This is a genomic window from Massilia sp. BGA-UO-ETr-WB1 (genome assembly GCF_059567845.1).
The window spans coordinates 1,199,643-1,255,991 of record NZ_JCAQOT010000027.1 but is presented as its reverse complement, the minus strand read 5'-3'; the positions used below and the strand labels follow the sequence as shown (position 1 = coordinate 1,255,991).

Annotated in this window: 48 protein-coding genes (1 of these 48 cut by a window edge); 20 read left to right on the top strand and 28 right to left on the bottom strand. The window is 66.8% G+C overall.

The features are described from left to right. Positions 1-468 carry the end of a TonB-dependent receptor gene (locus tag AC56DV_RS32295; RefSeq protein WP_496318289.1) on the top strand. Its footprint begins 1,518 nt before the window's first position, so 468 of the gene's 1,986 nt are visible here — the last part of the coding sequence; its start codon lies off the left edge, out of view; it ends in the stop codon at positions 466-468. 11 nt (positions 469-479) lie between these two features. Here AC56DV_RS32295 and AC56DV_RS32290 read toward each other — a convergent pair whose 3' ends face one another. The 3 genes from AC56DV_RS32290 to AC56DV_RS32280 form a co-directional block, all read right to left on the bottom strand. Then, positions 480-632, bottom strand: coding sequence for a hypothetical protein (locus tag AC56DV_RS32290; protein ID WP_496318288.1), 153 nt, complete (start codon positions 630-632; stop codon positions 480-482). A gap of 232 nt (positions 633-864) precedes the next feature. Beyond that, positions 865-1,917 (bottom strand): DUF2278 family protein, encoded by a 1,053-nt coding sequence (locus tag AC56DV_RS32285; RefSeq protein ID WP_496318287.1) that lies wholly within the window; start codon positions 1,915-1,917, stop codon positions 865-867. 108 nt (positions 1,918-2,025) lie between these two features. Beyond that, a complete protein-coding gene (locus tag AC56DV_RS32280; RefSeq protein WP_496318286.1) occupies positions 2,026-3,687 on the bottom strand; it encodes a glycoside hydrolase family 43 protein in 1,662 nt (553 codons plus the stop codon). A 105-nt stretch (positions 3,688-3,792) separates the two neighbouring features. Here AC56DV_RS32280 and AC56DV_RS32275 point away from each other — a divergent pair, with 105 nt between their 5' ends. Then, positions 3,793-5,382: a glycoside hydrolase family 43 protein gene (locus AC56DV_RS32275; RefSeq protein WP_496318285.1), complete on the top strand. Its 1,590-nt coding sequence runs from the start codon at positions 3,793-3,795 to the stop codon at positions 5,380-5,382. A gap of 7 nt (positions 5,383-5,389) precedes the next feature. Here the strand turns inward: AC56DV_RS32275 and AC56DV_RS32270 are convergent, their stop codons facing one another. Beyond that, positions 5,390-6,532, bottom strand: a complete 1,143-nt coding sequence (locus tag AC56DV_RS32270; protein ID WP_496318284.1) for an endo-1,4-beta-xylanase — start codon at positions 6,530-6,532, stop codon at positions 5,390-5,392. Between the two features lie 119 nt (positions 6,533-6,651). Between AC56DV_RS32270 and AC56DV_RS32265 the strand changes: the two genes are divergently transcribed. The 3 genes from AC56DV_RS32265 to AC56DV_RS32255 all read left to right on the top strand — a co-directional run bounded on the left by AC56DV_RS32265 (position 6,652) and on the right by AC56DV_RS32255 (position 14,031). Next, positions 6,652-7,710: a LacI family DNA-binding transcriptional regulator gene (locus AC56DV_RS32265; RefSeq protein WP_496318283.1), complete on the top strand. Its 1,059-nt coding sequence runs from the start codon at positions 6,652-6,654 to the stop codon at positions 7,708-7,710. Between the two features lie 167 nt (positions 7,711-7,877). Continuing rightward, positions 7,878-10,589: a beta-galactosidase GalB gene (galB, locus tag AC56DV_RS32260; RefSeq protein WP_496318282.1), complete on the top strand. Its 2,712-nt coding sequence runs from the start codon at positions 7,878-7,880 to the stop codon at positions 10,587-10,589. Positions 10,590-10,908: 319 nt separating this feature from the next. Then, the gene (locus tag AC56DV_RS32255) at positions 10,909-14,031 is read left to right on the top strand and encodes a TonB-dependent receptor (protein WP_496318281.1); all 3,123 of its coding nucleotides are present in this window, start codon (positions 10,909-10,911) and stop codon (positions 14,029-14,031) included. Between the two features lie 481 nt (positions 14,032-14,512). Here the strand turns inward: AC56DV_RS32255 and AC56DV_RS32250 are convergent, their stop codons facing one another. The 5 genes from AC56DV_RS32250 to AC56DV_RS32230 all read right to left on the bottom strand — a co-directional run bounded on the left by AC56DV_RS32250 (position 14,513) and on the right by AC56DV_RS32230 (position 19,477). After that, positions 14,513-15,961, bottom strand: coding sequence for a Dyp-type peroxidase (locus AC56DV_RS32250; RefSeq protein WP_496318280.1), 1,449 nt, complete (start codon positions 15,959-15,961; stop codon positions 14,513-14,515). A 40-nt stretch (positions 15,962-16,001) separates the two neighbouring features. Further along, positions 16,002-16,463, bottom strand: a complete 462-nt coding sequence (locus tag AC56DV_RS32245) for a hypothetical protein (RefSeq protein ID WP_496318279.1) — start codon at positions 16,461-16,463, stop codon at positions 16,002-16,004. A 119-nt stretch (positions 16,464-16,582) separates the two neighbouring features. Beyond that, positions 16,583-17,596, bottom strand: coding sequence for a glycoside hydrolase family 43 protein (locus AC56DV_RS32240; protein WP_496318278.1), 1,014 nt, complete (start codon positions 17,594-17,596; stop codon positions 16,583-16,585). A gap of 44 nt (positions 17,597-17,640) precedes the next feature. Further along, positions 17,641-19,128, bottom strand: coding sequence for an MFS transporter (locus AC56DV_RS32235; protein WP_496318277.1), 1,488 nt, complete (start codon positions 19,126-19,128; stop codon positions 17,641-17,643). A gap of 190 nt (positions 19,129-19,318) precedes the next feature. Then, a complete protein-coding gene (locus AC56DV_RS32230; RefSeq protein ID WP_496318276.1) occupies positions 19,319-19,477 on the bottom strand; it encodes a hypothetical protein in 159 nt (52 codons plus the stop codon). Between the two features lie 239 nt (positions 19,478-19,716). On the opposite strand from AC56DV_RS32230, the gene AC56DV_RS32225 reads away from it, so the two are divergent. The 6 genes from AC56DV_RS32225 to AC56DV_RS32200 all read left to right on the top strand — a co-directional run bounded on the left by AC56DV_RS32225 (position 19,717) and on the right by AC56DV_RS32200 (position 24,467). Then, positions 19,717-19,899, top strand: a complete 183-nt coding sequence (locus tag AC56DV_RS32225; RefSeq protein ID WP_496318275.1) for a hypothetical protein — start codon at positions 19,717-19,719, stop codon at positions 19,897-19,899. A 121-nt stretch (positions 19,900-20,020) separates the two neighbouring features. Then, the gene (locus AC56DV_RS32220; RefSeq protein WP_496318274.1) at positions 20,021-20,620 is read left to right on the top strand and encodes a LysE family translocator; all 600 of its coding nucleotides are present in this window, start codon (positions 20,021-20,023) and stop codon (positions 20,618-20,620) included. 88 nt (positions 20,621-20,708) lie between these two features. Continuing rightward, positions 20,709-21,119, top strand: a complete 411-nt coding sequence (locus AC56DV_RS32215) for a hypothetical protein (protein WP_496318273.1) — start codon at positions 20,709-20,711, stop codon at positions 21,117-21,119. A gap of 22 nt (positions 21,120-21,141) precedes the next feature. After that, positions 21,142-21,705, top strand: a complete 564-nt coding sequence (locus AC56DV_RS32210; protein ID WP_496318272.1) for a DUF1003 domain-containing protein — start codon at positions 21,142-21,144, stop codon at positions 21,703-21,705. 111 nt (positions 21,706-21,816) lie between these two features. Further along, on the top strand, positions 21,817-22,275 hold the full coding sequence (locus AC56DV_RS32205; protein ID WP_496318271.1) for a (2Fe-2S)-binding protein: 459 nt from the start codon (positions 21,817-21,819) through the stop codon (positions 22,273-22,275). Positions 22,276-22,280: 5 nt separating this feature from the next. Beyond that, complete coding sequence (locus tag AC56DV_RS32200; RefSeq protein ID WP_496318270.1) at positions 22,281-24,467, top strand: xanthine dehydrogenase family protein molybdopterin-binding subunit; 2,187 nt, start codon at positions 22,281-22,283, stop codon at positions 24,465-24,467. A 7-nt stretch (positions 24,468-24,474) separates the two neighbouring features. Here the strand turns inward: AC56DV_RS32200 and AC56DV_RS32195 are convergent, their stop codons facing one another. The 3 genes from AC56DV_RS32195 to AC56DV_RS32185 form a co-directional block, all read right to left on the bottom strand. Next, positions 24,475-24,882: a hypothetical protein gene (locus AC56DV_RS32195; protein WP_496318269.1), complete on the bottom strand. Its 408-nt coding sequence runs from the start codon at positions 24,880-24,882 to the stop codon at positions 24,475-24,477. 75 nt (positions 24,883-24,957) lie between these two features. After that, positions 24,958-26,376 carry a branched-chain amino acid transporter BcaP gene (gene bcaP / locus AC56DV_RS32190; protein WP_496318268.1) on the bottom strand — a complete coding sequence of 473 codons (1,419 nt, stop codon included), beginning with the start codon at positions 26,374-26,376 and terminating at the stop codon, positions 24,958-24,960. Between the two features lie 140 nt (positions 26,377-26,516). Then, the gene (locus tag AC56DV_RS32185) at positions 26,517-26,753 is read right to left on the bottom strand and encodes a hypothetical protein (protein ID WP_496318267.1); all 237 of its coding nucleotides are present in this window, start codon (positions 26,751-26,753) and stop codon (positions 26,517-26,519) included. A 218-nt stretch (positions 26,754-26,971) separates the two neighbouring features. Between AC56DV_RS32185 and AC56DV_RS32180 the strand changes: the two genes are divergently transcribed. Next, entirely contained in the window at positions 26,972-27,730 is a 759-nt protein-coding gene (locus AC56DV_RS32180) for a Crp/Fnr family transcriptional regulator (protein ID WP_496318266.1), read from the top strand. A gap of 15 nt (positions 27,731-27,745) precedes the next feature. Beyond that, positions 27,746-29,977: an ATP-binding protein gene (locus AC56DV_RS32175; RefSeq protein ID WP_496318265.1), complete on the top strand. Its 2,232-nt coding sequence runs from the start codon at positions 27,746-27,748 to the stop codon at positions 29,975-29,977. A 40-nt stretch (positions 29,978-30,017) separates the two neighbouring features. Here the strand turns inward: AC56DV_RS32175 and AC56DV_RS32170 are convergent, their stop codons facing one another. The 7 genes from AC56DV_RS32170 to AC56DV_RS32140 are packed head-to-tail and all read right to left on the bottom strand — an operon-like array spanning position 30,018 to position 37,797. Further along, positions 30,018-31,163, bottom strand: coding sequence for an NAD(P)/FAD-dependent oxidoreductase (locus AC56DV_RS32170; RefSeq protein WP_496318264.1), 1,146 nt, complete (start codon positions 31,161-31,163; stop codon positions 30,018-30,020). Continuing rightward, a complete protein-coding gene (locus AC56DV_RS32165) occupies positions 31,160-32,536 on the bottom strand; it encodes an FAD/NAD(P)-dependent oxidoreductase (RefSeq protein ID WP_496318263.1) in 1,377 nt (458 codons plus the stop codon). Before AC56DV_RS32165 ends, AC56DV_RS32170 begins: the two co-directional genes overlap by 4 nt. Next, the gene (locus AC56DV_RS32160; RefSeq protein WP_496318262.1) at positions 32,518-32,826 is read right to left on the bottom strand and encodes a (2Fe-2S)-binding protein; all 309 of its coding nucleotides are present in this window, start codon (positions 32,824-32,826) and stop codon (positions 32,518-32,520) included. The genes AC56DV_RS32165 and AC56DV_RS32160 overlap by 19 nt, the downstream gene beginning before the upstream one ends. Continuing rightward, positions 32,823-34,691, bottom strand: coding sequence for an ABC transporter ATP-binding protein (locus tag AC56DV_RS32155; RefSeq protein ID WP_496318261.1), 1,869 nt, complete (start codon positions 34,689-34,691; stop codon positions 32,823-32,825). The genes AC56DV_RS32160 and AC56DV_RS32155 overlap by 4 nt, the downstream gene beginning before the upstream one ends. Beyond that, positions 34,688-35,560, bottom strand: coding sequence for an ABC transporter permease (locus AC56DV_RS32150; protein ID WP_496318260.1), 873 nt, complete (start codon positions 35,558-35,560; stop codon positions 34,688-34,690). The genes AC56DV_RS32155 and AC56DV_RS32150 overlap by 4 nt, the downstream gene beginning before the upstream one ends. Beyond that, positions 35,557-36,513: an ABC transporter permease gene (locus AC56DV_RS32145; protein ID WP_496318259.1), complete on the bottom strand. Its 957-nt coding sequence runs from the start codon at positions 36,511-36,513 to the stop codon at positions 35,557-35,559. Before AC56DV_RS32145 ends, AC56DV_RS32150 begins: the two co-directional genes overlap by 4 nt. Positions 36,514-36,522: 9 nt before the next feature. After that, positions 36,523-37,797 (bottom strand): NAD(P)/FAD-dependent oxidoreductase, encoded by a 1,275-nt coding sequence (locus AC56DV_RS32140; protein WP_496318258.1) that lies wholly within the window; start codon positions 37,795-37,797, stop codon positions 36,523-36,525. Positions 37,798-38,114: 317 nt separating this feature from the next. Here AC56DV_RS32140 and AC56DV_RS32135 point away from each other — a divergent pair, with 317 nt between their 5' ends. The 4 genes from AC56DV_RS32135 to AC56DV_RS32120 all read left to right on the top strand — a co-directional run bounded on the left by AC56DV_RS32135 (position 38,115) and on the right by AC56DV_RS32120 (position 43,129). Then, complete coding sequence (locus AC56DV_RS32135) at positions 38,115-39,590, top strand: aldehyde dehydrogenase family protein (protein WP_496318257.1); 1,476 nt, start codon at positions 38,115-38,117, stop codon at positions 39,588-39,590. A gap of 222 nt (positions 39,591-39,812) precedes the next feature. Next, entirely contained in the window at positions 39,813-41,960 is a 2,148-nt protein-coding gene (locus AC56DV_RS32130; RefSeq protein ID WP_496318256.1) for a TonB-dependent siderophore receptor, read from the top strand. Positions 41,961-41,969: 9 nt separating this feature from the next. Further along, positions 41,970-42,719: a DUF4198 domain-containing protein gene (locus tag AC56DV_RS32125; RefSeq protein WP_496318255.1), complete on the top strand. Its 750-nt coding sequence runs from the start codon at positions 41,970-41,972 to the stop codon at positions 42,717-42,719. 14 nt (positions 42,720-42,733) lie between these two features. Further along, positions 42,734-43,129, top strand: coding sequence for a hypothetical protein (locus AC56DV_RS32120; RefSeq protein WP_496318254.1), 396 nt, complete (start codon positions 42,734-42,736; stop codon positions 43,127-43,129). A gap of 16 nt (positions 43,130-43,145) precedes the next feature. Here the strand turns inward: AC56DV_RS32120 and AC56DV_RS32115 are convergent, their stop codons facing one another. Beyond that, on the bottom strand, positions 43,146-44,495 hold the full coding sequence (locus AC56DV_RS32115) for a hypothetical protein (protein WP_496318253.1): 1,350 nt from the start codon (positions 44,493-44,495) through the stop codon (positions 43,146-43,148). Between the two features lie 256 nt (positions 44,496-44,751). Here AC56DV_RS32115 and AC56DV_RS32110 point away from each other — a divergent pair, with 256 nt between their 5' ends. After that, positions 44,752-45,423 carry a haloacid dehalogenase type II gene (locus AC56DV_RS32110; protein ID WP_496318252.1) on the top strand — a complete coding sequence of 224 codons (672 nt, stop codon included), beginning with the start codon at positions 44,752-44,754 and terminating at the stop codon, positions 45,421-45,423. Between the two features lie 96 nt (positions 45,424-45,519). On the opposite strand, the gene AC56DV_RS32105 is transcribed toward AC56DV_RS32110, so the two are convergent. The 4 genes from AC56DV_RS32105 to AC56DV_RS32090 are packed head-to-tail and all read right to left on the bottom strand — an operon-like array spanning position 45,520 to position 50,548. Further along, positions 45,520-47,634 (bottom strand): PepSY domain-containing protein, encoded by a 2,115-nt coding sequence (locus tag AC56DV_RS32105; RefSeq protein ID WP_496318251.1) that lies wholly within the window; start codon positions 47,632-47,634, stop codon positions 45,520-45,522. A 10-nt stretch (positions 47,635-47,644) separates the two neighbouring features. After that, positions 47,645-48,250, bottom strand: coding sequence for a transmembrane anchor protein (locus AC56DV_RS32100; RefSeq protein WP_496318250.1), 606 nt, complete (start codon positions 48,248-48,250; stop codon positions 47,645-47,647). A 12-nt stretch (positions 48,251-48,262) separates the two neighbouring features. After that, positions 48,263-48,985 (bottom strand): HupE/UreJ family protein, encoded by a 723-nt coding sequence (locus AC56DV_RS32095; RefSeq protein ID WP_496318249.1) that lies wholly within the window; start codon positions 48,983-48,985, stop codon positions 48,263-48,265. A gap of 18 nt (positions 48,986-49,003) precedes the next feature. After that, complete coding sequence (locus tag AC56DV_RS32090) at positions 49,004-50,548, bottom strand: ABC transporter substrate-binding protein (RefSeq protein ID WP_496318248.1); 1,545 nt, start codon at positions 50,546-50,548, stop codon at positions 49,004-49,006. Positions 50,549-50,832: 284 nt separating this feature from the next. Between AC56DV_RS32090 and AC56DV_RS32085 the strand changes: the two genes are divergently transcribed. Both AC56DV_RS32085 and AC56DV_RS32080 read left to right on the top strand, forming a co-directional pair. Next, on the top strand, positions 50,833-52,053 hold the full coding sequence (locus AC56DV_RS32085; RefSeq protein WP_496318247.1) for an acetyltransferase domain-containing protein: 1,221 nt from the start codon (positions 50,833-50,835) through the stop codon (positions 52,051-52,053). Further along, a complete protein-coding gene (locus AC56DV_RS32080) occupies positions 52,035-52,793 on the top strand; it encodes a hypothetical protein (protein WP_496318246.1) in 759 nt (252 codons plus the stop codon). The genes AC56DV_RS32085 and AC56DV_RS32080 overlap by 19 nt, the downstream gene beginning before the upstream one ends. 1 nt (position 52,794) lies before the next feature. On the opposite strand, the gene AC56DV_RS32075 is transcribed toward AC56DV_RS32080, so the two are convergent. The 4 genes from AC56DV_RS32075 to AC56DV_RS32060 form a co-directional block, all read right to left on the bottom strand. After that, positions 52,795-53,175 (bottom strand): cupin domain-containing protein, encoded by a 381-nt coding sequence (locus tag AC56DV_RS32075; protein ID WP_496318245.1) that lies wholly within the window; start codon positions 53,173-53,175, stop codon positions 52,795-52,797. Positions 53,176-53,197: 22 nt separating this feature from the next. Continuing rightward, complete coding sequence (locus tag AC56DV_RS32070) at positions 53,198-54,157, bottom strand: M14 family metallopeptidase (RefSeq protein ID WP_496318244.1); 960 nt, start codon at positions 54,155-54,157, stop codon at positions 53,198-53,200. 2 nt (positions 54,158-54,159) lie between these two features. Beyond that, positions 54,160-55,647, bottom strand: coding sequence for an NAD-dependent succinate-semialdehyde dehydrogenase (locus AC56DV_RS32065; RefSeq protein ID WP_496318243.1), 1,488 nt, complete (start codon positions 55,645-55,647; stop codon positions 54,160-54,162). A 175-nt stretch (positions 55,648-55,822) separates the two neighbouring features. Next, positions 55,823-56,320: an Lrp/AsnC family transcriptional regulator gene (locus AC56DV_RS32060; RefSeq protein WP_496318242.1), complete on the bottom strand. Its 498-nt coding sequence runs from the start codon at positions 56,318-56,320 to the stop codon at positions 55,823-55,825. Between the last annotated feature and the right edge of the window lie 29 nt (positions 56,321-56,349).

Genomic DNA, 56,349 nt, shown 5'->3' with positions numbered 1-56,349 from the left:
CCGGGCGACGAACTGCGCGAGCGCATTTTCGAGCAGGCCAACGCCACCATCAAGGGCGCGGAAGCGGAGATCACCTACAACGCGCAGGGCAGCGGCTGGTCGGGGCGCCTGTTCGCCGATACCTCCAAGGGGACGCTGGACAACGCGGGCAGCCTGCCGCTGCAGCCGGCCACCCGTTTCGGCGCCAGCGTGGGCTACCGCGAAGGCGCATGGCGCGGTGGACTGTCGCTGGTGCACGCGAATGGGCAGGACCGCCTGGCTTCCTTCGAAACCACGCCGACCGCATCCTACAACCAGGTCAACGCCAACTTCTCGTACACCCAGAAACTGGGCGGCCAGGACGTGACCTGGTTCGTGCTGGCCAAGAACCTGCTGAACGACGAGATCCGCACGTCGACCTCGGTGCTGAAGGATATTGCGCCTCTGCCGGGCCGCAACATCGTGCTGGGCGTGCGCACCAAGTTCTGATTGGCGCCTGATCAGCGCTTGGGCCTGCGCTTGGTGTAGGAGCCCGAGCGCGGCGGTTTCCTGGCACGGTATTTAGCGATGCCGCGCCAGGACCATACGCCGAAGGCGATGAACACCAGCAGCAGCAGGGCGGCGGACCAGTACGTGAAAGACTGCGAAAGCATGGGGCGTGTGCATGGCTGCTTGAAAGGGCGGCCATTCTAGCACGCGCCTTGCTCAATTCCGCCTGGCCTGGCAGGTATATGGGCCGATGACGCATGGCCCGGTCCAGGCAGCAGGCAGCGGCAGGGCTGCGCCCAGGCTGGCCTGCAGTGGCTGCCTGGCATGGCGCGCACGTGCAAGCCATCGCTGCGGGCGACTTCTCTCATGCATGACTCCTGCTGTAGGGTGGAGGCGTCAGAACTTGATGGAGTAGCCCGGATTGGACGCCTGGGATTGCGTGTAGCTGACGCCGTCCACCCGCAGCCCGTCCGCATTCAGCAGTGTAATGATGCCGCCACGGTTGGGCAGCACGGCGGGTGGCTTGAGCGTGACGCGCAGCGTGTCGCCCGGCTCGATGCTGCCGCTGAGGGGCATGCCATTCTTGTCCCTGTCCAGCAGCTTCCATCCGGCAAGATCAATGCGCTGGGAGGTGACATTAAGCAGGGTAACGGACTCCACTTCGGGCGACTTGACTGAATTGACCAGGGCCGAAACCACGCGCACTGCGCCGTCCGGCGCCGCCGGCGTGGGCCGGCTGCCCGGCAAGAACGGACTGCCGGTCGTGCCGCCGTTCGAAGGCGGCCCGCTGACATCGATCGATATGCGGTGGCCGGTGCGGTCGTCGCTGTGCCAGCCCTGCGACTGGAACTTGAGGAAGATGCCCACCCACTGGTTCTGCTTGGGGAAATTCAGGAGCAGGGCGCCGTCCTGGTAGACGCCGTCGTCGCGCTTGAAGTCGCCGGAATTGGCTTGGTTCATGTGGATGTCATGCACGCCATTGCCGGGGAGGAAACCGAATATTTTGTCTTTCTTGCCCGCTTCCGGCCCCCAGCGTTCGCCGAAAGCATACAGCACGGCATCCTCGTCGGCCATGGCGCGCTGTATGTGCTGGTCTATCTTGTCGTTCAGGTCGTTGTCGGGGCCGTCCATGGCCAGCGGCAGCGGGGTCAGCTTACGCGGGTCAAACAGATTGCTGCGAATGAAGTCGAGCGCGGGGCCGCCCGGTTTGGACGCCAGCGGCTGCCAGCCTAGGGGCAGTTCTTGAATAGCGGCTATGACGGGATGCTGGAAATTGCTGTCGACCAGATATTCCACTTCGGATGGCTTCAACTGCGACCGGACGTTGACCGCAATGCGGTAGTCGGTGTCGTTGTCGACAACATATACTTGGTAATGAGCGTTGCTGCTTGATCCGAGTTGCCGGTCGATGGGACGTCCTTTCAGGACACCGTATTCTTTCAGTGGCATGGCGTGCTCCTGGAGTTGGAAGGGAGAGTGCGCCCCGGATGGCGCTTGTTGTGTTTTGGAAGCACTCACCACTTTAGCTCGCCATATGGAGAATAAATACGCGAATTGTCACAGCCCGTTTTGCCAGACGTAGGGGCCGATGATGGTGCCGACGAAGCCGCCGGCCTTGCGGGTGGACAGGAAGGTGGCGTCCACTTTATCGGCCAGCGTTTTCGTCTTGCCGCCGACGGTATAGCTGAACGCCATGCTGCCGCCGTCGGCCTTCAAGGTCAGCGTCGCGGTGTCGCCCGCAAGCGGCGCACTGGCCACCAGCACATCCTCGTTCGACTTGGCCCTGGTGTACAGGGCCACCACATTCTTGCCGCCGATGCGGCTTATTCCGTAGAACAGATGGGACTCGTCGCTCTGGTAGGCCAGCAGGCCGGCGCGGTCGCCGTCGCGCTCAGGGCGGAAGCTGAGCGTGGTGGACACCGTGGCGATGTGGTGCTGCTGGCGGCGCGCGATAAAGGACGGCGCGCTTTTCAGGTCGCCCAGCTTGCCGGCCGACTCCAGCACCAGCTGGCCCTTTTCCAGTTTGTAGAACGGCGTGGCGGGCGTGCGCACGCCCAGCCACTGGTCGGACAGCGTGCTGCCGTTGAATTCGTCGGTGTAGCTGATGTCGCCCGTGAAGGGCTGGACCGGACGCACGCCGCTGCCCAGGCCCGGAATAGTCGGCTTGGGCGCCGTGAACGGGATGCGCTTGCCCGCTTCCAGTATCGTCGGCCAGCCTTCCTGCCACGTCACCGGCAGCAAAAAGGTTTCGCGGCCGATGTTGTACAGGTCCGGGCCATAAGGGCGGGTGGCCAGGAAGGTGGCCCACCAGTCGCCGTTCTGCGTCTGCACGAACTTGGCGTGGCCGGCCGAGGTGACCGGGTTGGCGCGCTTGCCGTCCAGCGAGCGCTGGCTCAGGATGGGGTTGTGCTCGTAGGGCACGAATGGGCCGCGCACGCTGGTGGAGCGGAACACCACTTGCGAGTGCTGGTCGCCGGTGCCGCCTTCGGCTGCGGTCAGATAGTAGTACTCGCCGCGCTTCAGCAAGTGCGGCCCCTCGATCCAGATCGGCTTGGTGGAGATGTCGACGCCGCCGTTCACGATCAGCGTGCGCTCGCCGACCATGGTCAGTGTCTTCGGATCGAATTCCTGCACCCAGATCGCGCGGTGGCCGTCGTAGCGCGGCGTTTCGATCGGGTCGCCGTTGTTCACCATGTAGGCCTTGCCGTCCGTGTCCCAGAAGATGGACGGGTCGATGCCGCCGAACTTCAATGGCTTGGGATCGGACCACGGGCCGGCCGGGTTGGTGGCGGTCATCACCACGTTGCCGCCGCAATCGACGCAGGTGGTGGCGATGTAGAACACGCCGTTGTTGTGCGAGATGTCCGGTGCGTAGATGCCGCGCGAAGAGCGCAGGCCCTGGAAGCTGAACTGGCCGGGGCGGTTGATGGCGTTGCCGATCTGCTTCCAGCTCACCAGGTCGCGTGAATGGAACACGGGCAGGCCGGGGTAATGCGTGAAGGAGGAGTTGATCAGGTAGTAATCGTCGCCCACGCGGGTGACCGACGGGTCCGGGTAGTAGCCGGACAGGATGGGATTGCGGAATTCGTTGGCGCCCGGTTGCACGGCTTCCTGTGCGTGGCCCTCGTAGCTGAAGCGTTCAAAGCGGGCTTCGCCGGCGTATGCGGCGGTGCCGGTCAGCGCGGCGGCGGCCATGGCCGCCAGGTATTTTTGTCTCATTGTTTTTCGTCTCATTGTTGATCTATACCATGTCCTGTAACATAATGAATAGCGCTACCATAATCATCCTGCCGTAATCGGCATAAGACGTCAACAGGAGATACGATGAACCGACTTTGCCGCAGCACCGCTGCAGCATGGATGGCCGCGCTTGGCCTGGCCGGACTGCCCGTCTTGCCGGCAGGCGCCGCCGACAACGGCAACGGCAGCTACACCAACCCGCCGCTGTACGCCGACTACCCGGACCCGGACATCATCCGCGTGGGCGAGGACTTCTACTTCGTCACCACCACCTTCGCCAACAGCCCGGGCCTGACGCTGCTGCATTCGAAGGACCTGGTGAACTGGGCCTTCGCCGCACACCTGGCGCCAAAGCTGGACGGCGACGAGCGCTTCGACCTGAAACAGGGCGGCGCCTACCGGCACGGCATGTTCGCGGCCAGCCTGCGCCATCACGCCGGCATGTTCTACGTGGCGGTTACGCCGGTCAACCAGAACACGCGCATCTACTACAGCAAGGACATCAAGGGGCCGTGGGCCTATCACACGCTGGACCGCGCGGCCTTCGACCCTGCCTTGTTCATCGAGCCGGACGGGAAGGCGTATATCGCCACCTCCGGCGGCTGGGACGGCACGGTGAACCTGCTTGCGCTCAGCAGCGATTTCTCCAAAGTGGAGGACTCGCGCAAGATCCACTATTACAAAGGGGCGGAAGGCTCGAAGCTGGTCAAGCGCGGCGAGTACTACTACCTGTTCAACGCATTGCCTTCCAAACTGGCGCTGGTGGTGTCGCGCGCGAAAAGCCTGTACGGGCCGTGGGAGACCCGCCCGCAGATCGACGACCGCACCGGCGGACACCAGGGCGCCATCGTCGATATGCCGGACGGCGGCTGGTATGGCTTCGTGATGGTGGACGCGGGACCGATAGGGCGCATGACGAATATCAGCCCGGTGTTCTGGGAGGACGGCTGGCCGGTGTGGGGCACCAGGGAGGCGCCGGGCCGCGTGCCTGCGGTGGCCGTCAAGCCGATACAGGGCAAGCCGGTACTGGCGCTGGCGGCGTCGGACGATTTCAGCGCGCCGGTGCTGGGGCTGCAGTGGCAGTGGAACCACAACCCGGTCGACAGCCGCTGGTCGCTCAGCGAGCGGCCGGGCTTTCTGCGCCTGAAGCCGACTGGGGCGAGCGAGTTCTGGACGGCGCGCAATACGCTGACGCAGAAGGGGCAGGGGCCGTGGAGCCGAGGCGTGGTGTCGCTCGACGTGGCCAATGTGAAGGAGGGCGACGTGTGCGGCTTCGGCACGCTGGGCAAGTTCAACGGCCATATCGCGGTGGTGGGCGGCGCCGGCGGCACGCTGTCGCTGCGCATGGAGGTGATCGAGGATACGGTGTCCGGCCGGAAGGGGGAGGTGCGCGTGCCGGCACTGCCCTTATCGGCTTCGGCCTTGCCGCAGCCGGGCAGGCTCCACCTGCGCACGGACATGGACTTCAAGACCAACCTCGCGGAAGTGGCTTACAGCCTGGACGGCAAGCAGTGGCACGGCCTGGGCGGCAGCTTCAAGCTGGCCTATGACTGGCGCACCGGCACCTTCCAGGGCCAGCAGTTTGCGCTGTTCTGCTACAACCCGAAACCCGGCGCGGGCTACCTCGACGTGGACAGCTTCGAGTTCACCCGCGCCGAGGCGCCGCCGGTCTAAGCTGGCGTCAGGCGGCGCGCTGCGGCATGTCGCGCAGCGACTTGGCGATGGCTTGGCGCAGCGGCTTGGCGCGCAGTTGGTCGTCGTAAGGGGCGGGGCGCTGCGCCTTGCCGTCGGGACGCGCGGCTTCCTTCCAGGTCTGCAGCCAGTTCACGTGGTCGGCCATGCCCCACAGGAGGAAGTCGCGGCAGCGCGGATAGCTCAGCGTCAGGTCCAGGTAGTCGCGCGCCAGGGCGGCCACGCCCGCGTCGCGCTTGGCGAAATCGACCGGCAGCTTGCGGTCGTTCACGTCGAACTCGGTGATCAGCAAGTCGTAGCCCATGCCGGTCACCTCGTCCAGGAACTTGCGCCATTCGCTGCCGGCCGCCGTGTCGGCAGGCGGCAGCGAATCGCCGATGTGGCTTTGCAGGCCGAGCGCATGCACCGGCGTGCCGCGTGCGCGCAGGTCCGCCAGCAGCTTGAGCACGCCCGCGCGGTGCTTGGCGCTGCCCGCGCCGGGATTCATGTAGTCGTTGTAGACCAGCTGCGCGTGCGGCGCATGCTCGCGCGCCAGGCGGAAGGCCAGGTCGATTTCGTCCAGTGCGCCCAGGCGCTGGCTGAATACATTTTCGATCAGCGCGCCGGTGGCCGGATCGACCGCCTCGTTCACCACGTCGTAGCTGACGATGTCCTTGCCGAAGTGGCCGCACACGGCCTTGATATGCTCGCCCAGCAGGCGCTCGGCAGCCTGCTTGGGCTGCGCGCCGAAGTCGTAGGCGTTGACCCAGTCCGGCAGCCATTTCGGCGATTGCCAGATCAGCGTGTGGCCGCGTATGGCCATGCCTTCCTTCCTGGCCCAGGCGAACATCTCGTCCGGCACCGCGAACTGGTGCGGGCCGGGACGCGGCTGCAGCGCTGGCCATTTGGTTTCGTTCTCGGCTACGATCATGTTGCACTCGCGCGCCATCAGCTGGCGGTAGGCCGGGCCGCCGACCTTGCCAAGCGCATTACCGAAGCGCATGCCCTTCCGCGCTGCGATGTCTTTCAGGGGCTCGCTGGCCGGCGGTGCGGCCGATGCGGCGGCCGATGCCGCAGCCAATGCGGTCGATGGCAGCAGCAGGGCGCCGGCGGCGGCGCCGAGCAGGTGCAGGGTGTTGCGTCGCGTAGTCATGTGTCTCCTTTGTGGAATTTTATAATGGCAGTTGGGGTATTTGGTGGTGAATGATAGCGCAATCTATTCTATTTCGGCATATCATGTTATATCAACCATTTTCGCGGAAAACAGCTCGAATGCAGACAGATCCCAAGCGCAGTCCGAATATGATCGACGTGGCCAGGCTGGCCGGCGTGTCGCCCATGACGGTGTCGCGCGTGATGAACGGCAAAGACATCGTGCGGGGCAGCACCCGCAAAAAGGTGGCCGAGGCGGTGGCGGCGCTGAACTACGCGCCCAATCCCGAAGCGCGCACCATCGCCGGCCTGAAGCCGATACGCGTGGGTTTCCTGTACAGCAAACCGAGCGGTGCCTACCTGGCGGAATTCCTGCTTGGGCTGCTCAACCAGGCCAGCCTGAATAACGTGCAGCTGCTGGTGGAGCAGTGCGGGGAGGGCAAGGAGGCCCTGACGCAGGCGCAGCGCCTGCTCGACAGCAACCTGGATGGCATCATCCTGCCGCCGCCGCTGTGCGACCGCGCTCCCATTGTCGACCTGGCGGCCGATTCCGGGGTGCCGCTGGTGGTGGTTGCCTGCGGCCAGCCCGACAGCCGGGCCAGCGCCGTCAGCATCGACGAGCATGGCGCCGCCTACGAGATGACGCGCCACCTGATCGAACTGGGGCACGAGCGCATCGGCTTCGTGATGGGCAACCCGGCCCAGTCCTGCAGCGCGCTGCGGCTGGCGGGCTACCAGGCCGCGCTGCGCGATTTCGGCGGCCAGCTGGCGACGGAACTGGTGGTGCCCGGCCTGTTCAATTACCGTTCCGGCCTGGATGCGGCCGAGCAGCTGCTGGCGCTGAGCGACCGCCCGACCGCGATTTTCGCCAGCAACGACGACATGGCGGCGGCGGTGGTGGCGGTGGCGCACCGGCTGCGGCTGGACGTGCCGGGCGACCTGACCGTGACCGGCTTCGACGATACCGCGCTGGCCATGACCATCTGGCCGGCGCTGACCACCGTGCGCCAGCCGACTGCGGCCATGGCGGAAGCGGCGGTGCAGTGCCTGGTGCGCCAGGTGCAGGCGCAGCGCAGCCGGCAGCCCAGCCCCACGGAGCAGCTGTCGATCGGCTTCACGCTGATCCGCCGCCAGTCCGACGCGCCGCCGCGCATCCGCCCGCCCGCGCGCGCTTATTGAAAAAGCTGTCTTGACAAGCCGCATCGTAAAGGAATAGACTGAAATGGTTGCGCTATCTTTTTCCTGTTATCCCATTCATTTGGGTGGTCGCGTAACTCATAAGGTCTTTTCGCCGGTGCCATTCGTGGCCCCGGCGATTTTTTTTAATACGGACTAAAAGCGAGACAATGAATCCTATTCCAAACTATCGGGCGCTTGGCCGCCTGATGCTGTGCGCGGGCATGGCGGGCGCATTGGTCGCCGGCCCGGCCGCCACTGCGGCTGCGGCGCCGGCCCAGCGCGAGCGCGTGCTGATCAACGCCGACTGGCGCTTCCAGATGGGCGACCCGGCCGGCACCTCGGACTCGCTGCGCTACGACGTGCGGCCCGAGGTGAAAGTCAGCGAGGACGGCAAGGCGGCGGACGCGGTGCCGGATGCCGCCGTCATGGCCGGCGCGGCGCAAGTGCCGGTGCTCAAGCCATGGATACTCCCGACCGGCAACGCCTTCATCCGCGACCCGGCGCGCCGCCACCAGCGGCCCGCGCAGGAGCCCAAGCTGGACGTGGCCTACCTGAAGACCGGCTACGACGACAGCGCCTGGAAGCGCGTGAACCTGCCGCACGACTGGGCCATCGCCGGGCCGTTCCTGGAGCAGGGACCGTACGGCGGCGTGGGCCGCCTGCCCAGCTGGGGCATAGGCTGGTACCGCAAGCAGCTCGCCATTCCCGCCTCCGACAAGGGCCGCTCCATCTTCCTCGACGTGGAAGGCGCCATGTCCTACGCGTCGGTCTGGCTGAACGGCAAACTGGTGGGCGGCTGGCCTTACGGCTACAACTCCTGGCGCGTGGACCTCACGCCCTATGTGGTGCCGGGCGGCGCCAACACGCTGGCGATCCGCCTCGACAACCCGCCGGAATCGTCGCGCTGGTATCCGGGCGGCGGCATCTACCGCAACGTGTGGCTGACCAAGGCCAACCCGGTGCACGTGGGCCAGTGGGGCACGCACGTGAAGACCGCCAAGGTCAGCAAGGCGTCCGCCGAAGTGTCGCTGGACGTGGCGGTGGATAACGACTCCGGCGCCGCAGCCAATGTGGAAGTGGCCACCGCCATCTACAACCTGGACGAGAATGGCGTGAAGACGGGCGGCGTGGTCGCCTCCATCGCTCCCGCGCGCATGCAGCTGGCGGCGGGCGCCAGCGGCACGGCCAGCGGCGCGGTGGTCATCGCCAACCCGCGCCTGTGGGGACCGCCGCCGACGCAGCGCCCGAACCGCTACGTGGCCGTGACCACGGTGAAGCGCGACGGCGCCGTGGTGGACAGCTACGAGACCAGATTCGGCGTGCGCGAAGTGCGTATGGACCCCGACAAGGGCATGTTCGTCAACGGCGAGCATATCCCGTTCAAAGGCGTGAACAACCACCACGACCTGGGCGCGCTGGGCGCCGCCTTCAACGTGCGCGCAGCCGAGCGCCAGCTGGAAATCCTGGTCGAGATGGGCACCAATGCGCTGCGCATGAGCCACAATCCGCCCGCGCCCGGGCTGCTGGAACTGACCGACCGCATGGGCATCGTCGTCATCGACGAAGTGTTCGATGTATGGGAGCGCAAGAAGACCGCGCTGGACACCCACCTGATTTTCCCCGACTGGCACGAGCAGGACCTGCGCTCCATGCTGCGGCGCGACCGCAACCACCCGTCGGTGGTGATCTGGAGCATAGGCAACGAGGTGGGCGAGCAGTATTCCGGCGAGGCCGGCGCCGCCATCGGCCGCAGGCTGCACGCCATCGTGCGCGAGGAAGACCCCAGCCGTCCGACCATGACGGCCATGAACTTCGCCCGCGCGGACATGCCGCTGCCCATCACGGTGGACATGATCAGCGTGAACTACCAGGGCGCCGGCATCCGCACCAATCCGGGCCGCTTCCCTGAGTTCCGCGCGCGCTTCCCGGACAAGGTGATCTTCAGCAGCGAAAGCGCGTCCGCGCTGAGCAGCCGCGGCGAGTACCAGTTCCCGGTGACCGGCGCGCTCACCTCGCCGGTACGTCCGGACGCGGGCGGCGACTGGGCCACGCGCCAGGTCAGCGCCTATGAATTGTACGCGGCCGATTTCGGCACCTCGGCGGACCGTTCCTGGGCTGCGCAGGACCAGTATCCCTTCGTGGCGGGCGAATTCGTCTGGTCCGGCTGGGACTACCTGGGCGAGCCGACGCCGTTCTACTCGTCGCGCAGCTCCTACTCCGGCATGATCGACCTGGCCGGCTTCAAGAAGGACCGCTTCTACCTGTACCAGGCGCGCTGGAGGCCCGAGCTGCCGCTGGCGCACATCCTGCCGCACTGGACCTGGCCCGGCCGCGAAGGCAAGGTGACGCCGGTGCACGTGTTCACGTCCGGCGACGAGGCCGAGCTGTTCGTCAACGGCAAGAGCCAGGGCCGCAAGAAGCGCACCGAGTTCGAATACCGCCTGCGCTGGGACCTGGTGACGTACGAGCCGGGCGAGGTGAAAGTGGTGGCCTACAAGCAGGGCAAGGAGTGGACCACATCCACCGTGCGCACCGTGGGCAGCGCCGCGAAGCTGGACCTGGCGCCGGACCGCAAGCAGATTGCCGCCGACGGCCTGGACCTGTCCTTCATCACCTTGCGCGTGGCGGACCGGGACGGCAACACCGCGCCGATGGCGAAGAACCCGGTCAAGTTCAGCATCGAAGGCCCTGGCGAGATCGTGGCCACCGACAACGGCGACCCGACCAGCTTCGTGCCGTTCCCGTCGGCCGAGCGGCCGGCCTTCAACGGACTGGCGCTGGTGATCGTGCGCGGCAAGCCGGGCCAGCGCGGCGCCATCACCGTGCGTGCCGAATCGCCGTCGCTGCAGGGCGCGTCGGTCACGCTGCAAGCGCGTTAATTAAGTCGTTTCGTGTCCATGTAACAACGCACGGACAGGATGTTGTTGACGCAGCGTTGCTGAAAAGGTCACAATCAAATGGTAGCGCTATTCATTTGAATATCTCTACCATTGAATTTTAACGAAGGAGGCTAACCGTACCAGACCGCGCGAAGAGCGTTTGCGCAACCAACAATTTGCTTTTCCTGACATAAGAAGATTGCTGCGCCGCATGGCGCAGACAACCAAGGCACAAGAGGCCACAACAGAGGAGACAAGTATGACCAAGCAACTGGGAGGCGCCGTCCGGCGCTTTGGCTCGGGGGGAGAGGTGTTTGTAATGACCGTCCTCGCGGGTTTGATTTCCACCGCATACGCCCAGACCGAGCCGGCCGCAGCACAGGCCACCACGCCGGCAACCACGCAATCCACCAACACCGAAGCCATCGCCAAATCGCCTGCCGACAAGGCCGTGGTCACCGTCAGCGGCTTCCGCAGCTCGCTCGGCCTGTCCGCGATGGAAAAGCGCGACAACATCGGCCTGAGCGACACCGTGTTCTCCGAGGACATGGGCAAATTCCCCGACCCCAACATCGCCGACGCGCTGGCCCGCGTGCCGGGCGTGACCGTGCGCCGCGCCGAGATCGACGGCGAAGGCCTGAACATCTCCATCCGCGGCATGGGCCCGGCCTTCACGCGCGTGCTGCTGAACAACGCGCCGATGGCGTCGGCGTCGGCCGGCAGCTGGGGCGGCTCCATCAGCGCCAACCGCGAAGTGGACATGGACTTCCTGCCGTCCGAACTGTTCCGCAGCGCCAGCGTGTACAAGAGCCAGCAGGCCAGCCTGATCGAGGGCGGCATCGCCGGCACGGTCAACATGCGCAGCGTGCGCCCGTTCGACAAATCCGGCTTCCGCTCCGCCTTCACCCTGAGCGGCAACTACCGCGAGCAAAACAGCAAGACCGGCCACACCGGCTCGGCCCTGGTCAGCAACACCTGGAACGACAGCCGCTTCGGCAAGTTCGGCGCGCTGGCCGGTATCGCATGGGGCAATACCGAATACAAGACCGACGGCTTCCAGACCGTGGACATGCGCAACCTGCAGCTGAAGGGCTTCCAGGCCACCGCCGCGGACAAGCCGAACAGCACCGGCGGCGGCTCGCAGTCCACCCCGGACACCGTGCCGTCCGGCCTGGCGCTGGACGCCTTGCCCGCCTACGCGCGCTCCATCCTGGTGCCGGGCAAGCAGATCGACCGCGCCATGCTGCTGGCGCTGAACCCCGGCGCCACCATCCAGCAGATCGACAACGGCCTGATGGGCCGCCTGGGCCGCCACCTGGTGTACGAGGGCGAGCGCAAGCGCGCCGGTGAAGTCATCAGCCTGCAATGGCAGCCGAACGACAAGTGGGACATCTACCTGGACACGCTGTTCGCCCAGAAGAACAACAAGATGACCTACGAGGCGATGAACGCCGGCACCCGCGCCAACACCGTGATCCCGATCGGCATGGAGTTCGACCGCAGCGACTGCACCATCGGCTGCACCATCACCAAGGCCACCTTCGCCAACACCTTCTGGTCGCTGGAATACCGGCCGATGGAAGAGAAGACCAAGTTCCGCAGCATTAACCCGGGCTTCGAGTTCCGTCCGGCCGACAAGTGGGTCATCGACGCGCACTTCAACGCCACCAACAGCACCTTCTTCCGCGACATGCCGACCGTGCTGCTGGCCACGCGCTCGCCGAACTCCGTCATCAACTACGACAACACGGTGCCGGGCCGCGCGCCGGTCTACAGCGGCAACCTGGACGTGAACGACCCGGCCAACTTCGGCTGGTACCAGGCCGGCCAGGGCCTGTCCGGCCTGCGCATGGACCTGTACGAGCGCAACAACAAGACCAAGGGTTCGCGCCTGAACGTCAACTGGGGCGACAGCGACTTCAGCATCAAGGCCGGCGGTTCCTGGGACGACATCGAGCGCCGCTACCGCAGCTACTCGGTGGCCGACGCGTGGATGAACGTCGCCTGCGGCAACAACATGAGCTACCGCTTCTTCCAGCCCAACACCCAGATCCGCACGCCGGGCTGCGACGGCCGCAGCACGCCGGGCGCGGTCACCGACGTGGCCACCGCCTATCCAGGCTACGGCACCGGCTCCACCGCCGGCGCCGCGCCGCTGACCTATCTGGGTTCGGTGGTGCCCAATTCCGCCGTCACCGGCTACGCCAAGCCGTCCGGCAACGGCTTCATCACGCTGGACTGGCCGAAGTTCGCGCAAGCGACGGACTACCAGTACTTCCGCGACAACATCAAGAAGGGCTTCCAGAACGGCAGCGGCGGCTACATCCGCGAAGTGGTGAGCGCAGCCTATGTTGAAACCACCGGCCGCACCCAGCTGTTCGGCAGCACGCTGCGCTACAACGCCGGCGTGCGCTATGCCGAAACCAAGCAGACCATCGGCGCGCTGAGCGTGGGCGCAGACCCGCGCAACGCCACCTTGCAGAACGGCGGCCTGTACGACAACATCGGCGTCTGGGCCTACGAGTCCACCAAGTACGGCAACGCGCTGCCGTCGGGCACGCTGGCCTACAACATCACGCCCAAGCTGATCCTGCGCGCCTCCGGCTCCAAGTCCATGACCCGCGCCAGCCCGGCCGACCTGCGCCAGACCCAGCTCACGCTGGGCGACCAGGGCGCGCGCCAGGGCAGCGTCACCAATCCCAAGCTCAAGCCGTTCGAAGCGGAGAACCTGGACGTGGGCCTGGAGTACTACATGACGCGCGAATCCTACGTGTCGGCCAGCGGCTTCGCCAAGGACATCATCAGCCGTCCGGGCCAGCGCATCACCACCTACTCGCTGGCGCAGCTGGACCAGATGTTCGGCACCATCGGCCTGACGGACGCGCAGCAGCAGTCGGTGACCGCCAGCGGCGGCCGCGACAAGCACCTGGTGGAGATCACCGAGCCGTTCAACATCGACACCAAGCTCAAAGTGCGCGGCGTGGAGCTGACCTGGCAGCAGCCGCTGGACATGCTGCCGGTGAAAGGCTTCGGCTTGACGGCCAACTTCACCTACGCCAAGCAGACCGACTCCGCGAAGAACGCGCCGCCGGTGGCCGGCGTGCCGCCGCGCACCAACAACCTGACGCTGTACTACGAGCGCAACGGCCTGAACGTCCGTGTCGCGCGCCAGTACACGGCGGCGCACGTGGTCAACACCAGCACCGGCCTGAACGTGCCGGGCGGCGCCTACGCGTACACCACCGAACGCGCGCAGGTGGATGCCTCGGTCGGCATGAACCTGAAGCAGATGTTCAACTTCCGCTACAACACCGACCTCACGTTCAGCGTCTGGAACGCCAACAAGGCCATCAGCCAGACCTACACGCAGTTCAGCAACGCCATCTTCGACGAGTACAAGCCGGGCGCCAGCTACACGCTGTCGCTGCGCACCTCGTTCTGACGTAGCGCCAGCACCACCGCGCGCCCCGGCCCGGCAGATGCTCCTGCCGGGTTTTCCTTTGCTGGGGTTCAGTCCCTGGTTTGGAGCAGTTCCTTAGTTGTGATCAGTTCCCTTAATTGGGGTCAGTTCCGGCATCGCGTCACGGGCTGAACCGTGCCTGCGCCAGATCAACATGCTACAGCTGCAATGCTGTTAGCGCGCTGACACTGGGCGAATACCAGCAGCAATACCCGGACCGCGATCACGCGATGGCGATGGCGTACTTCTCAACCGTATTCACCATGACGCAGATTGGCAGCTTCTTTCAGGTTTCCCTGAGAACAGTGTGCCGCGCTGTAGAAAAGTTCGAGCGCGAAAGAAACTTGGCGTGATGCCGGAACTGACCCCGCATATAAAAGTTCGAGCGCGAAAGAAACTTGGCGCGATGGCGGAACTGACCCCACATATAGGAACGGCCCCCGCATACCCACCTCGTGCTAAGTTAGCGCGGCACTTCCCCGGCATCGTCCGCGCCCGCAAGGTAGCGCAGGCCCGTGATGCTGGGGAAGAAGCAATACACGCCTCCCCGGGTAACGATGCTGCGCTCGAAATGCTGCAGCCTGGTGTTGCCGCTGCCCTTGGGCCCAAGGCCGGGCAGGGTGAAGGAACTCGTCTCCGGGTCGTTCACGCCCAGGAATACATCCTCCCCGCTGATGTTGAACACGGCATTGCCGGCGCTGGCGCCGCCCGGCCCGGTCGCGGCCTTGACGAATTTTGAGCTGTCGTTCCATTCCGACATCAGGAATTCGAACTGGTTGAAGATGCTCGCGTTGATGAAATAGCCGACCAGGCCGCGCGCTTCGGCCACCGGCGCCGCCGGGTCGTACTCGCTGCCGTAGGGCATGGCGCGGCGCACGATGCGGTGGTTGGCGGCCGAGGTGCCGATCACCGCCGCGTCGCGCGGATTGTTGCGCCGGATGTGCGAGCCGATCGGGCATTTCAGGCCCAGGGTGTCGTCCTTGTCCGGGTCTGCGTTGTCGATGTACTGGAAGCGGTTCAGCTGGTCATCCGGCAGCACCGGGCCGGCCTGCTCGGGCGTAAGCTCGAGCGGATTGCCGTTGCGCCAGCGGCCGCAGAACTTGGCGGCTACCATCTCGCGGCTGAGCCCCGAGCTCTCCGCATAGCGCGTCAGCATGGCTTCGAAACCCGGCACGTCCTGCTCCAGGATGCGGAAGGCGGCATAGCTGCCGTTGGCCGACAGCTGCGGCGGCTGCACGCTGTACACGCCGCCGATGGCGTTTTCATAGCCCAGCAGGATTTCCCCGGTCTTGACCATGTTGAGCGGGTCCGGTTCCTGATGCTTGCGGGACGGCAAACCTTGCACGTCGGGCTGGGCAATGCTGTCGCGGTAGCCGAAATGGACGCGGTTGTCTGGCAGCGCGCGGCCGTCGTGCGCATACAGTTCGCGCCAGCCGGAGGCGAAGGCTTTGCGCAGGCGCGCCGAGAGCGCCTGCATGACTTCGTCCGATTCGCTGACCCACAGGCTGAGCAGCGCATGCAACTGCCCGGCCCGGGTTGCCGCGCCCAGGCCGCCGAGCCAATGCTCCGGCGCGCTGTCGCCCACGTCGCCCACGGCGCCGGTGCTTTCCGGGTCGGCCGCACCGCGCTGGAAGGCCTGGTCGAAGGTGGCCAGCTGGGCTGCCGTCAGCCCCAGTTGCGCCAGGCCGGGGGCGGTAAAGCTGAGGTTCATGAAATAGGGCGGCTTGCTGTCGGGGCGCCGTGCCGTGGTAATGCGCGGCAGGCCATCGCTGCCGTCCAGCAGGGCAGCAATGGTCCGGCGCGCCTGCGCGGCGTCCGTGATGCTCAGGAAGAAATGGCGGGCCATGTCGACGCGGTAGCCGCGCAGGATAGTCCCTTGGACGTCGTCGAAATCGATCGTGGTATCGGCCATGCTGTCTCTCCTGGTGCGGCTGGCGCCGGATTTGCCGGGTTTAGGCGGAAGCGAGGATGTCCTGAACGGTCAAGTCCGGGTAGGCCTGGTACAAGCCGGTGTTGGGCAGGTGCTGGGCCGCGTCGTTGAGCGTGATGAAGGCCTGGAAGGCGTTGAGATTGTTGGCCACCGGCGTGATCGCCGCACCGCCGACGACAAACTTGAGCAAGGCGTCGAACGCCGGGCCGAGCTGGGCCACGAAGTCCGAAATGTATTTGTTGAAGCTGCCGTCGTACTCGGTGATCACGCCGATCACCAGGGTGTCGGAGGCCACTGTGGGATCGCCGGCCGGCAGCAGGTTGGGCTGCGAGCGGTCCAGCAGCGTGAAGCGGGCGTAATGCACGGTGCCGATGCTGGTCAGCGCATTATTGATGGGGCCCTGGTATTCCGCCAGCGTGGCTGCCAGCGTGGTGAGGTTGGTGCCGGGCAGTACCGGCATCATGAAGCAGAGTGGGTTGGCCATGATACGGTCCTCATTCGTGGTTGTCGGGTAACCGAAGCTACGCCTAAGGACCGTCATTGTCAAAAATGAATTTTCTTTGTTGTAATAATTACACTATAGCAACATGCAAGCGGCTGGCCTCAAGGGTAGGGCGAGATGGTGACGATCTTGCCGTCTTCGTCGTAGTGCAGCTCGGTCATCTTGACCGAGCGCAGGTGGGTCACGCCGTCGGACAGGCTGCTGTCGTGGTAGAACAGGTACCAGCGGCCTTCGAACTCGCAGATCGAGTGGTGCGTGGTCCAGCCTATCACCGGCGTGAGGATGCGGCCCTGGTAGGTGAACGGGCCGTACGGGCTGTCGCCGGTGGCGTAGCACAGGAAGTGCGTGTCGCCGGTGGAGTAGGAGAAGTAGTACTTGCCTTTGTACTTGTGCATCCACGGGCCCTCGAAGTAGCGGCGGTCGTGGTCTTCCGCCAGCAGTTCCTTGCCGTTTTCGTCCAGGATGACCACCGCGCGCGGCGCTTCGGCGAACTGCTTCATGTCGCCGCCCAGGCGGGCCACGCGCGCCTGCAGCGCGGGCTGGCCGTCGGCCGGTTCTTCGTTTGCCGCGCCGTAGACGTTGTCGCGGTATTTCTGCAGCTGGCCGCCCCAGATACCGCCGAAGTACATATAGTGCTCGCCGCCGTCTTCGAACACGGCCGGGTCGATCGAGTAGCTGCCTTCGATCGGCGCCGCTTCGGGCACGAAGGGGCCGGCCGGGTCGTCGCCGACGGCCACGCCGATCTGGAAGATGCCGTCGGCCTTCTTGGCCGGGAAGTAGAGGTAGTACTTGCCGTCCTTGACGGCGGCGTCCGGCGCCCACATCTGGCGCGCCGCCCAGGGCACGTCGTTCACGTGCAGGGCCACGCCGTGGTCCACCGTCTCGGCGCCGGGGCGCTCCATCGACAGCACGCGGTAGTCTTCCATGGCGAAGTGGTCGCCGTTGTCGTTGAAGGCGATGCCGGCTTCGATGTCGTGCGAAGGGTAGACGTAGAGGCGGCCGTTGAATACGTGGGCCGACGGGTCGGCCGTGTAGATGTGCTCAACCAGTGGCTGCGAGATGGCGCGCGCCTTCAGTTGCTGCAGCTCGTCCTGCTTCAATTCCTGTTCTGGCATTTCTGTTACCTAAGTTGTAGTGGATCGGTTTTTCGTGGTCCGGTTCAGCGCTGGGCGGCGGCGCGGCGCAGGCCCAGTTCCTGTTCGATGGTGCGCTCGGTGGACTTGCGGATGTCGTAGAACACCAGGCTGGCCACGCCGAGCAGGAAGGGAATCGAGGCGTAGATGCTGACCGAGAGCTTGATGCCGATGGCCACGGTCTCCGGCTGCACCGCCAGCAGCGCGTCGTAGCCGATCATCGACAGCAGCGCGGCCACCAGCGCGCTGCCGATGCTCAGGCCCGCTTTCAGGCCGAAGATCATGGCCGAGAACAGCAGCGCGGTGGCGCGGCGGTTGTTTTTCCATTCGGAGTAGTCGGCCACGTCGGCGATCATGGCCCACAGCAGCGGGATGGTGATGCCGTAGAAGAAGCCGTGCAGGGTCTGGGACACGAACACCAGGCCGATCGAGCTGGGCGCATAGAAGTAGAACCCCAGCATGAACAGGGTGGACACCAGCAGCGCCGCGCCGAACACGTCGCGCTTGCCGAAGCGGTCGGCCAGCGGCTTGGAGAAGCCGATGCCGATGATCATCATCAGGATGCCGGCGGCGTTGAACAGGCTGAAGCCGGAGGTGGCGGCGTCTTCCGGCCACTGGAACTTGGTCAGGCCGACGCTGGTGAGCACCGAATTCAGGCCGTTGATGAAGCCGACGAAGCCCACGTCGCGCAGGAAGGCCGCCAGCGACGCCTCGTCCAGATAGGTCTTGAAGTAGAAGATGTACATGCCGCCCTTCAGGGCCAGCGTGATGAACACCAGGATGGTCAGCACCAGCATCACCACCCATGGGCGGTTGCCGAGCAGGTCGACGATGTCCTGCTTGATGCTGGAGCGCTGCTCGGCGGTGGGCACGATGCGCTCCCTGGTGGTGAAGAAGGTGACCAGGAAGCACAGGGTGCCGGCCACGGCGAAGATGATCATGGTGTTCTGGAAGCCCTGCACCTTGTCGCCGCCGCCCAGGATCAGCACCAGCGGCAGCAGCAGCACCTGGATGATGAACTGCGCCACCATCACGGCCACGAAGCGGAAGGCCGACAGGCTGTTGCGCTGCTCCATGCTGCCGGTGAGCACGCCGCTCAGGGCGGAGTAGGGCAGGTTGTTGGCCGAGTAGATCAGCATCAGCAGCACGTAGGTGAGCGTGGCGTAGATGACTTTGCCTTGCGCGCCGAGGTCGGGCACGCTGAAGGCGAGGATGGCGACCAGGCCGAAGGGCACCGAGGTCCACAGGATCCAGGGACGGAACTTGCCCCAGCGCGTGACGGTGCGGTCGGCGATCAGGCCCATGATGGGGTTGAAGCAGGCGCCCACCAGGCCGCCGGCGAAGATGATGCTGGCGGCCGCGTTGGGGGAAATCTTCGCCACGTCGGTGTAGAAGAAGGCGATGAAGGTCAGCAGGGTCTGGAAGATCAGGTTGGCAGCCAGGTCGCCCAGGCTATAGCCGATTTTCTCCAGCGTCCCCAGTTTCGCGGTGGAGCTGTCTGCGGTGCTTGTCATGTCGTCTCGTATTTATCGTTATCAGTGCGCAATCCGAAATGAATAGCGCTACCATTTTGCGATGTTGAACCATTTGACGGAACTCGTCAACTGTGGCGGTGCACGAAACGGGCGGGACTTGGGGGATTTGCTGCGGAGGGAAGTGCGGAAGCGGGCAGCCGGGAGCTGCCCGCCATTGCCGGCGCGATGCTCAGGCTGGCGGATAGCCGTCCATGTAAGGACGGCCCATGCGCTCGATGATCTTGCGCAGCTTGGCCCGCAGGAAACGGGTCCAGAGGCGTACGTCGGAGGGCGATGGACCGTAGCTGACCTGGCTCACGCCGTAGGGAGGGTAGGGCGGGAAGTTCATGCTGTTTCTCCTGCATTGAGTGTCGATGGACTCATGATAGTGCGGTGCAACATATAAATCCAATTGCAAATATCGATGGCTGACATTCGATCTGTGAATGCCACGTGAAAGGCGCCCGGCCAAGCGATAGATATCCGTATTGATATCGCCTATAAGAAATAATGAATTGGTAAGTTATGCGCTGGCCTCCTAAGATGAAATCCGCAATGTGGGCGGTTTGTTTGGATCAGGAGACAAAGATGGGACAGCAGCAACAGCCGAGCAAAGAACAGATTCGGCAATACATGGAAGCGCGGCAGGCACAGCAGTGTCCGCCGCCGTCGATGCCGGAGATCCGGCGCCAGCTGGGCTGGGGCCTGGTTGCGGCGAACCAGGGAGAGGAAATCGCCTATTGCGAGCTGGTGCTGCGCGGCACGGAGTGAGGCGCAGCCGGGCGTTGTATTGGCCGGACGGCCATTACAGTTAAGTGGACTTTACGGTAAAGTGTATCGGTACTGTATTGGTTGGCTGGGCTAGCATGGGATACTTAATAAGGAGAATCCCATGGACTTGCTGCTGCCGCTGGCCCCGTTGATGACGTTTGCCTTCGTTTCCTCCATCACGCCCGGCCCCAACAACATCATGCTGGCCTCGTCCGGCATCTGGTTCGGCTTCCGCCGTTCCATTCCGCACATGCTGGGCATCACCAGCGGCTTCGGGGTGCTGCTGGCGATTTGCGCGGTGGGCATCGGTACGCTGGTGATGGCGGTGCCCGCCATGCAGACCCTGCTGAAGGTGGCCGGTTCCGCCTATCTGCTGTATCTCGCCTGGCAGATGCGCGCCATGAGTTTCGACCGCGAGGCCGAGCAGGCGCACCGGCCCATGAGTTTCCTGGGCGCGGCCCTGTTCCAGTTCGCCAATCCGAAAGCGTGGATCATGGCCATCACCGGCGGCTCGGCCTTCCTGCCGCAGATGGCGCCGGTGTCGCTGGCGATCGCCGTGTACTGCCTGGTGTTCTGCGCGGTGAACCTGCCGTGCATCTCGCTGTGGGCCGGCGCCGGCGCCTTGCTGCGCCGCTTCCTGGCCGATCCGTTCTGGCAAAAGGCGTTCTGCTTCACCATGATTGCGCTGACGGCGTATTCCGCGCTGGCGGTGTGGCTGTAATGCAGACTGTGCGCCTCTGAGGGCTAGCGTACAGAATGGCAGCGGTCCCAGCGCTACTCTGAGCCATCACTTTGGTAAGGAGGACGAGATGGAGTCCAATACTAATCGCTATCCCGCGCCGGCCGTGCTGGCGGCCGCGCTGGCGCTGGGCAGTTCCTGGGCCTGCGCGCAGGAGGCGGAGTACATTACCGGCGGGGTGGGCGCGGAGCAGCGCGAGGAAATGAAGGCGCAGCGGGAGCAGTACAACCTGCTGCTGACGTTTGCCGACCGCAACGGCGAGCTGCGGGCCGGCGTGGCTGTCACCGTGCGCGACCGGCGCGGGCGCACGGTGCTGGAGCTGCCCGATGCCGGCCCCATGGTGTATGCCAAGTTGCCGCCGGGCAGCTACCGTATCGTCGCCAACGTCGACGGCAGGCAGCAGGTGCGCTCCGCCAACGTAGGCCATGGCCCGCGGGAGGTGTCGTTCCACTGGGCGCCGGAGATGGCGAGCGCGCGCTAGGCGGACCGATATGAAAAAATCCATGCCTGCAGTTTCCCCATTGCCCACGCAGCCGCCCGCCGCCGAGCCTTCGCAAGTCGAGCTGGACGCCGCGTGCAAGCGGGTGGCCCGCCAACTGGCGGCGCGCCAGCACGTCTCGCGCAACCTGGCGCAAGAGGGCGATGAAAAGGCCACGCGCGGCCAGAAGGCGGCCGACGCGGTGGCGGCCTTCGGCGGTTCGTGGACCTTCATCGGCCTGTTCATGGCCACGCTGCTGGCCTGGGTGGTACTCAACTCCGTCATCCTGGTGCGGCATGGCAAGCCCTTCGACCCTTACCCCTACATCCTGCTGAACCTGTTCCTGTCCATGCTGGCCTCGGTGCAGGCGCCCATCATCCTGATGTCGCAGAACCGCCAGGCGCAGAAGGACAGGATGACCGTGGAGCACGATTACGAGGTGAACTTGAAGGCCGAGGTGGAGATTCTGCTGCTGCATGAAAAGCTGGACCAGCTGCGCGACGTGCAGTGGCGCGAACTGGTGGCCATGCAGCAAAAGCAGATCGACATGCTGACCAGGATGTGCGAACAGCGCGCTGCCGAGGAGTAACGTATGCTGGCAGGTCCGCCAAAAGGAAGAGACAGCTCATCATTGCTTTAGTTCTGCGGTGAATCGTCCAATAATGTTGTTTGCAAGCGAACAACAACCCGGGGGATGATGATGAGCTATCTAATCAATGTAAACGGCAAAAACCGGACCGCCGACGTGGACGGCGACACGCCGCTGCTGTGGGTGCTGCGCGACGTGTGGCAGATGACCGGCACCAAGTTCGGCTGCGGCATGGCGCTGTGCGGCGCCTGCACGGTGCACCTGAACGGGCAGGCGGTGCGCTCCTGCGTCACGCCCATCAGCAGCGTGGGCAAGGGCAAGGTCGTGACGATAGAGGCGGCCGGCGCCACCCCGGCGGGCAAGCGCATCCAGCAAGCCTGGGTGGCGCACGAGGTGCCGCAATGCGGCTACTGCCAGTCCGGCCAGATCATGTCGGCCACGGCGCTGCTGGCCGCCAATCCCAAGCCCAGCGACAGCGACATTGACCAGGCCATGTCAGGCAACGTATGCCGCTGCGGCACCTACGGCCGCATCCGCGCCGCCATCAAGACCGCCGCGCAGAAAGGATGACCGCCATGGACACCTCAGATCTGCGCAACGATAAGCATGCAACCGCACCGGCCCCGGCGCGGCGCGCCTTCCTGAAGACCGGCCTGGGCGCGGCCGGCGGCCTGGTGCTGTCGTTCTACCTGCCGTCCGCCGGCGCCGCGGCAAAGATGGCGCCCGCGCCCGGCCCCGCGTTCGCGCCCAACGCCTATTTGCGCATCGGCGCCGACAACAGCGTGACGGTGGTCTGCCCCTTCGTGGAAATGGGGCAGGGCGCTTACACGGCCATTCCCATGCTCCTGGCCGAGGAACTGGAAGTGGACCTGGCCAAAGTGCGCGTGGAGCACGCGCCGGCGGACGAAAAACTGTACGGCCACCCGCTGTTCGGCGCCCAGTTGACGGGCGCTTCCGCCAGTGTGCGCGGCGCGTGGGAGCCGATGCGCAAGGCCGGCGCTGCGGCGCGCATCATGCTGGTGTCGGCCGCCGCGTCCACCTGGGGCGTGGAGCCGGCCGGCTGCACGGCGGCGCAAGGCGCGGTGACGCACCAGGCCAGCGGCCGCAAGCTGTCCTACGGCGAACTGGCGGCCAAGGCGGCGACCATGCCGGCGCCGACTGAAGTGCCGCTCAAGCCCGCGTCGGCCTTCCGCCTGGTGGGCACGCCGGCCAAGCGGCTGGACGTTGCCGCCAAGGTGAACGGCACGGCCAAATTCGGCATCGACGCGCAGGTGCCGGGCATGAAGGTGGCGGCGGTGGCAGCCTGCCCGGTATTCGGCGGCAAGCTGGCGTCGGTGGACGACAGCAAGGCGCGCGCGGTCAAGGGCGTGCGCAAGGTGGTCAAGCTGGACGACGCGGTGGCGGTGATTGCCGACCACACCGGCGCCGCGCGCAAGGGGCTGGCCGCGCTGGCCATCACCTGGGACGAGGGGCCGAACGCCAAGTTCTCCGGCGCGGAATGGGAGCGCCAGCTGGAAGCGGCCATGAAGGGCAAGGGCCTGCTGGCGGTGAACGAGGGCGGCTACGGCAAGCTGGTGGAGGGCGGCGCGCGCCAGGTGGAGGCGGCCTATGTGATGCCCTTCCTGGCCCACGCCACCATGGAGCCGATGAACTGCACCGCGCACGTGCGCAAGGACGGCGTCGACATCTGGACCGGCACCCAGGCGGCGGGCCGCGCGCAGGCTTTCGTGGCCAAGGCGCTGAACGTGGACCCGGCCACGGTGCGCATCAATAACTTCCTGCTGGGCGGCGGCTTCGGGCGCAGGCTGGAGGTGGACTACATCGTGCAAGCGGCGCTGATCGCGCGCCAGGTGAATTTCCCGGTGAAGGTGGTGTGGAGCCGGGAGGAGGACATGCAGCACGACTATTTCCGCCCGCTGTACCGCGACGAGCTGGCCATGGCGCTGGACGCGCAGGGCAAGCCGGTCGGCTTCCGGCACCGCTTCGCCGGCTCGGCCATCGAGGCGCGCTACGCGCCGGCGTGGATGAAGGACGGCATCGACACGGACGCCATCGACGCCGCCGCCAGCCCTTACGACTTTGCCCACAAGGTGGTGGAGTTCCACCCGGTGGAGACGGCGGTGCCGACCGGCTTCTGGCGCGGCGTGGGCCCGACCCACAACACCTTCGTCATCGAAGGCTTCATGGATGAACTGGCGGCCGGCGCCAAGGCCGATCCGCTGGCCTACCGGCGCGCCGTGCTGGGCAAGGAGCCGCGCGCGCTGGCGGTGCTGGAACTGGCGGCGCAAAAGGCCGGCTGGGGCAAGACCATGGCGCCGGGCACCGGCATGGGGCTGGCGCTGGCGGTGGCCTGGGGCAGCTACGCCGCCTGCGTGGTGGAAGTGGCGGTGGCCGCAGGGGGCCAGGTCAGCCTGAAGCGGGTGGTGTCGGCCATCGACTGCGGCCAGGCGGTGAATACGGACGGGGTGATCGCGCAGATCGAGAGCGGCGCCGTGTACGGGCTGACGGCGGCCCTGTACGGCAAGCTGACGCTGGAGAACGGGCGCGTCATGCAGGGCAACTTCCACGACTATCCGGTGCTGCGCATGAACGAGGTGCCGCCCATCGAGGTGCACCTGGTGAAGAACGGCCTGGCGCCGGGCGGCGTGGGCGAGATCGGCTGCGCCATGGTGGCGCCGGCGCTGGTGAACGCGGTGTTCGCAGCCACCGGAAAACGCCTGCGCCGCCTGCCGGTGGAGGCGGAGCAGCTGAAGCAGGCGTGAAGAGGGATCAGTCGCGCGGGGCGGCCGGCAGTTGCGCCAGCACCTTGCGCAGGGCGCCGTGCGCCATGGCGACGTCGGGCGAATCGTGCAGCATGGCGTTGTAGCGCTGGCGGAAATCCTCGTCGGTGGCGGGCAGGGGGCCGACCAGGCCCTCGACCTCGGCGCGGAAGCGGCGTTCCAGGTCGACTACCAGGGCTTCCTCGTCGTCCAGGCATTCGTCCAGCGTGCTGATGACGCCGGACAGCTTTTGCAGCCACGCGAAGTGCGGGTGGCTGGTGACCAGCTGCAGGTGCTCGAGGGCGCTGCCCACGTTGCCGAAATACTGGGTTTCCACGTCCAGCAGCGCTTTGTGCAGCGTCCTGAGCGCGCGCGACAGGTGTTGCAGGTCGCTGCGCAGGGTTTTTCCTTCTATCATGTCCGGCTCCGGCTTATGTGGTTGTCAAATGCGTAAAGCGCCATCATAAGCCATTGCCGGATTTGCGGCGCTCTGCTATTTGGCAGGGAGGCCGGCGGGCGCGGTATTGTTCAGCACCGAATGGTGGCGCGCGTAGCCGAAATACACCACCAGGCCGATGGCCAGCCAGATGCCGAAGGCCACCCAGGTGAACCAGGCCAGGAAGCTCATCAGGGCCAGGCACATGATCACCGCCAGCGCCGGGATCAGCGGCACGGCGGGGCAGCGGAAGGCGCGGTGCAGGTCGGGGCGCTTCTTGCGCAGCACGATCACGGCGACGGACACCAGGCAGAAGGCGGCCAGCGTGCCGATGTTGATCAGCTCGGTCAGCACGTTCAGCGGGACCAGGGCGGCGATACCGCCGAAGATCAGGCCCACCATCCAGGTGGCGAAGAACGGCGTGTGGTGTTTCGGATGGATTTCCGACAGCTTTTTCGGCAGCAGGCCGTCGCGCGACATGGCGAAGATGATGCGGGTCTGGCCGTAGGCCATCACCAGGATCACGGTGGTCATGCCGAGGATGGCGCCCAGGTTGACGAAGCGCGCCACCCAGTTTTCACCCGCATATTCCAGCGCCAGGGTGACCGGATGGTCCACGCCCAGGAATTTCTGGTACGGCACGATGCCGGTCATGATGGCCGACACCACCACGTACAGCACGGCGCAGGCGGCCAGCGAGCCGATAATGCCGATCGGCAAGTCGCGCTCGGGACGCTTGACTTCCTCGGCGGCCGAGGTCACCGCGTCGAAGCCGATAAAGGCGAAGAACACCAGCGCGGCGGCGCTCATGATGCCGGTGGCGCCGAACGGCGCGTACGGCTGCCAGTTGGACGGCTCCACGTGGCCGATGCCGACCGCGATGAACAGCAGCACCACGCCGATCTTGATGGCCACCATGATGTTGTTGACGCGGGCCGATTCGCGCACGCCCAGCGACAGCATGGCCGTCAGCACCAGCATGATGAGCAGGGCCGGCAGGTTGAACCAGGTGGTCACGCCGGGCACCGCGCCGGGGGCGGCGGTCAACTCGACGGGCAGGCGGTAGCCGACGCTGGCCACCAGCGACTGCAGGTAGCCCGACCAGCCGACCGACACGGCGGAGGTGGCCAGGCCGTATTCCAGCAGCAGGTCCCAGCCTATCATCCAGGCCACCACTTCGCCCAGGGTGGCGTAGCTGTAGGTGTAGATGGAGCCGGCCACCGGCACCGAGGAGGCGAATTCAGCGTAACAGAGAGCGGCGAAGCCGCAGGCAATGGCGGCGATCACGAAGGAGATGGTCAGGGCCGGGCCGGCGGTCAGGGCGCCGGTGCCGGTGAGCACGAAGATGCCGGTGCCGACGATGGCGCCTATGCCCATCAGGATAAGGTCGAAGGGACCGAGTACTTTGGCCAGTCCGCCCGGTTTGCGGCTGGCGGCGACCATGTCGTCTAGATTCTTGGTTCTAAAGATGCTCACTATCGTGTTTCTCCAATGGGGTCTCTGTCTTGAGATTTTTGTAAGTATGGCGGCCTGGCCAGATCATGGCTGGACGCTGCCGCATACTAGCACACGGCGCCTTGTTGGCACCATGGCAAGGACGGAGACTTGGAGGGGGATTAGTGGAGCAAGCGGCCAGCGCGGTCCACATAGCGGCTGGCGGCGGGAATCGGGGTAGCCGGATGGCCTGCCGAGGCGGCCGCCGTGCGGTCCAGCCTGGCCTGCACCAGCTTCTGCCAGGCGCTCACCCAGCGCGAAGCCACCACGCATTCCTCGGTCGACCGGGCGCCGAGCGTGCGCTCGACAGCGAGTTTCTGGCGTTTCAGGGCGTACAGCGCTTGGGAGTAGTTGTCCATCTGGAGTCGTCGAACGGTAGTGGGGCGGTGGGCTGCCATGGGTCTATTATCGGCGAGCCGCGAATGGCTGAATGTGCGTTACCTCGCATTACGTAGGAATAAGATGACATTTTCGCCTGCTGATGTACTACACGCGGCGATCTCCGAGTCCGATACTGTTGAGCTGTTGACGCTATTAAAGTAGAGCCTGAAGAAAACAACAACAGATCAGGTGTCCCATGTTCCAAGCCGCCATCAACCACGCCGACGTCACCACCCCAGCCGTGCGCCGCGCCGCCGCCCCAGCCATGTCGCTGGCCGGCGCCCGCCAGAACGCGCTGCTGCGCGCCCTGCCCGAGGACGACCTGGAGCGCCTGTTCGTAGACATGGAGCTGGTGCCGCTGAAAGCCGGCCAGTGCCTGTACGACTTCGGCGACGAGCTGGAATACTGCTATTTCCCCACCAACGCCATCGTCTCGCTGCAATACATCAACGAGGAAGGCGCCACCACCGAGATCGCCGTGGTCGGCCGCGAAGGCGTGGCCGGGGTGGCCGTCTACCGTGGCGAGCGCGCCAGCAACACCGCCGTGGTGACCGGCGCGGGCTACGGCTACCGCCTGCACGCCGAGGCGCTGCGCGGCATGTTCGCCGAGGGCGGCATGCTGGCCGAACAGCTGATGCGCTACACCAGCTGCATGTTCACCCAGCTGGCGCAGAACGTGGTGAGCAGCCGCCACAGCAGCATCGACCAGAAACTGTGCCGCTGGCTGCTCGAACGCCTGGACCGTTCGCTGGGAAGCGAATTGAAAGCCACCCAGGAAAACATCGCCAACCTGCTGGGCGTGCGCCGCGAAAGCATTACCGCCAGCGCCGCCAAGCTGCAGGCCGAGGGCGCCATCCAATGCCGCCGCGGCGTGATCGACGTGCTGGAACGCGCCATCCTGGAACGCAACGCCGGCGCCTGCTACTTCGCGCCCCGCATGGCCCTGCCGGAGTAATCTCCCACCCGTGAAATGTTAGTTCAACCCCGGGTCCCGGTACGGCTGCGCCAGCTGCTGGTGCTGCTCACCGCGATCGGCTTTCTTCCTTTGATCCTGATTGGCGCCTGGGGCGTCAAGTCTTCGGCCGACCATCAGCGGCGCGAGCTGGAACGCTCGATGCTCGATTTGTCGCGCGCGCTCTCCAGCGCCGTGGACGCGGAACTGGACGGCTGGGTGGGCACGCTGCGCACCATGGCGCGCACCCCCGCGCTGGGCAGCGGCGACATGCGCACCTTCTACGATTTCGCCAAAGAGCAGGTGCGCACGCAGTCCGACTGGTCCAGCGTGGTGCTGACCGACGCCGACGGCGCGGTGGTGTTCAAGACGGTGCTGCCGTATGGCTCGCAGGACGGGCGAGTGATCGACCCGGACAGCCTGCAGCGCGCCATGTCGTTGCGCCAGCCGGTGATCGGCCGCATCGTGCTGGGCCAGGTGGCGGAGCCGGCCTTCCCGGTGCGGGTGCCGGTGACCGACAACGACAACAATCTGTACGTGCTGACGGCGGCGATCCAGCCCAGCCGCATCCTCAAGCTGGTGCAGCGCCAGCGCAACCCGGACGGCTGGGTGATCTCGGTATACGACAATACCGGCCTGCGGGTGGCGCGCTCGCTGGACCACGAGCGCACCATCGGCACCGGCCCCAGTCCCAGCCTGGCGCAGCTGCTGCATAGCGGCCCGATGGAGGGCGTGGGCGTGACCCGCACACTGGAGAACGTGGAAGTGGTGACGGCATATTCGCGCCTGTCGCGCTATGGCTGGACGGTGGCGGTGGGCGCGCCGACCGCCACGCTGACCGGGATCCTGGCGCAAAGCCTGGCCATCTACGGCGGCGCCATCATCGTCTCGCTGCTGCTGTGCACCGGCCTGGCGGTGCTGATCGCGCGCCGCATGGTGACGGCGATGGGCGCGCTGCAGGAACAGGCGGTGCGCCTGGGGCGCGGCGAGCCGGTGCATATCGCGCCGTCCGGCATCTACGAAGTGAACTTGATGGGGCTGGCGCTGGAGGCGGCGGCGCACCAGCGCACCGGGCATGAGCGCGAGCGCGGCCATTTGCTGGCATCGCTGGAACAGGCCTTGCAGGCGAAGGAGGAGGCGCTGGCGCGCGCCGAAAGCGCCAGCCGCGCCAAGGACGATTTCCTGGCCGTGCTGGGGCACGAGCTGCGCAATCCATTGAGCCCCATCGTCAGCGCGCTGGACCTGATGTCGGCCCGCGAGCAGGGCGTTTACCAGCGCGAGCGCGACGTGATGCGGCGCCAGGTGGTGCACCTGAAGCGGCTGGTGGACGATCTGCTGGACGTGTCGCGCATCACGCGCGGCAAGCTGGAACTGGTCATGGCGCCGGTGGACCTGTGCCAGGTGGTGGCGCAGGCGGTGGACGCGGCCAACGCCGCCAAGCAGCGCGGCCTGCCCATCAGCGCGCGCATGCCGGACAGCGCGTGGGTGCTGGGCGACGAAAGCCGGCTGGTGCAGGTGCTCACCAATCTGTTGTCGAACGCGGTGCGTTTCGGCGGCGACGGCGCCATCGCCGTGACGCTGGAAGTGACGTCCGGACAGGCCCGGCTGCAGGTGCGCGACCACGGCGTGGGCATGCATCCGGGCATGCTGGAGCATATATTCGAGCCGTTCTACCAGGCGCCGCAGCCGCTGGCGCGGGCCGCCGGCGGCCTGGGACTGGGGCTGGCCATCGCGCGCAACATCGTGGAACGGCACGGCGGGCGCATCGGCGCCATCAGCGCCGGCCAGGCGCAGGGCAGCACGTTCGAGGTGCTGTTGCCCGCCATCGCGGCGCCGCGGCTGGAACTGGCTGGCGATGATGATGCAGACGGCGACCTGTCGGCAGCGCCGGAGCGCCGCCGCATCCTGGTGGTGGACGACAACCAGGACGCCGCCCGGGGCTTGCAGGCCTTGCTCGAATTGAGCGGGCACGACGTGGTGGCGGTGCACAGCGCCTGCGGGGCGCTGGACAGTTTTGCCGAGGCGCAGCCGGATGTGGCCATCATCGACATCGGCCTGCCGGACATGAACGGCTACCAGCTGGCCGGCGCGCTGCGGGTGCGCAGCCGGGGTGCGCTGCGCCTGATCGCGCTGACAGGCTACGGCCAGACGGCCGACAAGCGGCGCGCCGAAGCGGCCGGATTCGATCTGCACCTGACCAAGCCGGCCGGGATCGACGAGCTGCATCGCGCCATCGCCGGCGCGGCCTAGCGCTGGCCGCAGGCCGGCTGCAGCCGCCTTGCCGGCTTGCCTACGCGGCGGCGGCGGCCAGCGCGAAGCGGCCGATGCCGAAGGCTTCGATCGGCGTCGATGTGGCGCCGGTGGCGATCAGCTCGGCCATCACGTCGCCCACGCCCGGTCCCAACTGGAAGCCGTGGCCGGAAAAGCCGAAGGCGTAGTGCAGGCCGCTGACGCGGGCGCTGGGGCCCATCACCGGCAGGTCGTCCTGCATATAACCCTCGATGCCGCTCCACACGCGGATGATATTCAGCTTGGCCACCGCCGGCGCCAGCCGCGCCATCTGGCGGAACTGGGCCAGCGTATGCTCGGGCAGCACGTAGGCGCGGCGCGTCAGCGGGTCCGCCGGCCCCCGGCCGCAGCCGCCGAACACGATGTTGCCGCGCTTGACCTGCCTGAAATACAGCGACTCGGTGATCGACTTGACCGCCACGCCGATGGCCGGGCCGATCACGTACGGCACCGGCTCCGTCACTCCCATTTGCGGTCCGCGCACAGCCATCGGCACCGGCTCGCCGAACTGCGCCGCCATCTTGTCGCCCCAGGCTCCGCTGGCCACCAGCAGCGATGGCGCGCGGTACTCGCGGCCGCCGGCGCAGATGGCGCGGAAATCCAGGCCGTCCTTCTCAATGGCCAGCACCTCGGTGTTCTCTATGATGTGCGCCCCGGCGCGCGCGGCCGCGCGGGCGAAGGCCGGTGCGGCCAGGCGCGGATTGGCGTGGCCGTCCTGCGCCGCCAGCGAGCCGGCGATCACCTCGCGGCCCAGGAAGGGATAGCGCCGGCGTATCTCCTGTTCGCCCAGCAGGTCCAGGTGCAGGCCGTACTGGCGCGCCTCGCGGGCGTACTTCTCCAGCACTTCCACGTGTTCCTGCTGGTAGGCGCAGCGCAGGTGGCCGCTCTCCAGGTACTCGGCGTCCTCGCCCAGCAGCCCGGGCAGGCGCTGCCAGATGGCGTGCGCGCGCATCGACAGCGGCAGTTGCGCCAGGTAGCGCCCCTGGCGCCGCACATTGCCGAAGTTGACCCCGCTGGCCTGCTGCCCGGTCAGCCCGCGCTCCAGCAGGATCACGGATACGCCGCGCTGGCGCAGGAAGAAGGCCGTGGAGGCGCCCATGATGCCGCCGCCGACGATGATGACGTCCGCATGCTGAACCGCGCTCATGCCGCTTCCTCCCGCGTGTGGATGGTGAGCGGCTTGACCGGCGCCTGGCCGCGCAGGCGGCCGACCTGTTCGACCGGCACGCCGCACGCTGCCGATATCACCTCGGCCCCGGCCTGCGCGCAATAGCGCCCCTGGCAGCGGCCCATGCCCACCCGGCTGAAGGCCTTGGCGCGGTTGGCTTCCCGCGCGCCCATTTCATGCACGGTGCGGCGCAGTTCCCCGGCCGTAATGCATTCGCAGCGGCACACGATGGCCTGGTCCGGCAGGCGCGCGGCCTGTTCGGCGGGCCAGGGGAAGGCGCGCACCAGGCCCTGGCGGAAGCGTTCCATCGTGTGCTGTTCGCGCTTCAGCGCGGCCACGCGCTGCGCGTCCACCGGGCGGCCCATGTCCGCCAGCAGGGCCAGCGCGGCAAGCCGGCCGGCGTTCTCCGCGCCCTCGGCGCCCAGGATGCGGACGCCGTCGCCCGCCAGGTAGACGCCGGGCACGGAGCTGCGGCCGTCCTCGCTCACTTCGGGGAACCATTGGCGCGCGTCAGGGTCGAAGCGGAAGGCGCAGCGCGCCAGGTCGGCCAGCTGGGTTTCCGGGCGCAGATGGTAGCCCATGGCCACCGCGTCGCATTCCAGTTCGTGGCGCGCGCCGCCTGCGTCCAGGTAGGCCAGGCCGCGCACGCCATCCTCCGCGTCACCGCTGATGCCGAGCGGCGTCACGCCGGAGCGCAACTGCACGCCGGCGCGGCGCAGCGCCGCCATGTAGGACAGGCCGAGGCGCAGCAGCTTGGGCCGCGCCAGCAGCTTGGGCAGGGCGGCGGCCTGGTCGCGCAGGCGCGCGGTGTCCAGCACGGCGGCCACGTCGGCGCCGGCTTTCATATACTGGTAGGCCACCAGGTAGAGCAGCGGCCCGCTGCCGAGGAAGACCACGCGCCGGCCCACCGAGCAGGCTTGCGACTTGAGCGCGATCTGCGCCGCGCCAAGGCTGAATACGCCCGCCAGTTCCCAGCCGGGCACCGGCATCAGGCGGTCGGTGGCGCCGGAGCAGATCAGCAGCGCCGAATAGGGCAGCCGCTCGCCGTGCGCGCCGCTCACGATGTGCAGATGCCCGTCCGAGATATTCCAGGCCAGGGTCCCGCTGCGGTAGTCGATCTTGCCGCGCAGGGCGTCGAAAGCGCCATGCAGGCTGGCCGCGCGCGCCGCTTCGCTGCCATACAGCCTGTCGTAGCTGCGGGTGAAATGCTCGGGCTGGCGGCGGTAGATCTGGCCGCCGTCGCGCCGGCCTTCGTCGATGACGACGGGGCGCAGCCCGGCCGCCGCCAGTTCCTCGGCGGCGCGCACGCCCGCAGGGCCGGCGCCGATGACGATTACGCGAGCTTCAGCCATGCCGCCTCCGTATCGCGGGTGACGATGGCCAGGCCGTCGCGCACTTCGGTGGAGCAGGCACGCAGGCGCTCGCCGGCGGCGGTCCATACCCAGCAATCCTGGCAGGCGCCCATCAGGCAGAAGCCCGCGCGGCGCCCTTCTCCGAATTCGGAGCTGCGCAGGCTGCGCGTGGCGTTCAGCATGGCCACCAGCAGGGTGTCGCCTTCCAGGGCGGAGGCGGGTTCGCCGTCTATCGTGAAGCTGACCGGCGGCCGGGCCGTTTCGGCCAGGCGGACAAAGCGTGAGTTCATGCGACTTCCTCAAAGCGGTGTAAAGGGGACTGGCGCAGCGCCAGCGCGGCGGGCGCGTGGTGGCACAGGATTTCGCCGCCGTTGGCCAGCATCTGGCGCGGCGGCGGCAGGCGGTTGCAGACGCCGTCGATGCGTTCGCTGCAGCGCGGCAGGAAGGTGCACAGGGCGGCGCCGGCCGGGGCCGGAGTGGCGGCGGCCGGGGCGTTCAGCGGCGGCAGGCGGGTGGCGCTGCGCGCGCAAACGCCGTCCAGCCAGCCCTGTTCCAGCTTGGGTACGGACGAAATGAGCAGGTGCGAGTACGGGTGGAAGGGCGCCTCGGCCAGCGCTTCGCGCGGGCGCGCCTCGACCTTGCTGCCGGCGTACAGCACCACGATCTCGTCGCAGATGGCGCGCACGGTGCTGATGTCGTGGCTGATGAACATGTACGAGACTTTCAGTTCGCGCCGCAGTTCGGCCATCAGGTCCAGGATGGCGGCCGCCACCACGGTGTCCAGCGCCGAGGTGATCTCGTCGCACAGGATCAGGTCCGGCTCGGCCGCCAGCGCGCGCGCCAGGTTGATGCGCTGCTTCTGTCCGCCGGACAGCTCGCCCGGCAGGCGGCTGGCGATGGCCGCCGGCAGGCGCACCAGGTCCAGCAACTGCAGCACGCGTCGCCGGCGCGCGTCGCCCTTGAGGCCGTGGTAGAAGCTGAGCGGACGGGCCAGGATGCCGCCTATGGTGTGGGCCGGATTGAGCGAGGTGTCCGCGTTCTGGAACACGAACTGCACCCGCTGGTGCTGCTCGCGCGTGCGGCCTTCGGTGCAGGAGGGCAGCGCGCCGCTGTCCAGCAGCACTTCGCCGCGCGCGATCGGCACCATGCCTGCCACCACCCGCGCCAGCGTAGTCTTGCCGGAGCCGGACTCGCCGATCACGCCCACCGTGGCGCCGCGCGCGATGGTGAGGTTGATGTCGCTCAGGATGCGCTTGGACGGCAGGCCGTCCGCGCCGGCCGGGCCATAGCCCGCGTGCAGGCCGCGTATCTCCAGCAGCGGCGGCGCCAGCCTGGTCAGCACGGGCAGCTCGATGTTGATGTCGCGCACGGCCGGTTCGGCCGCCGCCAGCAGGCTGCGGGTGTACTCGTGGGCCGGCGCGTTGAGCACCTGCGGCGTGCCGCCGTCCTCGCGGATCTCGCCGTCGCGCAGCACCACGATGCGGTCGGCCATCTGCGCCACCACGGCCAGGTCGTGCGACACGTAGACCGCGGTGGTGCCGAGCTGGCGCACCACGTCCTTGAAGGCGCGCAGCACTTCGATCTGGGTGGTGACGTCGAGCGCGGTGGTGGGTTCGTCCAGGATCACCAGCGCAGGGTCGGTAATGAAGGCCATGGCCGCCATCACGCGCTGCAGCTGGCCGCCGGACACCTGGTGCGGATAGCGCGAGCCCAGGCGTTCCGGGTCCGGCAGCGCCAGCGCGCGGAACAGCTCCACCGCCTTGGCTTCGGCCTGGGCGCGCGGCATGGTGTGGTGGATGGCGGCGCTTTCGACCACCTGGTCCATCAGCGTCTTGGACGGGTTGAAGGCCGAGGAGGCGCTTTGCGCGATATAGGCCACCGTGCGGCCGCGCAGCGCGGCCAGGCCCTTGTCGTCCAGTTCCAGCACTTGCTGCTCGCCCACGCGCACCTGGCCGCCGGCGACGCGGCAGCCCTGGCGCGCATAGCCCATCAGCGACAGCGCGATGGTGGTCTTGCCGGAGCCCGATTCGCCGATCAGGGCCAGCACTTCGCCCTGGTTGAGCGCGAAGCTGACGCCCTTGACGATGGGGACGTCCACGCCCGCGTCGTTGCGCGCCACCACGCGCAGGTTGTTCACTTGTACCAATGGTTTCATCGTGCGTCCTTCTTCTTGCCGCGCAGGTTGTCGATCAGCAGGTTGACGCCTATGGTCAGCGTGGCGATGGCCAGCGCCGGCATCAGCACGGCCGGCGCGCCTTCGGCCAGGCCGCCGATGTTCTCGCGCACCAGCGAGCCCCAGTCCGCATCCGGCGGCTGCACGCCGAGGCTGAGGAAGGACAGGCCGCTGAGCAGCAGCACGGTGAACACGAAGCGCAGGCCGAAGTCGGCCAGCACCGGCCGTATCATGTTCGGCAGGATTTCGACGCAGCCGATATAGGCCATGCCTTCGCCGCGCGCGCGCGCCGCCTGCACGAATTCCATGGCCTGCACGTTGACGGCCAGCGCGCGGGCGATGCGGTAGGCGCCCGGCATGAAGCCCAGTGCGGCGGTCAGCACCAGCACCGGCACCGAGGAGCCGAAGGAGGCCACCATCATCAGCGCGAACATCTTGCTGGGGATGGAGATCAGCGCGTCCAGCGCGCGGCTCAGGCCCGCGTCCAGCCAGCCGCCGGCCACCGCCGCGTACAGGCCAAGCAGGGTGCCCACGCCGCTGGCCAGCACGGTCGCCGCCAGCGCCAGCGCCACCGTGTAGCGCGCGCCATACAGCACGCGGCTCAGCATGTCGCGGCCCAGGTAGTCGGTCCCCATGGGGAACTGCGCGCTGATGGCGCCGAACACGTCGTGGTCGACGATTTCAGCCGCGTCGTGCGGCGCGATGGCGGGGCCGGCTACGGTGGCGGCCAGCCAGAACAGCACGATGGCCAGGCCGGTGAGCGCGGGCAGGGGCAGGCCGGTGACGGCCGACAGGGCGGCGCGCAGGCGGCCCTGTGGCTTCGGCGGAACAGGAGTAGTGGTGCTGTTCATGGATTGCGTAACCTCGGGTTGGAAACGATTGCACAGATATCGGCCAGCATCACCAGCAGCAGGTAGGCGCCGCAGAAGATCATGGCGCAGGCCTGCACCAGCGGAATGTCGCGCGTGGTGACCGCGTCTATCATCAGGTTGGCGATGCCGGGATAGTTGAAGATGCTCTCGACGATCAGCACCCCGCCCAGCAGATAGGACAGGCTGAGCGCCACTGCGTTGGCGATCGGGCCAATGGCGTTGGGCAGCGCGTGCGCGAGCACGATGCGCACCGGCCCGGCGCCTTTGAGCCGCGCCATCTCCACGTAGGGCGCGCGCAACTGGTCGATGACGGCGGCGCGCGTCATGCGCGCCATCTGCGCCACGATCACGCAGCACAGCGTGAACACCGGCATGGCGTACACCTTGAGGAACTGGCCCAGGCTGGCGATGTCCGTCGTGTGCGACAGCGCCGACAGCCAGCGCAGCTTGACCGCGAACAGCAGCACCGCCAGCGTGGCGATCAGGAACTCGGGCACCGACACCAGCGACACAGCCAGCATATTCATGCCGCGGTCGAACAGCGAGCCGCGGTACATGGCCGACAGGATGCCCAGCGCCAGTGCCAGCGGCACCGAGACGGCGGCGGTGGCGCCGGCCAGCACCAGGGAACTGGGCAGGCGCTTGCCTATCAGCTCGCCGATAGCCTGGCCGTTCACCAGCGAAGTGCCGGCGTCGCCCTGTAGCATATGGCCCAGCCAGCGCGCGTAGCGCACCGGGGCCGGCTGGTCCAGCCCGAACTTGGCGCGCAGCGCCGCCACCGCTTCCGGTGTGGCGGCTTGGCCCAGCGATTCCTGCGCGGCGTCGCCCGGCAGCAGGTTGGTGATGGCGAACACCACCACCGAGACGATCAGCAGCGTCAGCGCGCCCAGGCTCAGGCGCGTCAGCAGCAGTTTTCCTATGGTTCCGTTCATGGGCGGGCCTCAGTGCAGGCGGTCTTGCAGTTTGTAATAGGCGCCCACCAGCGGCAGGAACCACGCCTTGCCGTAGTAGCCCGGGATGGCTGGCCAGTCCAGGCCGCGCCAGGGATTGCTGTCGGCCTGGCCCGCCATCACCTCGGCCATTTTCTGGCCCATGTGGACCGACATCTGCACCCCGTGGCCGCTGTAGCCGAGCGAATAGAACATGCCTTCATGCTCGCCCGCGCGCGGCAGGCGGTCGGCCGTCATGTCCACCAGTCCTCCCCAGCAGTAGTCGATGGCGGTGCGCTCCAGCTGCGGGAACAGGCGCACCATGGTGTCGGCCAGGATGCGGCCGCTCTTGGCGTCCGACTTGGGGTTGGACAGCGCGAAGCGCGCGCGGCCGCCGAACAGCAGGCGGTGGTCCGGCGTGAGGCGGAAGTAGTTGCCGATGTTCTTGGTGGTGACGTAGTTGCGCCGTCCCGGCAGGATGGCCTCGATCAGGTCCTCGCCCAGCGGCTCGGTGGCGATGATGAAGCTGCCCACCGACACCAGCCGGCGGCGGAAGTAGCCGAACGGCCCCAGGCTGGAATTGCCGGTGGCCAGGAAGACCTGCTGCGCGTCGATGGCGCCGCGGGTGGAAGCGATGCGGTAGCCGCCCGCCGTGCGTTCGATGTTCTGCACCGCCGCGCCCTGATAGACCCTGGCGCCGGCGCGCACCGCCGCTTCGCCCAGGCCGACGGCGAATTTACCCATGTGCATCTGGGCGCCCTGGCGCTGCAGCAGGCCGCCGTAGAAGCCTTCAGCGTTGATCTCCGGGCCCAGGTCGGAGGCCTTAAGCAGCTCCACATTCGGATCGGCGCGCTGGCGCAGGCGCTCCCAGGCCCGTTCCAGCTTGGCGTAGTGCTCGGGCTTGGCCGCCAGTTTCAACTTGCCGCAGCGGCGGAAGTCGCAGTCTATGCTTTCCTGCGCCACCAGCTGTTCCACGGTGTCCACCGCGTCGTCGTAAGCCTGGTAGTAGGCGCGCGCATGGTCTTCGCCGAGGCGCGCGGCCAGGTCGGCGTAGTCGTGCGCCAGGCCGGTGTTGCACTGCCCGCCGTTGCGGCCGGACGCCTCGCCGGCCACCCGGCCGGCCTCCAGCAGCACCACGGAGGCGCCGCGCCGGGCCAGCGCGAGCGCGGCGGACAGGCCGGTGAAGCCGCCGCCAACCACCACCACGTCCGCGCGCGGCACCACCGGACCCTGCGCCGCGCCGGTAAATGCGGGCGCTGTATCGAGCCAATACGATTCAAGCTTCATGCTGCGTCCTTGATGAGTCAATCTTAATGAATCTATTACCAAGCTGTTACATCCATTACACCATAGGCCACTGTGCGCAAAATTCCGAATTGCCGCGCGCCGGAGACAGATAACGCGGTTTTCGCCGCCCCGCGCAGCACACATTGCTGCACCTTCCGCCCCAAGCATGTTCTATGGCTGGCGGCCAAACTACACAAGCTTGCGCCTCGCGGGGCATCCCCGGCGGCATTTAATGCTGCGGGTTCGCCCTTAGCATAGCCCTACGCAGTTTTCATTCCAGTTCCGTGCCGGCCTTAACAAATATTCAAGGAATCCCCATGCAAAGCTTTAATCCCGACCAGATCCAGGTAAGCAGCAGCCATTACATAGGGGGCCGCCATGTCGCGGGCCAGGGCCCGGCGATGGAGGTGCGCCGCCCGTCCGACAACGCGGTCTATGCCGGCTTGCCGGTGGCGGATGCGGACCTGGTGGACCAGGCCGTGCAGAATGCCTGGAGCGCCTTCAAGACCAGCGCATGGGCCACGCAGGCGCCGCGCGAGCGCGCGCGCGTGCTGCGCCGCTGGGCCGACCTGATCGAGTCCGATCCCGGCCTGGCCGCGCTGGAAGCGGTGGGTTCCACGCGGCCCATCGCCAACGCGGCCGGCTGGGATGTGCCGTTCACCGCCGAAGGCATCCGCTTCTTCGCCGAATTCGCCGACAAGATAGGCGGCGACGTGGCGGCCACCCGCAGCGACTCGCTGGGCATGACCATCGCCGAGCCTTACGGCGTGATCGGCGCCATCGCGCCTTGGAACTTCCCGCTGGTGATGGCCTCCTGGAAGATAGGCCCGGCGCTGGCGGCCGGCAACGCGGTGGTGCTCAAGCCATCCGAACTGACCCCGTTCTCCGCCGTGCGGCTGGCCGAATTGGCGGTGGCGGCCGGCATGCCGCCGGGGATCTTCAATGTCATACAGGGCGACGGCCGCATCACGGGCGATGCGCTGGTGCGCCATCCGCGCATCGCCAAGGTGACGTTTACCGGCTCCACGCGCACCGGCAGCGCCATCATGGCCGCCTGCGCGCAGACCGGCACCAAGCCGGTCACGCTGGAACTGGGCGGCAAAAGCCCGCAACTGGTGTTTGCCGACGCGCCGGACCTGGACAAGGTGGCGCGCATGGCGGCTGGCGCCATCGCGGGCAACGCGGGCCAGGTGTGCGTGGCCGGCTCGCGCCTGATCGTGCAGCGCGCCGTGGCGGAACGGCTGGTGGACGGCATCGCGTCCGCCTTCGGCGCGTGGCGCGCCGGACACACCTGGGAAGCGGGGTCCACGCTGTCGCCCATCATCACGCCGCGCGACGCGGCGCGCATCGACGGCATGGTGCAGCGGAGCGTGCAGGCCGGCGCCACGCTGGCCGTGGGGGGCAGGCTGGCGCCGGTGGCGGGCGGGGGCGCCTTCTATCAGCCCACCATCCTGACCGGCGTGCACGCCGACATGGAGGCGGTGCGCGACGAGATCTTCGGCCCGGTACTGACGGTGCAGGTGTTCGACGACGAGGACGAGGCCCTGGCGCTGGGCGACCATCCGTCCTACGGCCTGGCTGCGGGCGTGCACACGGCGGACGTGGGCCGCGCGCTGCGTTGCGCGCGCGGGCTGGAAGCGGGTACGGTGTGGATCAACCGCTATGGCCGCAGCGACGACTACGTGCTGCCCACGGGGGGCTTCAAGCGCTCCGGCATGGGCAAGGATCTGGGGCGCCAGGCGTATGAAGCCAACCTGCGCTTCAAGACCGTGCTGGTGGACTTCGCGCGCTAAAACGGTGCGCGCAACGCGCCGCAACGGGGCGGCGCCGGGAATGCTGCACTGCACCTGTGCGGCTTTCAGAACAGCAGCAAGTTGTGCTGCGCAGGGCCCGGAAAATGCATATTTCCGTTTTGTGACAGGGTGATTACAGCGCAATCCGGCGAACGCGGCGTGATGTAATCGTTAGCAGTAGACGCCTTATCAAGTACATTCACACCTAACTAGGAGTTTGTCATGTATCCCACACGTCACCGCACCCTGGCCCTGTTTTTGGCAGCGACCTATCCACTAGCCGTGCTGGCCGCCGAGCCCGAACCTGCGGAGACGCCGGCAGCGGAAGCCGCCGCTGCCGGGGAACCCGCCGCCAAGCGCGAGGTGGTGGTGGTGAAGGCTGCGCGCCAGAATTACCGCGCGCTGTCCGCCACCGGCGCCACAAAGACCGACACCTTGCTGAAGGACTTGCCGCAAAGCGTGCGCGTGCTGACGGCCGACCTGCTGAAGGACGTGGGCGTGACCAACCTGGCCGGCGCGCTCGATCTGACCAGCGGCATTTCGAAGCAGAGCAACCTGGGCGGCCTGTGGGACAGCTATGCCATGCGCGGCTTCACGGGCGACCCCAACTTCGGTTCCGACTACTTGGTGAACGGCTTCAGCTCCAGCCGGGGCTACAACGGCGTGCGCGATTCGGCCAGCACCAACAGCGTGGAAGTGCTGAAAGGCCCGGCGTCGGCGCTGTACGGCCGGGGCGAGCCTGGCGGCACCGTCAACATCACCACCAAGAAGCCGCGCTTCGAGCCGGGCTACGCGCTGGACCTGTCGGTGGGCAGCTTCCAGACCTACCGCACGGCGGTGGACTTGACGGGACCGATCACCGACACCGTGGCCTACCGCCTGAACGCGGCCTATGAAAAGGGCGACAGCTTCCGCGACACCGTCGAGACCGAGCGCTCCTTCATTTCGCCGTCCTTCATCTGGCTGATCGGCGACAGCACCACCCTGTCCTATGAACTCGAGGCGAGCGAGCAGCGCGTGCCCTTCGACCGCGGCGTGGTGGCGGTGAACGGCGTGCTGGGCCTGGTGCCCAATTCGCGCTACCTGGGCGAACCGGCCGACGGCCCCACCGTGGTCAAGTCGGTGGGCCACCAGGTCTTCCTGCAGCACGAGTTCAACGAGCAGTGGAAGCTGCAGTCCGGCCTGTCCTACCGCGACAGCTCGCTGAAAGGCTTCTCGACCGAGGCCAACAACCTGCTGGCGGACGGGCGCACCTTGCGCCGCCAGCGCCGCCACCGCGATTTCGGCGCCATCGACGTTTCCGGCCGCGTGGAATTGCTGGGCAAATTCAACACCGGTTCGCTGACGCACAATGTGCTGGTGGGCGTGGACGCCTACCGCTTCGACGACCGCCGCGTGCAACTGCGCCGCAACCCGAACGCCACCAACCCCTATGCGATCGACATCTACAACCCGGTATACGGCGGCAAGGCCGATCCGCTCACGCTGTCCATCGACACCAAGGAAGAGCAGCGCGCGCACGCCTTTTACGGCCAGGACCAGGTGGACATCACCGACCGCTGGAAAGCGCTGATCGGCGTGCGCCACGACAGCTATGACCAGACCGTGCGCAACTTCCGCAGCAACGCCTCCAACAAGCAGCAACTGAGCGCCACCAGCCCGCGCGCCGGCCTGGTGTACCAGCCGCTGCCCACCGTTTCGCTGTACCTGACGGCGGCCAAGGGCTTCCGCCCGAACAGCGGCATCAGCATCGACAACAAGGCCTTCCCGGCCGAGGAAAGCCGCTCCTATGAAGTGGGCGGCAAGCTGGAGACGGCGGACGGCAAGATCACCGGCACGCTGGCGGTCTACAAGATCAAGAAGGAGAACGTGCTGACCACCAACCCGCTGAACACGGACTTCTCCATCTCGGCCGGCGAAGTGGGCAGCAAGGGCGTGGAGCTGGACGTGTCGGGCGAGATCATGCCGAACGTGCGCATGTCGGCCGCCTACGCCTACACCGACGCCACCGTCACCAAGGGCGACAACACCATCGTCACCGGCAGCCGCTTCCCGAACGTGCCGAAGCAGAGCGCGTCGCTGGTCGTCACGCCGACCTTCGCGCTGGGCAGCGGCACGGCGACGCTGGGCGGCGGCCTGAACTACGTGGGCGACCGCCTGGGCGACGTGGCCATCTCCAGCAACTTCACGCTGCCGGCCTACACCACCGTCAAGCTGATTTCCTCCTGGTCGCCGAACAAGAAGGTGCGCGTGTCGCTCAACGTGGACAACCTGTTCAACAAGCGCTACTACGCCAGCTCGTACAGCCAGGTGTGGGTGGCTCCGGGCACCGAACGCACCATCACCCTCAACGTCAACTACAAGTTCTAAGGAGCAGCCATGCAGAAGATACGTAAAATCGCCGTCGCCGCCGTGTTGGCGGCATCCGTGACCGCAGGCCTGGCGCCCAGCGCGTCGGCGCACGGCATCTGGTTCGCGCAGCGCGCCACGCAACTGGCCTTGCTGTACGGCGTGGGCGCGGACGACCTGGATTCGCTGAAACGGCTGCCGCAGGTGACCGGCATGGCCGGCTACGACGCCGCCGGCAAGCCGGTCGCCGCCAGCCTGCAGCCGGACGGCCGCCTGGTGCTGGTAAACCTGGAGAACCAGCCGGCGGTGGTGGCGGCGGTGCTCGACAACGGCACCTGGAGCAAAACGCCGGACGGCAAGTGGCACAAGAAGGGCAAGGACGAGGTGCCGACGGCCGTGGTGGCCGAGCGCACCATCAAGTACGCCGTGCACCTGCGCGCGCCGCTGACCGCGCCGCTGGCGCCGTTGCCCGGCCAGACCTTGCAGGTGGCGCCGGTGGAAGCCGCGCTGCCGGCCATGCTGGGCCAGCCGATCAAGCTGCGCGTGCTGTACCAGGGCAAATCGGTGGCGGGCGCCAAGGTGCTGCACGACTGGGTCAACGACCCGGACGGCGAGCCGGCGCTGACGGCGGCCGACGGCACCGTGACGCTGAAAGTGCGCAACCAGGGGCTGAACGTGATCGTGGCCATCTATGAATCGCCGTCCGACCAGCCCGCCAAGTACAACCGCGTCGAACACCTGGCGTCGCTGTCCTTCGTGCTGGCGCACGCGCCTGAATAAACGGGAGAATGAACATGAAGAAGATACTGAGCATCCTGGCCGGTGCGGCCGTCCTGGCCCTGGGCGCGGCAACGCTGCCGGCCAACACCGCCTTCGCGCACGGCTCGCCCACCGCCAATCACGGCGGCATCGTGCAGGCGGTGGGCGAGACCTGGCTGGAGCTGGTGGTCAAGGGCGACACCGTGGAGCTGTACCTGCAGGACGACGGCGACGACATGCCGAGCGCGGACATCAGCGGCAAGCTGACGGTGGTGAAGGGCGCGGCGAAGTCCGAGTTCGCGCTCAAGCCGGCCGGCGGCAACAAGCTGGAAGCGAAGGCGCCTGGCGCGGTCAAGGGCAGCAAGGTGCTGGCCTCGGTCACGCTGGCGGACAAGAAGACCAAGGTCAGCACGTCCTTCGACATCAAGTAGTCCGCCCGGTACCCGGCTAGCGCGGGCTGTCCTCAGTCCGCGCTACCTTTTGCCCGCCTGCCGGCGCCCGTGCAAGGCTCTCGGCAGCGTTGCGCTTGTGCTCCGCTATCGTATTCAGCGGAGCCTTACAGTCTGCCACCTGCTGGAAATCGATACTCTTGGGTAGCGGCATGCCGTTGATGACAGCCCAAACCACGATGTCCGAATCAAAGCCGCTCAGGCCCAGGCCGGTGATTTCATTGCGAATGCGCCGGCAGAAGCCGCTGGCAGCTTCGTTTGCCTTGGCCTTGTCCAGGAAGGCCGGCTGCGCAGCCACATACCAGTCCTGCTGCGACAAAAAGGCTCGTACCGTTCCAAGGCTGTTGCTGCCGTTGAGCAGAACGTAATTCAGGACCTCGCCGGGATCGACGCTCTCGTGGACTTTGCGTTCGGCCTGCTGGCGATTCGCAACGCAGCGGGGCAAGTCGGAGTCGCCGCAGATGCGCCAGTCCGCGAAGATGGAGGGACGCGGGAAATCGAAAGTCACCGTCCAGTTGCCTACAGGGCGCGGCGTCGAGTTCCAGTCGTCTTCATCGGACGGAACATGGAAGCTGATTTTGGCGCCGCGCGGCCGGTCGCGGCCGACGCTCCAGGAGCGCAGGTCGCGGTCGGTCCAATGTTCCTCTGCGATACCGCTGGCGAAGAGCTTGGAGATGGCGTCATCGACGGCCCTTGCTTTGTCCTTGGTGGTTTGTTCAGACAGCCTGGTTACCACATTGGCCTGGGCACCAGTCGCCTTAGCGATGCCCAAGGCCACCTGGACAGCGGTGGCCGCGCCGCGTGAGGTATAGCTCTTCGTGCCGGCGACCCCAATTTTCACCGACGGGATGGATGCACTGCCGTCGTTCTTGACCAGAAATAGCGGAAAATCCGATTTTGAGTGGTGAACGACGCGATTCCACAACTCGCCATCGGAGTTGCTCTGATGGCCTATGGTGGCCAGCGGGACGGTGGATTCATAGGCTCCAACCGTGACATGCACAGTCAGATTGAGGGAGAAGTCTTTTCCAACGATGGCGCGGGTCAGATAGCCCCGCTTTTTGTAGGCCAGGTTTTCCGCTTCGTCACCCCCGCTGGTCGCCAGGTCACTAAAAATCATAAGCCGCGTGTAGGCGCCGGCGAAGTCGCCACCGGCCGCTGACGGGGCTGCCCATTCATCCACATACGTACTGAGCGGCGTGATATTGACGGGCTTGGCGACTCCCTCGCCACGGCCGGAAGTGATCTGTATGGTTTCCAGGCCGGGAGTCCTCTGGGGCGGCGTGCTACAGGCTGAGAGCAGTGCTATCGTGCACAGCAGCATAGGCGAAACAGGAAACCGGCACATGGGATTCTCCTTATCAATGACATAGGTAGGAATACTCCTACAAAATAGCTTATTAAATTGAAAAGAAATACGCAATTTGTAACAACGAGGACTTTTTCGGGGGCAGCTGGGCGGGGTGCCGTAGAAGATGCTGATTCAGACAAAAAAAAGCATAAATTGCGTGGCGGGCAATGCCGCAGTCGGCAGCAGTAGCGGCAGCGTACTGGTTATCATGGAACTGTTTTGATCTGCCATCAATCTCATCGAAAGGGCAACCATGAGCATCATTTTCCGGCCGAAGTACATCAGTTTCGACTGCTACGGCACCTTGATCTTTTTCCAGATGGCGCCCATGGCGCGCAAGCTGTTCGCCGACCGCATCAGCCCGGACAATATGGACCAGTTCTGCAAGGACTTCTCGTCTTTCCGCTTGGACGAAGTGCTGGGCGACTGGCAGCCGTACTACGACGTGGTGTACAACTCGGTGCTGCGCACCGCGAACCGCTGGAAGGTGCCGTTCCGCGAATCCGACGTGGCCGAGATCTACGCCGCCGTGCCGACCTGGGGCCCGCATCCCGACGTCACCGAGGGCCTGGCACGCATCGCCGGCAAGATTCCGCTGGTGATCCTGTCCAACGCCATGGACGCGCAGCTGGTGCACAACGTGGAGAAGCTGGGCGTGCCGTTCCACCGGGTCTACACCGCGCAGCAGGCCAAGGCCTACAAGCCGCGCATGCGTCCCTTCGAGTACATGATCGACCAGCTGGGCGCCAAGCCGGAAGACTTCCTGCACGTGTCGTCCAGCATGCGCTATGACCTGATGACGGCGCACGACATCGGCATCAAGGACAAGGCCTTCGTGAACCGTGGCCATGAGCCGGGCACGCCCTTCTACAACTATGCGGAGATCCCGAACATCGGCGGACTGGCAGGGCTGGTTGGCCTGTAAGCGGATATCTGTTTGTACCTTTAATGCGCCTGTCCGGCGCATTTTTTTTTGCCCATCGCGGACTGTCGGGATGGCGCTTCGTGCGCCGTCGGAGCTCTACAAGTCCAGCACCAGCAGCGGACCGATGGCGCGCGAGCAGCAGGGCGTGAAGCAGTTGTTGCGGGCGCGCTCGGCGGGTGACAGGCATTGGTCGCGGTGGTCCGGCTGGCCTTGCAGGATGCCGGTGACGCAGGTGCCGCAGACGCCTTGGCCACAGGATGAGCGCACGTGCACGCCGCTGCCGGCCAGCGCGGCCAGGGCGGTGACGCCTTCCGGTACGCGGACGACTTGGCCGGTGCTGGCGATGCGGATATCAAACGGCGGTCCGCCGGCAAGGCGAGCGGGGGCGAGCGGATCGGCGCTGAAACGTTCGGTGTGCAGTTGCGTTTCCGGCCAGCCGTGGCGCTGCGCGGCGCCGGCCACGGCGCTCATGAACGCGCCGGGGCCGCAGGCGTAAATGTGCACGCCGGGCTCTGGGTGCCGCAGCAGCGCGTCCAGGTCCAGCCTGCGGCTGGCGCTGTAGTGGAACTGGGTGCGCACGGCGAACGGCGCGGCGCCCAGCTCGTCGCGGAATGCGGCGTGGCGCTCGCTGCGGCAGCTGTAGTGCAGCTCAAAGCTGGCGCCCTCGGCTGCCAGCTGGCGGGCCATGCACAGGATGGGCGTGATGCCGATGCCGCCGGCCAGCAGTATGCTGTGCCGTGCGCGCGGGGCGAGCGGGAAATGGTTGCGCGGCGCGCTGATCTCGAGCTGGGCGCCTTCCTGCAGCTCGCCATGCATGGACGCGGAGCCGCCGCGCGTATCGGGGCAGCGCAGCACGGCGATCCGGTAGCGGCGGCGGTCGCGCGGGTCGCCGTACAGCGAGTAGTGGCGCACGTGGCCCCCGGGTGTGACGACTTCCACGTGCGCGCCGGCGGTGTAGGGAGGCAGCGGCGCGCCTTCCGGGCTGGCCAGCTCAAATGAGCAGATGCCCTCCGCTTCGGCCTTCTTGCACCGGACCACGAGGCGCAGCGGGGCGTGCGCGGCCGACGAAGCGGCCAAGGCGGGCGCGAAGGGCGAAGCGGGCGTCGCGGCGGCGGGCATGGAGGCGGCGGCGCGGCGGCCGCGCAGATAGCTGGCCGTGCCGGTCCAGGCCAGCAGCGGGACGGCGAGGGCGCCCAGCAGCAGGATGACCTGTCCCGCCAGGCCGCCTATCCAGCCGTAGTGCAGGGCCATCGCCCATAGGTAGGCGCGGTGGCCACGGCTGTGCGCGGCGTAGGGCGTATGGCCCACCAGCGTCCCCGATGCCGGATCAAAGTAGAAGTAGCTGAGCGCGTTGGCGTGCGGCGCGTCGTGCGCGACGGCTTCCAGCAGCCAGGGCGCCCCCGGCGCGCGGGGCGCGCACAGTTGCAGCTTCTGCGGCCGGGGCGCCAACGCCTGCACCTGCCGCCACATCGCTTCCAGCCGCGCGCCTCGCGGCGCGCCCGCATGCGCTCCCTCGGGCGCGGGCAACCCGGCGGCCAGGGGCACGGCGGGCTGCGGTGGGGAGATGGTCAGTATGTCGATGGCGCTGCGCGCCCAGGAGAAGGCTTGCGGCAGGCCGCTCAGCGCGCAGGCCAGCAGTACTGGGGCTGCGTAGATGGCGGCGGTCTTGTGCAGATCCAGGCTGCGGGCGCGGCCTTGCAAGCCGGGTTTGAGGCGCCAGCTGCCGCGCAGCACGCGCAGGGTGGCAGGCCACCACAGGCGCAAGCCTACCGCAGCCATGGCAAGCGCCATCAGCAGCGCCAGGCCGCCGGCCAGCAGTTCGCCGAACGGGAGGTAGCCGAAGATGTGCAGCCGCGCCACGGTGCCGAACGGCCCGCCGTAGACCGCCTCGCTGCCCAGCACCCGGGCGCTGCAGGGATCGACGTAGATCCAGCGTCCATCTCCGAACCGCACGCGCGCACTGGCGCGTGGGTCGCCGTGGAGGCGCAGCGCGGTCAGCGGCCCGCTGTCCGGACTGGCCGCGCGGGCTGCGGCCGCCAGCGCATCGAGCGGCAGCGGCGCGGTGCAGGCGGGAACGGTGGTCAGCGCGGGCGACACGAACGGCTCCAGCTGCACGCGGAACACCATCAGCGCGCCGGTCAGCGCCACGATGACGAACAGCCAGCCTGCGGCGAGCCCGGTCCAGCGGTGCAGCGCGCGCAAGCCGTTCATGCCGCGCCGTTCAGGACGGGCGGTACAGCTTCTCGTGGAAGCCGCTCACCTTGACCTGGATGGTGACCGGGTGCGCCCCCTTGTTGCGCCAGAACCAGCCGTGGATGCCGTCGAAGCCCGCGGTGAAGGTGCCCTGGGCGCCGGTTTGCGCCGGTTCCTTCCAGTAGGTGGTGAACTCGTTGGCCTTGGCGTGTTCCGGCTCGCCGTGCATGTCCGCCTTCACCGGCGCGCCGTCGGTGTTCCAGCTGAACACGAAATGCTCGCCCTTGCGCATCAGCGCCTTGATCTCCGCGCCTTCGCCAGGCTGCAGCGTGACGGTCATGGCGTCCGAACGCAGCACGGCGGCGGTGCGGGCCACCGGCGCGCCGGCCTGCGCAACGGCGCCGCCGGCGGCAATGCCCGGGCCGCCAGGCGCCACCGCGTCCGGCGCCTTCTTCGCCCCGCCATTCAGCTTGGCGATGCCCAGCATGCGGCCGGCGCCCAGCGGATCGATGCCGTATTCGGCCGGCAGCACGGCAACCGTCAGGATCAGCGCGGCGGCGGCCAGGGCCGCGCCGGTGGCTTTGCCCAGCTGCTGCAGGGTGGGCAGGCTCTCGGTGGTGTAAGTGGTGACCATGTGTTGTCCTTGTCAGGCGGTTGCGTAACCGGTTAATTGATAGCCCATCAGTACAAACCCGGCCGTCATCAGCAGCCCGTTGGCGCCGAAGGCCTGGCGCCGGAAGGCGGCGCTGCGGCGCCAGTAGCCCATGGCGATGAGGATGGAGCTGAGCGCCAGCAACTGGCCGATCTCCACGCCCACGTTGAAAGCCAGGATGTTGGGCACCAGCCCGTCCTGCGACAGCGTGAGTTCCTGCAGCTTGGTGGCCAGGCCGAAGCCGTGGAACAGGCCGAACACCAGCACCGCCGCCTTGGTATTGGGCTGGAATCCCAGCACCCGCTCCAGCGCGCCCATGTTGTCGAGCGCCTTGTACACCACCGAGAAGCCGATGATGGCGTCCACCAGGTAGGGATTGATGTGGGTGCCGCTCAGCACGCCGGACAGCAGCGTCACGCTGTGCCCCAGCGCGAACAGGGTGACGTAGGCGCCCACGTCCTTCAGCCGGTACAGGAAGAAGATCACGCCGACCAGGAACAGCAAGTGATCGTAGCCGGTCACCATGTGCTTGGCGCCCAGGTAAATGAAGGGCAGCAGCTGCATGCCGGTGCTCTGTTCAAAATAGGCCTTGTCATCCTCCGCCACGCCGTGGGCCAGGCTGTCGCCGGCGGCCACGGCCAGCAGCGCGAACAGGGCGCACAGCGTCAAGGCCGGTGCGGCGTGGCGCCGCAGCGCCTGCAGGGAGGGGTGTTTCATTGCATGATCCTTTCAAGCTCAGGCGTCGAGCCACACATGCTCGCAGCAGGTGTAGCCCATGAAGGCGCCCAGCGGATGCGGCGCCGCGCCGCGCACCCTGGTGCTGAGCGCTTCGAGGTTGTTGATGAACAGCGGAATGCCGACGCCGCAATGCTGGTGTACCAGCACCTGCATGTCGGCGTAGAACTGCTTGCGCTTGGCGTCGTCCGTCTCGGCGCGCGCCAGCAGCAGCAACTGGTCGAACTGCTCGTTCTTCCAGCCCGATTCATTCCACGGCGCGTCCGACTTGAAGAACTGCGTGAACAGCATGTCCGCGCTGGGCCGGGCGTTGATGTTGCCGAAGCCGATGGGCGATTTCATCCAGTGGTTGGACCAGTAGCCGTCGGCCGACACCCGCTTCAGCGCCAGGTTCAGTCCCGCCTTCTGCGCCGACTGCTGCAGCAGCATGGCCATGTCGACCGAGCCGGTGGCCGCCACCGACGCCACCACCGGCAGCGTCATGCCCAGCGCGCCGGCACGGCGCAGGTGGAACTTGGCGCGTTCCGGATCGTATGGCCGCTGCGGCAGGCCCGCGAAGTGGAAGCGGTTCGACGGCGGAATGGGCTGGTCGTTGGCGATCACAGCATAGCCCCGGAACGCCGCGCGCTTCATCTGCTCGCGGTCGATCAGGTATTTCATGCCTAGCGTGAAATCCGGGTTGCGGCCCAGCCCCACGGTCTGGCGGATGATCAGGTCCGTGTACAGGCCGGACTGGCTTTCCAGCACCTGGTAGCCAGGCTCGCCCTTGATGCGCCTGGTGCTGCGCGGGTTGACCTCGTTCACCCAGTGCACGTCGCCCGACAGCAGCGCGTTGATGCGCGCCGATTCGTCCGGGATGCCGAACAGCGCCACCTCGTCCAGGTAGGGCAGGCCGGGCTTCCAGTAGCGCTCGTTGCGCGCGCCGTGCGTGCGCACGCCGGGCGTGAATTCCTTGCATTTGAAGGGGCCGGTGCCGATGGCGGTGTTGAAGGACGCCGTGCCGTCCTGCAGGATCACGAAATGCGAGGTGGCCAGTATCACCGGCAAGTCCGCGTTGGCGCCCTTGAGGGTGATCTCCACCGTCAGCGGGTCCAGCGCGCGCACCGATTCGAACTGCTGCGTCACCGCGCGCACCTTGGAGCCGACCGCAGGATCGTTGTGCCGGTTCAGCGAATACACCACATCGGCCGCCGTCAGCGCCTTACCGTCGTGGAACTGGATGCCTTTGCGCAGGCGCACGGTCCACACCAGCGCGTCGTCGGTCAGCATTTCCTCGGCCAGCATCATCTGCGGCGCCAGCTTGGCGTCCAGCGACGTCAGGCCGTTGTAGAACATATGGGCGCGCAAATAATCGGTGGACAGCGCACCCTTGGCCGGATCCAGCGTGTCCGCAGTGGAGCTGGACTGCGTGGCGATGGTGAGCGTGCCGCCGCGCCGGGGCTGCGGCGCGGCCTGCAGCAATCCCCCGGCCGACAGCAGCAAGCCGCCGGCCGCCAGTTTGCGCAGCGCGTCGCGCCGCGGTTCGATGCAAAAATCCTGTTTCATCAGATATGGGTGCTTTCGCTGGCAGGTCGTTGAATTCAGTAGAATCATTACATCATATTCGGCGCCGCCGGATGTAGCGATTGTGGCTTCCCGCAGCGCACAAACGGCGGTTTTGCGGCGCTTCGGCAGCATAGATTGCCGGCCGAATAATATGCTGCGATCCGCGTGGCATAGCCTAGGAAAACGCCGCCGGCGCGGGCCAACTAAGCAGAAAAAACCGCAACCCGTCCGTACAATGAAGTTGTAGTCCTCATCAATCAGTCAACTTCGGTAGAAAGCGTACGATGGACCATACCAGCATACATAATCCGGCCTCATGGGCCCTGAACAAGACAGCGCCTGCCACGCCCCTGGACCAGGCTGCCCAGGCGGTGCGTTCGCGCATCGCCATTATTGATGTGATGCGCGGCCTGGTCATGCTCATCATGCTGTTCGACCATGTGCGCGAAACGCTGTACCTGCACATGCAGGTGAGCGACCCGATGGCCGTGGCCAGCACCGCGCCCGAGCTGTTCTTCACCCGCATGGCGGCGCACTTCTGCGCGCCCATGTTCGTGTTCCTGACCGGGCTGTCGGCCTGGCTGTACGCGCATCCGGCCGCCGGGCCGCGCAACGCGACCGGCTTCCTGGTCAAGCGCGGCCTGCTGCTGGTGGCGCTGGAGCTGGTGGTGGTCAACTTCGCCTGGGCCGGCAAGTATCCGCCGGCGGTGTTGTACCTGCAGGTGATCTGGGTGATCGGCCTGGCCATGATCTTCCTGGCGCTGGTGCACCGTCTGCCGCTCAAGCTTCTTGGCGCCGTGGGCGCGCTGATCGTGGTGGGCCACAACGCGCTCACGTGGATGACGTTCGAACCCGGCACCGTCGGCTACACCTTGTGGACCATCCTGCTGCACCGGGGCTTCCTGGTGGCTGAAGGCGCGGTGAAGCTGAAAGTGACGTATCCGCTGCTGCCCTGGATAGGCGTGATCCTGCTGGGCTATGCGGCCGGTCCGCTGTTCGGCCGCGCCATGGCGCCGGAGCGCCGCAAGCAGCTGATGCTGATGCTGGGCGGCGGCGCCTGGCTGGCCCTGGCCGTGCTGCGCGGCCTCAACATCTACGGCGAGGAAATGCCGTGGGTGCACGGCGAGACGGCCGTGCAGACCGTGATGTCCTTTTTCAATTTCACCAAGTACCCGCCGTCGCTGGACTTCCTGCTGATGACCATCGGCACGGGCTTCCTCGTGATGGCGTTGCTGGAACCGGTGGAGAACTGGTTCACGCGCGCCTGCGCCACCTTCGGCGGTGCGCCGATGTTCTATTACCTGCTGCACCTGTATGTGCTGCTCGGCCTGCAGCACCTGCTGGTGGCCATTTTCGGAGCCAACCACGGCGAGCGCTTCGGCATCGACGTGTTGTGGCCGGTGTGGGTAGTGTCGCTGGCGCTGATGCCGGTGCTGTACCTGCCATGCCGCGCTTTCGCTAACTTCAAACGGACGTCGAAACAGGCATGGGTGCGATACTTCTAAAGCAGCGCGGGGCCTTGGCGGGCCTGGCCGCGGCATGTGCGCTTGCCGCGCAGATGCTGCCGCTGAGCGCCGCGGCCACCGAGGACACCGACACGCCTGGCGCGGGCCGCTGGGAAATCAATATCGGCGCCAGCAAGATCCGGAAGGCTGGTGGCTGGGAGCGTTCGTGGCCTGACAGCGACATCAATTACGGCCTGGGCGAGCGCCTGCAGCTGATGGCGGCGCTGCCCTATGTCACCGTGCAGGAACATGGCGAACCGCGCCACTCGGGCTGGGGCAGCGCCACGGCCGGCGTGAAATGGCGCATGGCCGACCAGGACGCGCTGGGCGTGGATCTGGCCGTCTTCCCTCAATTCAGCTGGAATCCGTCGTCCGGCACGGCGCGGCGCGGACTCGGCTCGCCGGGCCGCAGCCTGCTGCTGCCGCTGATCGCCGGGCGGCGCTTCGGCGATACCGCCTGGTACGCGGAACTGGGACGCAATCTCGTCGAGCGTGGCCCGCATGAATGGCAGGCGGGCTTGAAACTGGTGCATCAGTGCCTGCCGGAGCTGGAATGCAGGGTGGAGCTGGAACACAGCCGTGTGCCGCGCGACGGCGGCCAGACTACCGCCAGCGCCGGCGCCAAATGGCGCCTGTCCGAACCAGTCATCCTGCATGGCCGCGCCGGACGCGACATAGCCGGCAACCGCGAAGGGCGGCGCCGGCTGGTTCTCTACCTCGGATTGCAGTTACTGTTGTAGGCTACAGCGCGCGTTCGGTCACCACCCAGAACTTGCTGGCCGCCTCCTCGATCTCGAAAATCCCCTTGAACCCCGGTGTGATCACGCCGGTGTCTCCCGCCGCGTAGCGCACCGGCTGGCTGCCGTCCTGCGCCGAGATGGTGACCCGGCCGCTGATGATGTGGAAGAACTCGTGCTTGTTCTCGTCCAGCGCGATGCGGTAGGAGCCTTCGTCCGCCGACCAGGTGCCGGCGCGCACGCCGTGCAGTTCGTTGGCGAAGTATTCGCGCGCGGTGCGCGCCGGATTGCCTTTGATGCGCTTGTCCTCGTCCGGATGCGCCACCGTGACGGCGGGCAGGATGTGGCTGAAGTGGATGGCGGCTTGCTTGTTTTGCTCGGTCATGGGAATGTCTTTCAAATGAAGGTCAGGCCAGCAACTGGCCGAAGCGCACCACGGTGACGCCGGCGCGCACCTGGCGCAGCGAGGGCATCACGAGCACGCAGTTGTCGTACGGCGTGAGCACCGGCGCGGCGCCGTTCCAGCCTATCAGGCTGCCCTTGTCGGGGAAGGTCTCCAGACCGGTGTAGGGGCCGGCGAAGCGGAAGTCCGTGCTGTCGGCCACCACCGGGTCGGTTACGCGCACCACGTGGCGCTGTTCGAGGAGCGGCTTGAGCCAGGCCTTGGGAATGTCGGCCAGGTCGACATTGCCGCACAGGACCAGGAAACGCGCGCAGCAGTTCATGGCCACCGTGACGGCCGACGCTTCCCAGTGCTGGCCGCACTCGATCAGCAGCGCGTTGCGGGTGCTCTCGGGGACGCCGAAGTCGCCGTAGTCGCGCAGGCGGCGGCCCTCGGGATGGCCTTCGTCGCTGATGATATGGGCCGGCACGCCGAGGCGCTGGGCCAGCGCGATGCCCTTGTCCAGCGGGCCGCACACGTTCAGCGGCGCGCTGCGCTCATGCATGGAGTGCAGGTCCAGCAGGTAGTCCACCTCGTCGATCAGCGGGCGCATGGCGCGCGCGCGGCGCAATTCGGTCGAGTCCAGCTCCAGGTTGTCCAGCGTGGACGGCTGCCACACGCGGTTGAAATCCTGGTCCACGAAGCGCGACGCGTCCGGCTTTGCCGGGTCGAAGCGCTGGTAGGCTTCCACGTTGGCGAAGGCGAAGGTGATGCGTCCCCGGCGCGGGCGCAGCTTCCGGTCCAGCATGGCCTTGACCGCGATGGCGCCGCACACCTCGTTGCCGTGCGTGAGCGCGTTGATCATGGTGTGGCAGCCCGGCACGCCGCTGTCGAAGCTGTACACATAGGGGATGCCGGTGTTGCCCTCGGCGTAGGCCGCCAGGCTGGGGAACGCCACCTCTATCGGATATGGAACCATGTTCATGCTTACAGTCCTCCCATGCAAAGGTATTTGGTGTGCATATAGTCGTCCAGGCCGTAGCGCGAGCCTTCGCGGCCGTAGCCCGAGTCCTTGACGCCGCCGAACGGCGCCGCTTCGGCCGCCAGCGCGCCCTCGTTGATGCCGACGATGCCCGTTTCCAGGCGGTCCGCCACGCGCCACACGCGGGCGATGTCGCGCGCGTAGAAGTAGGCGGCCAGGCCGAACGGGGTGTCGTTGGCCAGCGCGACCACCTCGTCCTCGCTGTGGAAGCGGAACAGCGCCACCACCGGGCCGAAGGTTTCTTCCCGCGCCAGGCGCATGCCGTGGTCGGCGTCCGTCAGGACGGTGGGCGCGTAGTAGCGCGCGCGGTCGTCGCCGGGAAGCTGCAGCGGCGCGCCGCCGCACAGCAGGCCGGCGCCGCGCTCCACCGCGTCGGCCACGTGGCTGGCCACCTTGTCCAGCGCGCGGCTGTTGATCAGGGGACCGATCTGCGATGCCGGGTCGCTGGCCGGACCTACCGCCAGCGCTGCCACGCGCTGCGCCAGTTTGCCGGCGAAGGCAAGGTAGACGCTGTCATGCACGTAGACGCGGTTGGGGCTGACGCAGGTCTGGCCGCCGTTGCGGAACTTGGCGGCCATCAGGCCGTCCACGGCGGCATCCAGGTCGGCGTCGTCGAATACGATGAAGGGCGCGTTGCCGCCCAGCTCCAGCGACAGCTTTTTCAGCGTGCCGGCCGAATCGCGCGCCAGGCTCTTGCCGATTGCGGTGGAGCCGGTGAAGGTGATCTTGCGCACGCGCGGGTCCTGCAGCCAGGCGGCGGCCACTTCGGGCGTGCTCGCGCGCGCAGCGGTCACCATGTTCAGCACGCCCGGCGGAATGCCCGCCTCGTGCGCCAGTTGCGCCAGCGCCAGCGCGGTGAGCGGCGTGTCCTCGGCCGGCTTGGCGACCACGGTGCAGCCGGCCGCCAGCGCGGGCGCGATCTTGCGGGCGATCATGGCCAGCGGGAAATTCCAGGGCGTGATGGCTGCCACCACGCCGGCGGGCTCCTTCACCACCATCAGCTTCTTGCCGCGCGCCGGTTCGGGAATCATGTCGCCGTAGGCGCGCACTGCTTCCTCGGCGAACCATTCGACGTAAGAGGCGCCGTAAGCGACTTCGCCGCGCGCTTCGGCCAGGGGCTTGCCCTGTTCGCGCGAGATCAGGCGCGCCAGGTCTTCGGTGTTGGCGACGATGAGCGCGTGCCAGCGCTTGAGCAGGCCGGCGCGTTCGCGCGCGCTGCGGGCGCGCCAGCCGTCGAAGGCCGCGTACGCGTGATCGGCGGCCTGGCGCGCGTCGTCTGCGGCGCTGTCGGGCACGTCGGCGAAGGCAGCGCCGCTGGCCGGGTCTTCCACGGCGTAGCGCGCGCCGGAAGCGGCGGGCAGCCAGGCGCCGCCGATGTAGTTGGCGCTGCACAGCAGCTCAGCGCGGGTAAGCGTCAATAGCTTGTCGGTCATGGTGGTTCCAGTCTGGGTTGAATGGAGGCGGCGCGGCGCGTGCCGGCCTTGGAACAGCTCAGTCCATGGTAGTGCGGGAGGGGGAGGGAGTGCGGCCGTTATCGGGGGCGTGAAACGGCGGATATTGCGAATTTAAAGCGGCGGCGGCATATTCTGCCGGGCCGCCGCCTGGCTGTCAGCCGTTCTGGGTGAACAGCTTTTCGACCGGGTAGTAGCCCTTGGTGAAGGGCGACTTGATGACGATGTAGCTGAAGTACTTCTCGATGCCGATGTGCTGGTCGAGCAGGCCTTCGATGATGGTCTGGTAGTGCACCACGCCGGTGGTGACGAACTTGAGCAGGTAGTCGAAGCCGCCGCTCACCAGGTGGCACTCGACGATTTCGTCGATCTTGCGCACGCTGGCCTCGAACTTGGCGAAGTCTTCGCGGCGGTGGTCGGACAGCGTCACCTGGGTGAACACCAGCTGCACATTGCCGATCTTTTCCAGTTCGATGTGGGCGCCGTAGCCGGTGACGTAGCCGGCCTTCTCCAGCCGCTTGACGCGGATCAGGCAGGGACTGGGGGACAAGCCGACCGCGTCGGCCAGGTCGACATTGGCGATACGGCCGCTTTGCTGCAGGTGGGACAGGATGCGGATGTCTATCCTGTCCAGTTTGAACGCGCCTTCTAACATATGGTCCCTGATCGAGCAGTTACTGGAAG

Excerpts from the sequence above, each read along its gene's own strand:
- AC56DV_RS32290 (WP_496318288.1), bottom strand. The coding sequence starts at position 632 with ATGCTTTCGCAGTCTTTCACGTACTGGTCCGCCGCCCTGCTGCTGCTG.
- AC56DV_RS32285 (WP_496318287.1), bottom strand. The coding sequence starts at position 1,917 with ATGCCACTGAAAGAATACGGTGTCCTGAAAGGACGTCCCATCGACCGG.
- AC56DV_RS32280 (WP_496318286.1), bottom strand. The coding sequence starts at position 3,687 with ATGAGACAAAAATACCTGGCGGCCATGGCCGCCGCCGCGCTGACCGGC.
- AC56DV_RS32275 (WP_496318285.1), top strand. The coding sequence starts at position 3,793 with ATGAACCGACTTTGCCGCAGCACCGCTGCAGCATGGATGGCCGCGCTT.
- AC56DV_RS32270 (WP_496318284.1), bottom strand. The coding sequence starts at position 6,532 with ATGACTACGCGACGCAACACCCTGCACCTGCTCGGCGCCGCCGCCGGC.
- AC56DV_RS32265 (WP_496318283.1), top strand. The coding sequence starts at position 6,652 with ATGCAGACAGATCCCAAGCGCAGTCCGAATATGATCGACGTGGCCAGG.
- galB (WP_496318282.1), top strand. The coding sequence starts at position 7,878 with ATGAATCCTATTCCAAACTATCGGGCGCTTGGCCGCCTGATGCTGTGC.
- AC56DV_RS32255 (WP_496318281.1), top strand. The coding sequence starts at position 10,909 with ATGACCGTCCTCGCGGGTTTGATTTCCACCGCATACGCCCAGACCGAG.
- AC56DV_RS32250 (WP_496318280.1), bottom strand. The coding sequence starts at position 15,961 with ATGGCCGATACCACGATCGATTTCGACGACGTCCAAGGGACTATCCTG.
- AC56DV_RS32245 (WP_496318279.1), bottom strand. The coding sequence starts at position 16,463 with ATGGCCAACCCACTCTGCTTCATGATGCCGGTACTGCCCGGCACCAAC.
- AC56DV_RS32240 (WP_496318278.1), bottom strand. The coding sequence starts at position 17,596 with ATGCCAGAACAGGAATTGAAGCAGGACGAGCTGCAGCAACTGAAGGCG.
- AC56DV_RS32235 (WP_496318277.1), bottom strand. The coding sequence starts at position 19,128 with ATGACAAGCACCGCAGACAGCTCCACCGCGAAACTGGGGACGCTGGAG.
- AC56DV_RS32230 (WP_496318276.1), bottom strand. The coding sequence starts at position 19,477 with ATGAACTTCCCGCCCTACCCTCCCTACGGCGTGAGCCAGGTCAGCTAC.
- AC56DV_RS32225 (WP_496318275.1), top strand. The coding sequence starts at position 19,717 with ATGGGACAGCAGCAACAGCCGAGCAAAGAACAGATTCGGCAATACATG.
- AC56DV_RS32220 (WP_496318274.1), top strand. The coding sequence starts at position 20,021 with ATGGACTTGCTGCTGCCGCTGGCCCCGTTGATGACGTTTGCCTTCGTT.
- AC56DV_RS32215 (WP_496318273.1), top strand. The coding sequence starts at position 20,709 with ATGGAGTCCAATACTAATCGCTATCCCGCGCCGGCCGTGCTGGCGGCC.
- AC56DV_RS32210 (WP_496318272.1), top strand. The coding sequence starts at position 21,142 with ATGCCTGCAGTTTCCCCATTGCCCACGCAGCCGCCCGCCGCCGAGCCT.
- AC56DV_RS32205 (WP_496318271.1), top strand. The coding sequence starts at position 21,817 with ATGAGCTATCTAATCAATGTAAACGGCAAAAACCGGACCGCCGACGTG.
- AC56DV_RS32200 (WP_496318270.1), top strand. The coding sequence starts at position 22,281 with ATGGACACCTCAGATCTGCGCAACGATAAGCATGCAACCGCACCGGCC.
- AC56DV_RS32195 (WP_496318269.1), bottom strand. The coding sequence starts at position 24,882 with ATGATAGAAGGAAAAACCCTGCGCAGCGACCTGCAACACCTGTCGCGC.
- AC56DV_RS32185 (WP_496318267.1), bottom strand. The coding sequence starts at position 26,753 with ATGGACAACTACTCCCAAGCGCTGTACGCCCTGAAACGCCAGAAACTC.
- AC56DV_RS32180 (WP_496318266.1), top strand. The coding sequence starts at position 26,972 with ATGTTCCAAGCCGCCATCAACCACGCCGACGTCACCACCCCAGCCGTG.
- AC56DV_RS32175 (WP_496318265.1), top strand. The coding sequence starts at position 27,746 with ATGTTAGTTCAACCCCGGGTCCCGGTACGGCTGCGCCAGCTGCTGGTG.
- AC56DV_RS32170 (WP_496318264.1), bottom strand. The coding sequence starts at position 31,163 with ATGAGCGCGGTTCAGCATGCGGACGTCATCATCGTCGGCGGCGGCATC.
- AC56DV_RS32165 (WP_496318263.1), bottom strand. The coding sequence starts at position 32,536 with ATGGCTGAAGCTCGCGTAATCGTCATCGGCGCCGGCCCTGCGGGCGTG.
- AC56DV_RS32160 (WP_496318262.1), bottom strand. The coding sequence starts at position 32,826 with ATGAACTCACGCTTTGTCCGCCTGGCCGAAACGGCCCGGCCGCCGGTC.
- AC56DV_RS32155 (WP_496318261.1), bottom strand. The coding sequence starts at position 34,691 with ATGAAACCATTGGTACAAGTGAACAACCTGCGCGTGGTGGCGCGCAAC.
- AC56DV_RS32150 (WP_496318260.1), bottom strand. The coding sequence starts at position 35,560 with ATGAACAGCACCACTACTCCTGTTCCGCCGAAGCCACAGGGCCGCCTG.
- AC56DV_RS32145 (WP_496318259.1), bottom strand. The coding sequence starts at position 36,513 with ATGAACGGAACCATAGGAAAACTGCTGCTGACGCGCCTGAGCCTGGGC.
- AC56DV_RS32140 (WP_496318258.1), bottom strand. The coding sequence starts at position 37,797 with ATGAAGCTTGAATCGTATTGGCTCGATACAGCGCCCGCATTTACCGGC.
- AC56DV_RS32135 (WP_496318257.1), top strand. The coding sequence starts at position 38,115 with ATGCAAAGCTTTAATCCCGACCAGATCCAGGTAAGCAGCAGCCATTAC.
- AC56DV_RS32130 (WP_496318256.1), top strand. The coding sequence starts at position 39,813 with ATGTATCCCACACGTCACCGCACCCTGGCCCTGTTTTTGGCAGCGACC.
- AC56DV_RS32125 (WP_496318255.1), top strand. The coding sequence starts at position 41,970 with ATGCAGAAGATACGTAAAATCGCCGTCGCCGCCGTGTTGGCGGCATCC.
- AC56DV_RS32120 (WP_496318254.1), top strand. The coding sequence starts at position 42,734 with ATGAAGAAGATACTGAGCATCCTGGCCGGTGCGGCCGTCCTGGCCCTG.
- AC56DV_RS32115 (WP_496318253.1), bottom strand. The coding sequence starts at position 44,495 with ATGTGCCGGTTTCCTGTTTCGCCTATGCTGCTGTGCACGATAGCACTG.
- AC56DV_RS32110 (WP_496318252.1), top strand. The coding sequence starts at position 44,752 with ATGAGCATCATTTTCCGGCCGAAGTACATCAGTTTCGACTGCTACGGC.
- AC56DV_RS32105 (WP_496318251.1), bottom strand. The coding sequence starts at position 47,634 with ATGAACGGCTTGCGCGCGCTGCACCGCTGGACCGGGCTCGCCGCAGGC.
- AC56DV_RS32100 (WP_496318250.1), bottom strand. The coding sequence starts at position 48,250 with ATGGTCACCACTTACACCACCGAGAGCCTGCCCACCCTGCAGCAGCTG.
- AC56DV_RS32095 (WP_496318249.1), bottom strand. The coding sequence starts at position 48,985 with ATGAAACACCCCTCCCTGCAGGCGCTGCGGCGCCACGCCGCACCGGCC.
- AC56DV_RS32090 (WP_496318248.1), bottom strand. The coding sequence starts at position 50,548 with ATGAAACAGGATTTTTGCATCGAACCGCGGCGCGACGCGCTGCGCAAA.
- AC56DV_RS32085 (WP_496318247.1), top strand. The coding sequence starts at position 50,833 with ATGGACCATACCAGCATACATAATCCGGCCTCATGGGCCCTGAACAAG.
- AC56DV_RS32080 (WP_496318246.1), top strand. The coding sequence starts at position 52,035 with ATGGGTGCGATACTTCTAAAGCAGCGCGGGGCCTTGGCGGGCCTGGCC.
- AC56DV_RS32075 (WP_496318245.1), bottom strand. The coding sequence starts at position 53,175 with ATGACCGAGCAAAACAAGCAAGCCGCCATCCACTTCAGCCACATCCTG.
- AC56DV_RS32070 (WP_496318244.1), bottom strand. The coding sequence starts at position 54,157 with ATGAACATGGTTCCATATCCGATAGAGGTGGCGTTCCCCAGCCTGGCG.
- AC56DV_RS32065 (WP_496318243.1), bottom strand. The coding sequence starts at position 55,647 with ATGACCGACAAGCTATTGACGCTTACCCGCGCTGAGCTGCTGTGCAGC.
- AC56DV_RS32060 (WP_496318242.1), bottom strand. The coding sequence starts at position 56,320 with ATGTTAGAAGGCGCGTTCAAACTGGACAGGATAGACATCCGCATCCTG.